The following is a 57,671-nucleotide window of genomic DNA, read 5'->3' on the forward strand; positions in this document are numbered from 1 at the left end:
GGGCGCTGCTGCAGCAACCGTCGTTCGGCGACTCGGTAGTTCGCAACGTCTCCTGAGGCCGCCCGCGATTAGAGTCGGCTCATGGTTGATGCAGATTTTTCGCTGCCTGACGTACGGACGTGGATTCGCGGTATCCCCGCACTGACCGGAACTCCGCCGCCCGCGCCTGAACATTTTCCGGAAAAGCCGGGAGAGCTGTTCCTCGACTGGCTCCGTGCGGCCGTGGCCTTCGGCGTCGTCGAGCCACACGTGTGTGCGCTCGCGACCGTCGACAGTGACGGTATGCCCGATTCCCGCTTCCTCATCCTCAAGGACGTGACCGAGGGCGGGTTCTGGTTTTCTGGTTCAGCTGCTTCGCCGAAAGGCATTGAGCTGAAAGAAAATCCGCGAGCATCGCTCGCCTTCTACTGGCGTGAGACGGGCCAGCAGGTCCGGATTCGCGGGTTGGTTCGCGAGGGCGACGACGCACTTCGAAGGCGAGACTTCGTCGAACGCTCCGTCACTGCGAGGGCGGTGGCGACGGCAAGTAAGCAGAGCGAGGTGCTCGAAGACTTAGGGGCGTACGACACATCGGTGGCCGCTGCGGAAGCAAGAATCAGTGACGACCCGGGGTTCGTGTCGAAGGACTGGCGTGCGTGGTGCCTCGAGCCGGAGTCTGTCGAGTTCTGGCAGGCAGACTCCGGGCGTCGGCATCAGCGATGGTTGTACCGGCGCGGCTCGGACCGAGCATGGACACGAGCAGTGCTGTGGCCCTGAACAGCTGGGTCGAGCTCAGCTGGCGCTGATCTCCGGCGACACGAGGTTGACGACGATCGACTGTCCACCGAGCTTGGCGTGGATTTCGGGATGTTCGAACCCCGAGGACAACAGGTAGCTGCCGAGCATCGTGAGCAACTCGTCCAGATCCATCGTGGGATCGGAGGAATGCGTGCTCGAGGGTGAGGCCTGATTCGCGATGAGTTCGGTGTGGGTGAGTCGACCGGCCACTCGAACGGCGGCTACACCCATCGCGTCGCGCCGTACGACGGTGCGACTCCGAGTCTCGAGTGTCCTCGATGATTCGCGTGTTGAAGCTGGCACTGAAAGGTCCTCTCCGCTGCTGTGTGCGGCCGTGGTTCGGGTAGGAAGCGGAAACGTGAATGCATCCGATTGCTTGGGTGCGGTCGACAGAAAATCCGCTGTGGCGGTGGCACTGCTGGAACCGTTGCTCGTGGAAAGGTTGCTCGCAGAACCGTTACCCGTGGGAAGGTTGCTCGCAGAACCATTACTCGCGGAACTACTGGCTCTCGATCCGTTGCCGGAACCGTTGGGGCCCGTTATTCCGTGAGAATTCTTGTCTTCCATTGTTCGCTCCTGATGCCCGTAAACAGACCGCTGGTTTGCTTAATCGACGCAAACATACCAGGAGTCTGTTTACTGTTACACCCCTTGTGGAGTTCGGCGTTGAATGCGCAGCCACATCGCGAAGCCCCACAGAACGAAGAATGCATAGACCAGATAGAGGATCGCCGACGGGTAGTACCCTGCCCGGAATAGAAGGGGAACGCCGACAGCGTCGACGCCGATCCAGATGAGCCAGAACTCGGTCCAGCCGCGTGCCATCCCGTACGTCGCGAGGATCGAGCCGGTGAAGATCCAGGCCTCCGCCCACGCTCCGTACGAGCCGAGAAGGTCGAAGATCCAGGCGAAAGCGATTGTGCCGCTTGCCATGACGGCGATCATGGCGACTCGCTCGCGAGTTGTCGCCCAGTGGGGCAGGACTGCGCGACCGGAGTCAAGTGCCCCACGTCGCCACTGGGTCCACCCGTAGACGCTGACGGTGATGAACAACAACTGACGGCCGGCCTGGCCGTAGAGATTGAGCTCTTGCGGCGTGTGGAAAAGTGCGCCCATGAAGACCGTGAACAACAAGGCATTTCCGGCTATACCGACAGGCCACGCCCATACCGAGCGTCGCGCGCCCGCGATCGCGGAGCCTATTCCGAACGCGTTTCCGATGATCTCTCGCCAGAGAATCGTGGCGCTGCCGATGTGCAGTTCAGCGTCGAACAGCGCCTCGATCAGGCTCATCAGTCCGCAGCAGCGACGAGGGGTTCGAGCGTCAGATCCGGGAGTTCCTTCTGGATGTACTGCAGGCGCCACTTGTCACTGACAAGGGCGAGCAGGACACCGTCGGATCGGGTGAAGACCTCCACACCGCGCTGACGGTTCAGTTCGACCTCGGACGCGGCGTCGGTACGGCGGGCCAATGCGTAGCCGAGTGGTTCCATCTTGGCCTCGACGTTGAACTCGGCCTTCATGCGCGCTGCGACGACCTCGAACTGCATCGGGCCGACAGCCGCCATGACGGGGGAGGCGTCGCCGCGGATGTCGTTGCGGAGAATCTGGACGACGCCCTCGGAATCGAGTTGATCGACTGCACGGCGGAACTGCTTGTACTTGCCGGCGCTTTCGGCGCGCAGGATCGAGAAGTGTTCCGGCGCGAACGACGGGATCGGCGGGAACTCCACCTTCTTCTCGGTGTACAGCGTGTGGCCGGGTGCGAGTGCGGTGGCGTTGACGAGGCCGACGACGTCGCCGGGGAACGCGGATTCGACGGTGGAACGTTCACGGCCGAATACCGTCTGCGCGTACTTGGTCGTGAAGGGCTTGCCGGTTTGAGCGTGTGTGACAACCATGCCGCGCTCGAACACGCCGGAGACGATGCGCATGAACGCCAGACGGTCACGGTGCGCGGTGTCCATACCGGCCTGCACCTTGAAGACGACCGCACTGAACGGATCGGTGACCTCGCGCGGCTTGCCGCTGAGGTCTTCGCGGCCCCGCGGCGGCGGCGCCAATTCGACGAGAGTGTCGAGGATCTGGCGGACACCGAAGTTGAGCATCGCGGACGCGAAGATCACCGGGGACGTCTGACCGGCGAGGAACATCTCCTGATCGTGGTCCTGGCCGGTAGCGGAGAGCAGTTCACTCTCCTCGGCCGCGGTCTCCCACTCGGAGCCTTCCTTGGCGAGCGCCGCGTCGGCGTCCATGACCTCTTCGGGGGCGATCTTCGCGCCGCCTGCGGTACGGGTGAAGCGGACGTACTCGCGAGCCTCACCGTCTTCGCCGCGCCGCAACAGTCCTCGGAAGTCGCCGGCGATGCCGACGGGCCAGTACAGGGGAGTGGGCGTGAGGCCGATGCGTTCGCTGATCTCGTCGAGCAGTTCGAGAGGAGTCTGGCCGGGACGGTCCCACTTGTTGATGACCGTGATGACCGGAATGCCGCGGTGACGGCACACCTGGAACAACTTGAGCGTCTGCGGTTCGAGGCCCTTGGCAGCGTCGATGAGCATGACGGCTGCGTCGACGGCGGTCAGGACGCGGTACGTGTCCTCGGAGAAGTCGGAGTGACCGGGGGTGTCGACGAGGTTGATGACGTTGATCTGCTCGTCCGGGGTCTCGGACGAGTGGTAGTTGAACTGCAGTGCGGTGGAACTGACGGAAATGCCGCGGGCCTTCTCCATCTCCATCCAGTCCGAGACCGTCGACTTGCGTCCGGCCTTGCCGTGGACGGCACCAGCCTCGGAGATCTTCTTCGCGTGCAGTGCCAGCGCTTCGGTGAGTGTCGACTTACCGGCGTCAGGATGCGAGATGACGGCGAAGGTGCGGCGACGCTCCGCCTCGGCGGACAAGCCCTTGGTCGTCGTCGTGACCGCGACCGACCCGCTCTCGGTTGAATCGGGGCCTTCGGTGTCGGACTGGACAGTCGAGTCGGAAGGGACGGTCGAGTCGGACGGGGTAGTCAACGAAGAACCTCTCGAAGTGGGCGTCGGTGCCGGCGACGTGCCGGTGCGCGGACAGGTGGAGAGTGCGGCAGCACAACAGAGAAAGGATACTCGCAGACCACGAGGCAGTAGCCACTGCGGCGTAACACTCGGCGAACGATCGCTGATTATCAATGTATGTGTGTGTTCGAACACACAGCCATTTGTGTCCTGCGAAGAGTTGCACTGAATCGAAGAGTGACACTGACCGAGGAGTTGCGTTGAGCAAGTTCACCGAAGAGATGTACGCGACCGCCGCAGTCACCGACCGCGGCCTGGTGACGGGAGAGCCCGACAACGCTTTCCGTCAGACCTGGGGCGACATCCACCAGGAAGCTCGGCGCATGGCCGGTGGCCTGGCCGAGGTCGGCATCGATCGCGGCGTCGCGATCGGCATTCTCGCCGGACAGCCCGTCGACATCGCTCCTGCCTGCCAGGCGACGTGGATGCGCGGTGCGTCGGTGACGATGCTGCATCAGCCGACCCCCCGAACGGATCTGGGCGTCTGGGCTCAGGACACCGAGACGGTGATCGACATGATCTCCGCAAAAGCCGTCATTCTGGGTGCACCATTCGACGCGGCCAAGCCGCTCCTCGAAGAGCGTGGCATCACCGTCGTGACGGTGGACGAGCTTCGTAGCGGAACGTCGATCGATCCCGTGGAGACGGCCGAATCGGATATCGCACTCCAACAGTTGACGTCAGGTTCCACCGGTTCGCCCAAGGCCGTGCAGATCACGCACGAGAACTTCTACACAAATGCGTACGCGATGATCAACCGCATCAAGTTCTCCATCGAGGACGACGTGATGGTGAGCTGGCTTCCGCTCTTCCACGACATGGGCATGGTCGGCTTCCTCACGGTTCCGATGCAGGTGGGCGCCGAGGTCATCAGCATCACGCCGATGGATTTCCTGCGCACCCCGGTGCTGTGGGCGGAACTCATGGGCAAGTACGGCGGAACTGTCACCGCCGCACCGAACTTCGCGTACTCGCTCTTGGCTCGTCGACTCGCACAAGCAGAAGACGGGGCAGTCGACCTGTCCAGCGTCCGATACATGTGGAACGGCGCCGAGCCGGTGGATCCCGACACGATGGATGCCCTCGCCGAGGCCGGTGCGCGTTTCGGTTTGAACCCGACCGCGCTCGCTCCCGTGTACGGAATGGCGGAAACCACGCTCGCCGTGTCGATTCCGGATCCCGATCAAGGTCAGGTCCTCGACTACGTCGATCCCGACTTCCTCGAGTCGATGTCTCGGGCGGTGCCGTCCAATCGCCCCAACGCTCGTGCCCTCGCCACACTCGGAAAGATGGTGCCTGACCTCGAGGGACGCATCGTCGACCGCGACGGCCAGGTGCTTCCGGCTCGCGGCGTCGGAATCATCGAGGTTCGCGGCAAGGCAGTGACCCCCGGTTACGTCACGGTGGAAGGTCACAAGCCGGCGCAGGACTCCGACGGTTGGCTCGATACCGGTGACGTCGGGTACTTCACCGAAGAAGGACTGGTCGTGGTGTGCGGGCGAGTCAAGGACGTCATCATCATGGGCGGCCGGAACGTGTACCCCACAGACATCGAACGGGCGGCCGGAAGCGTTGCCGGTGTGCGCCCGGGAAATGCCGTCGCAATCCGTCTCGATGCCGGCCAGAAGCGTGAGAGCTTTGCGGTCGCCGTCGAGACCAACGCTTTCGAAGATCCGGAAGAGGTCAAGCGCATCGAGCGCGAAGTGGTCCACGCCGTGGTTGCCGACGTCGGTGTCCGGCCTCGCGCCGTTGCGGTTCTGGGCCCCGGCAGTATTCCGAAGACGTCGTCGGGAAAGCTCCGCCGCGCCAATTCGGCTGCCCTGCTGGGTAACTGACTGTCAGTGCAAGCGGTTCTGTGCGGCTTCGAGCCCGAGTTCGAGCAGTAGCTCGACTGCATCCGCAGCTTCTTCGCACACGAGATCGAGTTCTTTTCGCTCCGTGGACGAGAACGGCTTGAGAACGTAGTCCGCCGGGTCCATGCGGCCCGGCGGGCGACCGATCCCGACGCGCGTGCGCAGGTAGTCCTTGGTGGTCAACGAACTCGAAATGGACCGCAGACCGTTGTGTCCGCCTTCGCCGCCGCCGAGTTTGAGTCTGATGGTCCCGAAATCGAGATCCAGTTCGTCGTGGACGACGATGATGTTCGCGGCATCGACCGAGAAGAATCGCGCGAGACCGGCGACCGCGCCACCCGAGAGATTCATGTACGAGCGTGGTTTTCCGAGAATCACGCGTCGTCCGGCGAGGCGACCTTCGACGATTTCGGCGCCACTCTTCTTGTGTACGTTGAACTTTCCGCCCATGCGCCCGGCAAGGGTGCCGGCGACCATGAAGCCGACGTTGTGCCGGGTCTTCTCGTACTGCGGGCCGGGATTACCCAGGCCGATGACGAGGGCGGTATCTGTGCTCAACGGACGCTACTTTCTGGCTTGTTTTTTCCTGCTACGCACGAACGGCGCGTCACTCCGAATCGGAATGACGCGCCGCGCGCAGTGAGTTCTGTTGGAACCGAGAGGATCAGGCCTCTTCTGCAGCCTCGTCGGCGGCGGGAGCTTCTGCGCCCTCTTCGAGGTCAGCCTCGGTCGGTGCAGCAACGACGTTGACGATCAGGGTGTCGGCGTCAGCCTGCAGGACGGAGCCGGCGGGCAGTTCGAGCTGGCTTGCCAGGATCTGGGTGCCGATTTCGAGGCCCTCGACCGAGACCTCGATCTGCTCGGGGATGTGGAGGGCGTCTGCCTCGATGGAGATGGTCGATGCATCCTGCGCGACCATGGTGCCTGCAGCAGCGTCACCGACGACTACGACGTGAACGTCGATGGTGACCTTCTCGCCCTTCTTGATGACGAGGAGGTCAGCGTGCTCGATGTAGCTGCGGATGGGGTGCACGACGACCGACTTGGTCAGTGCAACCTGCTCCGTGCCCTCGATGTCGAGGGTGAGGATGGCGTTGGTGCCCTGTGCGCGGAGGATGCGAGCGAAGTCGCGAGCCGGCACGTTGAGGTGGCGGGGATCTTCGCCGTGGCCGTACAGAACCGTGGGGACCTGGCCGTCGCGACGTGCGCGGCGAGCTGCGCCCTTGCCGAATTCGGTGCGGACGACGGCGACGAGGTTGTTTTCTTCAGACATGATGAAACGGCTCCTACAACTCACGGGGTTCGTGCTCGGTTTACTGACGTGTGGTTTTGCCTGCGGCAAGGCGGACAGGCGCGCACACGGCCAGGAGCGAAACGCTCGAGCTGAGCCGTAGCCGCGTCGATCACGGTAAACCTGCAACGTGTGGAACTGCTGCGATTCACCCTCGCCGAGACAACTTTGGATACGTTACCGGAGTTTGCTCCCCGCCGCTAATCGCAGGTGGTGGGGACCTGGCCGTGTGGACGTGGTTCGCGTCACATCGAAAGCGGTAGCCTGACGGAGTGACCACCGTGGGGAGCGCTCCCGAAGGCAGTCGGCTCGGTGCCGTCGTGCCGGGTACCGACCTGTCGCAGCATGCGCGCCTACTGAGCCGGGTGCACGACGCAGTTCTCTCGGGGCAGGAACCACCGGCGCAGCCGCGGACCGTCGTGGCGCGGTCGTGGTCGCGGGTGGCTGCGGGTGGGCTCGCGCCCGATCATTGCGGCGCGTCCGCTGTCGCCGATTTCTCCGAGTTGGAGTCGAGGCGTTCGCGTACCGCGCTGCGCAGCGTTCTGCCCGAACTGCGAACCACGCTCACCGAGGTCGCCGAGGACGCAGGCTTCATCGTGGTCGTTGCCGACGCTGACGGTGTCCTGCTCTGGCGCGAGGGGGCGAAGACCGTCAAACGTGCGGCGGACGCACTCGGGTTCGCCGAAGGCGCGCGCTGGTCGGAGCAGTCGGTGGGTACCAACGCGATCGGTACCGCGCTGATCGAAGATTCTGCGGTGCAACTCTTCTCGGCCGAGCACTATGCGCCGACGCATCACAATTGGTCATGTACCGGCTCGCCTGTGCACGACCCCCGGACAGGCGAGATCCTGGGCGTGGTGGACATCAGCGGGTCCGCAGCCTCGGTGCATCCCACCACTGTCGCGCTGGTTCGCACCGCGGTTCGCCTCGCGGAGGCGACGCTGTGGCGCGAGCATGCAGCTCAGCTCGATCGCCTGCGCTCGCGGGCGGCGCCATTGTTCGCGGCGGGCACGGGTCCGGCATTGGTGGTCGACGAGTTCGGCTGGGTGGCTGGCGCCAGCGGGATTGCCGCGCCTGACCGGGTGGCGGCACCCAGTGCGGGAAAGCCCGTCATCGTGCCAGGTCTTGGGATGTGTCTGCCTGAGCCGCTCGGTGACGGCTGGCTGTTGCGCACCGGCGTCGGCGGGCCGGTGATCGAGCTCGAGCTGTCCCTCGGTGCATCGCCGCAGGTGACGGTGCGTGGTGATGCAAACTGGACGCGCGCGCTTTCGCCGCGTCACGCTCAGATCTTGCGTGCGCTGGCAGCTGTGGGATCGGCTGGCGTGGATGCCGCAGGCCTGAGCGAAGTGCTCTTCGGTGATCGCGAGCATGTGGTGGCAGTGCGCGCCGAGGTGTCCAGATTGAGGAAACACCTCGGCGCGGTTCTGCAGACTCAGCCGTACCGCTTTGCCGACGGCGTGCGGGTTGTGGTGACCTAGCGCGCTGCGCTGATTCCGGCACGACGTCCGAAGAAGCTGCCGTCGCCGAGACTGGTTCCGCTGGCGTAACCACCTGCGCAGACACCGGACGTGCAGCGCCCCGCTGCGAACAGTCCGGGGATCGGCGCACCCGAGACGTGCAGAACCTCGGAATCGACGGTTGTCTTCAATCCTCCCAGCGTGAATCCGCCTGTGCGGCCACGTAGATCGATTGCCGCGAACGGGCCGACGATCGGCTTGACCCACTCGGACTTCTTGCCGAGCACCGGGTCGGACCCTTCAGCCGCGTGACGGTTGTAGAGGTCGACGGTCGATTGCAGCGATCCGGCGGGAAGCCCCATCTCGGCTTCGAGTTCCTCGACGGTTTCCGCCACCCAGGTCGGCTGCGCCCGCAACTGCGCACTGGACGATTCGGCATTCATGCCTTCCTCGTACGCAGCTTCGTCGATCACGAGGAATGCCTGGTTGTCCTGCTGGAACAGTGTTGCCTGTCCGATGCGGCCCGGGTAGGTGTCTTCGGGGATGTATCGCTGACCACGGCCGTTGACAAGAATGCCGCGCACCATCAACTGTGGGTCGCAGAAGAACGCGACCTCGGTGGCGTCCATGTGTGCGGTGTCGGCGCCCAGAGCCTGACCGATCTGGATTGCGCGGCCGTCGTGCGCTTCGATCGAGGCCGCCGGGTGGCCGAAGATACGCGGTGCGTTCGAGCGCACCATCTCGTTGTTGTACGCGAAACTGCCCATCGCAAGCACGACGCCTTTGCGGGCACGAATCGCGACGTCCTTGCCGTAGCGCTTGGCGACAACTCCCACGACCCGATCGCCGTCGACCACCAAAGTCTGGACACGCAGATCGTATTCTGCACGGACACCGAGCTTTTCGGCCGTCTCGACGAGTGGCTTCATCAGCATGTAGCCGCCGCCCTGCTCGCCGGTCTTCTTCTCGCTCATCTGCGGGACGTGTCCGCGGGGCGCGGGATCGACGAGCGCGTTGAACGGTGCGGCGTTTTCGCCGCCTGAGTACATGAGGCCGTCGTCGTACGGCGGTTCCCAGCCGGGCTGACCCCAGAACGATTCCTTGAACGGGACGCCGGCGTCGACGAGCCAGTTGTAGTGATCGACGCTGCCCTCGCAGTACGCGTCGATCTTCGTGTCGTCGGTTCCGGGGCCGAGCGCTGCCTTCATGAACGTCTTCATGTTCTCGACCGAGTCCTCGAACCCGCACGCCTTCTGCAACGGCGTTCCACCGCCCAGGTAGATGAATCCACCAGCCAGTGACGCGGCTCCGCCCCAACCGCCCGTCCGCTCCAGGACGAGCACCTCGGCGCCCGCACGCGCTGCTTCGATCGCAGCGGTGACGCCGGCGATGCCGTATCCCGCGACGACGACGTCGGCCTCGTAGTCCCAGGTGGTGATGTCTGCAGCGGAGATCGGTCTGACGGTCGAGTCGGCCATGCGAAGCGTCCTTTCGGAAGACGAAACTACTGATCGCCACACAGTTGCAGTTTCGACTTCCGCGGATCAGGTGTGGTCCCGGTCAACGGGAGGTTTGTAATCTCCTGACCGCGCTAAGGAATGCGTCCAGGTCCGCTTCGTCGACGAAGTAGTGCGGCGATGCGCGAACCACGGCGTCGAGCCCGCGTGCATCCATGTCGAGGAGCGTGGACCCGCGACCGCTGACGGTGACGGTGATGTTCTGTGCTGCAAGCTGATCCCGCACGAGGTGCTCGGAAATACCTTCGACGGTGAAGGAAACGATGCCGCTCAGCTGGGTCCCTCGATCGTGGACGTCGACTCCGGGAATCGATGCCAGCCCTTGCCGCAGCGCGACTGCTCTGGATTCGATCTGTGCCCACACCGTGTCGGTGCCGATCGAGAGCAGATAATCGGCGGCGACGCCAAGACCCAGGCGCGCAGCGACACTCGTCTCCCAGAGTTCGAATCGTGTTGCGTCCGGTGCAGGGACGAAGCTGTTCTCGCTCGTCCATTCCGCTCCGTGCAGATCCATCGCAGCAGGTTCGAGCGCGTCGACGAGTCCGGGGCGGACGTACAGGAATCCGGTTCCGCGTGGCCCGCGGAGCCACTTGCGGCCGGTGGCGCTGAGGGCGTCGATGCCGAGTTCGGTGACGTCGATGGGCAACTGGCCGAAGGACTGGCACGCGTCGAGCAGAACGAGAGAGCCATGGGCTCTGGCCAATTCGACGACCTCGCAAACGGGGTTGATCAGGCCGCCGTTGGTGGGGACGTGGACGACGGAGACGAGGCGAACCCGATCGTCGAGCATGTTCTCGAGTGCGTCGAGGTCGATGCGTCCGTACTGATCGCTCGGGATGATCTCGACGTGGGCGCCGGTCGAACGCGCCCGCCCCAGGGCGGCGATGGCGTTGCTCGCGTATTCGACTCCGCTGATGAGGATTCGATCACCAGGTCCGAGCGAAACCGAGGCGAAGAAGTCGTTCCACGCGCGGGTCGCGCTGTCCGTCAACGCGATATCGGTTGCCTGAGCGCCGATGACCCGGGCCAGCGAATGCGGAACAGCAGCCAGGGCGCCGCTCTGACGAGCAGCTGCGACGTATCCGCCGACGTCGGCTTCACGTCGCAGGTGCTCGATCATCGTGGTCAGCACCGGCTCGGGCGGGAGCGAGGATCCCGCGCTGTCGAGGAACACCTTGTCGAGGCATCCGGGAGTGTCGCGGCGGATCGTGTCGAGATCGAACATGGCACCTTCCGTTCATGTCGGTGTGGTTCAAACTACCTGTGAACGAAGCTGTCCCGATGGAGCGAAGGCTGGGCACGGTCGATGCCGTGGTGATCGGCCTCGGCGCGATGATCGGCGCCGGAGTCTTCGTGGTGTTCGCGCCCGCTGCCGCAGTAGCCGGTACCGGGTTGCTTGTGGGCCTGGCGATTGCAGCGTTCATCGCATTCTGCAACGCGACGTCGTCGGCGCAGCTTGCGGCCAGATACCCCACGTCAGGTGGGACCTACGTCTACGGACGTGAGCAGCTCGGACCCTGGTGGGGGTTTGCCGCAGGCTGGTCGTTCGTGATCGGGAAGACCGCGAGTTGCGCGGCAATGGCCCTGACTTTCGCGACGTATGTTGCGCCTACCGCCTGGCGTGTTCCCGTCGCGGTATTGGTGGTGGCGGCGCTGGTTGCAGTCAACTACCGCGGAGTGACGCGGACGGCGCACATGGCCAGGGTGATCGTCGCTGTGTCGGCGACAGCACTGTGCGTAGCGCTGCTGGTTGCCGTCGTCGGTCCTGGTGCAGTGCGCGAGCTCCCGGATCTCGCGTTCGGGTCGTGGTACGGAGTCCTGCAATCGGCGGGGCTGCTGTTCTTCGCCTTCGCCGGCTACGCCAGGATCGCGACGCTGGGGGAGGAAGTGCGCGATCCGCGCCGCACGATTCCGCGGGCGATCCTGATTGCTCTCACCGTCGCCGTCATCCTCTATGCACTGGTAGCAGTGGTGCTGTTGGTGACGTTGGGACCTGATCGGCTGGCGAACTCGGCACGGCCCTTGGCCGATGCAGTGGGCGCGACCGGGTGGAACTGGGCAGTTCCCGTAGTGGTGATCGGTGCCGCTGCGGCGTCGGCGGGGGCGCTGCTGGCTCTGATCGCGGGGGTGAGCCGTACGGCGATGGCGATGGCACGCGAGCGTGATCTGCCGGTTGCCCTGTCAGCCGTCCACCCACGGTTCGAGGTACCTCACCATGCGGAACTTGTGGTCGGTGCTGTCGTGATCGTTTTGGTGTCGACAACCGATCTTCGTGGGGTGATCGGCTTTTCGTCGTTCGGAGTGCTGCTCTACTACCTTGTCGCGAACGTGAGTGCGTACAGCCAGCGCGGGGTGGACCGGATGTATCCGAAGTGGCTGCAAGCGGTCGGCGCGGCTGGTTGTGTCGTTCTGGTGGTCACACTTCCGTGGATTGCGGTTGTTTTCGGGGTAGGTGTTGTTCTGGCCGGTTGTGGGTACCGGTGGATACGACTGAAGAAATTCAACGACACGTAACACCACAAAGGGTGCATCTCGGACGTTGGCGTTCTATCGTCGGTAGCGACCGCGAAGACCGCCCGAAGGGGAAGTCGAATGGTGACAACAGCGTTGACAGCAGCACAGACCACGCAGGTGGATTCGCGTCCTGCGGCCGAGGCCTACGTCGGTGGTGTGTGCTTCAAACAGGGGCCACCCCGCTTGGTAGGAGCTGAGCTCGAGTGGCTGACCAGCCACGTTCCCGGTGGAGAGAGGCCGTCAGCCGCGACTCTGGCAAGGGCACTCGGGCGACATGCACCCACCAGTATCGACCCGGATTCACCGGCGGCACCGCTTCCGCGTGGCAGCCTCGTCACCGTAGAACCTGGCGGACAAATAGAACTCTCCTCAGCGCCGCGCACGTCCGCTCGCGAACTGTGTGACTGCCTCGACGACGACCGTCGTACTCTCGAAACACTCCTCGCGCCGTACTCCATCGAAATCAGTTCGGCGGCGGCCGACGTCGCCCGCCCACCTTCCCGGATTCTCCGGCTGCCGCGTTATTGCGCAATGGAATCCCGCTTCGCCGGGATAGGACCGTACGGCACCTTGATGATGTGCAATACCGCGGCAGTACAGATCAGTGTCGATGCCGGCGGCAGCCCGGAGTCCATCGCCCAGCGTTGGCGGCTCCTCGGGGACATGGGCCCGGCTCTCATCGCAGCGTTTGCGTGTTCTCCACGCTTGCAAGGGGTTCCGAAGGGAGATTGGGCGTCCCAACGCATGCGGACGTGGCTCGAACTCGATTCATGGCGAACTGTCGCAGTCCCGGAAGTGCAGGACTATGCCGGCTGGGCGCTCGATGTTCCGCTGATGTGTGTGCGAAACGAGGGTGACGATTGGACGGCTCCGCGGGGTGCCACTTTCGGAGACTGGATAGACGGCGCTGTGGATGCCGAGATCGGACGCCGACCCGTCTGGGCAGACTTGGACTATCACCTGTCCACGCTGTTCCCGCCGGTTCGCGCCGTCGGCCATCTGGAGGTTCGCTACATCGATGCGCAGCCGGGAGATCTGTGGCGAGTACCGGTAGCAGCGATCGATGCGTTGCTGTCCGGGCCTGCCGTGATGCGGGAGGCCAGTGATGCTGCAGCATCGACGGCCGGGCGGTGGCGGGACGCGGCGGAGTACGGATTGGACGATGTCGAACTGCGTTCGGCTGCAACCTCTCTGATGTCGCTTGCCGCGTCGTACGCGCCGGAGCCGCAGTTCGTTCGTCTTCTCGATGCCGCAGCCGAACGGTGTTGTCGCGCAATAGTGCCCGGTGAGAGCGACACATGACGGGGGAGATCACCAAGGAAGCGGTCGAGGCCGTACTTCTGCGAGCGCGTGAGCGGTCGACGCTACTCACCGACTGCGTCGACGATACCGAATTGATCGCTCAGCATTCCCCGTTGATGAGTCCACTCGTGTGGGACCTGGCGCACATCGGTAATCAGGAGGAACTCTGGTTGGTTCGCGATGTCGGTGGCCGCGATCCGGTGCGTAGCGACATAGACGAGCTGTACGACGCTTTCAAGCATTCGAGATCGTCGAGACCCACACTTCCCCTGCTCAACCCGGCCGAGGCGCGCGAATACGTACGTACGGTCCGTGGGAAGGTCTGGGATGTGCTCGAAGCCAGCACGTTCGGTCGTACAGAACTCGACGTGGACGGTTTTGCCTTCGGGATGATCGCGCAGCACGAGCAGCAACACGCCGAAACCATGCTCGCGACACACCAATTGCGTTCGGGACCCACGGCACTCGTTGCGACACCCGCTCCGCAAGCGGCCCGCATGCCGGAACTCGACGAGGTCACGATTCCCGCCGGCCCCTTCGTCATGGGGACCGACGACGAACCGTGGGCACTCGACAACGAGCGCACTGCGCATCAGGTCTATCTCACCGACTTCGCGATCGACAGATTCCCGGTCACCAACGGGCAGTTCGTCGAATTCATCGAGGACGGCGGGTATTCCCGACCGGAACTGTGGTCTCGCGACGGTTGGCGGCATCGCGTCGACGCGAAACTTCGTGCACCCCTGTTCTGGGAACACGACAGTTCGGGTTGGTGGCACGAGACTTTCGGCGTCGAGGCTCCGGTTCCGCCGGACAAGCCGGTCGTGCATGTGAGTTACTACGAGGCCGAGGCCTACGCCGGCTGGGCAGGCAAACGGCTTCCCACCGAGGCGGAATGGGAAAAGGCCGCGCGCTGGGATCCGGAATCCGGAAGATCACGACGGTTCCCCTGGGGGGACGTCTCCGCAGACGAGAATCTCGCCAATCTCGGTCAACGCCATCTCGGCCCCGCCGGCGTCGGCTCGTACCCAGCAGGGGCGTCAGCAGCGGGTGTCGAGCAGTTGATCGGCGACGTATGGGAGTGGACGTCTTCGGGTTTCCATCCGTATCCGGGTTTCCGGGCTTTCCCGTATCGGGAGTACTCGGAGGTATTCTTCGGCGGCGACTACAAGGTGTTGCGAGGGGGATCGTTCGGGACCGACAGTGTTGCCTGTCGTGGGACGTTCCGTAACTGGGACCATCCGATCAGGCGCCAGATCTTCTCGGGTTTTCGTTGCGCCAGAACGATTTCGGGTAGACCCTGACATGTGTCGGCACCTCGGGTATCTCGGGCCGCCACGTTCGGTTCGTGAACTCATCCACGACGGCGAGAACTCACTGATGCGACAGTCGTGGGCACCTCGCGAGATGCGTGGCGGCGGGACCATCAATGCCGACGGATTCGGTGCGGTGTGGTGGAACGGTGGAAGGCAGGGACGGTACCGCAGTATCTCGCCGATCTGGTCGGACCCGACAGTCGACGAGACGTTGTCCCACATAGGTTCCGGAGCCGTCCTCGCCGCCGTGCGTTCCGCGACGGAGGGGATGGCCGTCGAGATCGGTGCCTGCGCACCGTTCGTCGACGGAACCTACGCCTTCAGTCACAACGGAGCCGTATCCGGTTGGCCTGGATCACTTGCCGACTTGGCGGCAGAAGTTCCGGCCGTCGAACTGCTGAAGATGCCCGCCCCGACGGATGCTGCCTTGTTGTGGACAGTGCTTCGGCATCGGTTGAAGTCGAAGCCCGCGGAGGTCGCCGTGACGAGCCTCGTTCACGATGTGGCTGCGGCGGCGCCGGATTCACGATTGAACCTCCTGTTCGGCGACGGGCAGGAACTGTGGGCCACGGCGTGGGGCCACACGTTGTACACGCGGGTCGACGAGTCGCGGGCCCTGATCGTTTCCGAACCGTTCGATCGATCCCCGGACTGGGAGCAGGTGCCGGACCGGCACATCGTCTGCGCGCGTCCCGGCCATGTGATCATCACCCCGATCCCGATGGGAGAAAAATGAAAACCCCTACGCTCGAGGTTTATCTGACACCGGCCGAATCGGTCGACGCACTGCGAGCCGAGGCCAGGGAGGGGCTCAGCGCAACGCCGAAGTGGCTCTCGCCCAAATGGTTCTACGACGCGCGTGGAAGTGAACTGTTCGAGGAGATCACGGCCTTACCCGAGTATTACCCCACCCGTACCGAACGCGGCCTGCTCACGCAGTACGCCGACGAGATCGCGGCGTTGACCGAACCCGAGATCCTGATCGAACTGGGTTCAGGTTCCTCGGAGAAGACGCGGTTACTCCTCGACGCGATGACGGCTCGCGGAACTCTGCGAACGTATGTACCGCAGGATGTTTCGGTGACGGCCCTCGAAGGCGCGGCGCAGCAAGTCGGCGCCGAGTTTCCCGGAATCGACGTGCTCGGAGTGGTCAGCGACTTCACCGGTTCGCTGCATCATCTGCCCGGTGGTGGACGGCGCGCGGTCGCTTTTCTCGGCGGAACTCTCGGTAATCTCGTTCCCGCAGAACGAGCCGAGTTCCTCTCGGGGATCGCAGCGGTGCTCGCTCCGGGGGAGAACCTGATCCTGGGTGTGGGATTGGTGATCGATCCGGCGGTTCTCGTGCCCGCCTACGACGACGCTGCCGGCGTGACTGCCCAGTTCAACCTCAACGTTCTCGCGGTCCTGAACAAGCAACTGGGAGCGAACTTTCCCTTGGAAGACTTCCGTCACGTCGCGCTCTGGGATGCCGAGAACCAGTGGATCGAAATGCGGTTGGAAGCACTTCGTGAACTCTCGGTGCATATCGACGACCTGGATCTGGAGATCACCTTCGCAGCGGGCGAGCAGCTGCGCACCGAGATCTCGGCGAAGTTCACCGAGGACGGGATTGCCGCGGAGCTCGCATCCGCGGGCTTCGGGGTGCGGAAGGTGTGGACGGATCAGGATCAGCGCTTCGCGTTGTTGTGCGCGCAGCGGGCGTGAGCGTTCACTAATCGACTCGAAACGCGGGTTTCCGCGTCTGGGAACGACTTCTGTGCGCTCGGTTCCGGCAGCGCAGACCGATTTGTCTGTTTATAGTGAGGCGCAGAACGGTTTCCGACCCGAGGAGAACGCGTGCGTCATCCGAAGCTCGCCGCATTGACCGTGGCCCTGACTGCAGTACTGGTGATGCCGGTAACGCAGAGCGTGGCTCAACCCTTCCCCTTCGACCCCGGCAGTTTCGGCAACGGCAGTACCGGATCGCTGGGCGGTGACGACCCGGACATCCCCATCGAGAACACCCTCCCGCAGCTGTCGGTCACCACACTCGTCGACGGACTCGATCACCCCTGGGACGTCGTGGCAGCCCCGGACGGCGCGATCCTGACGGGACAACGGTCCGGCGGATTCTTCGTTCGCCGAGGCGACAACACGACAGGTCCAGTCTCTGCTGACCTTTCGGATCTCTACGCTCAGTCCGAAACCGGGCTCATGGGCATCGCGCTTGCCCGTGACTTCGCTCAGTCGCGCACCCTCTACACCTGCCAGGGATTCAGTGCTGGGGGAGTCACGGACGTTCGAGTGATCTCGTGGACCGTCGACGCCGGATGGACCGCCCTCACGCGGACCGGAACCGTATTGCCAGGGATCCCGGTCTCGTCCGGGCGTCACGGGGGTTGCCGAATTCTTGCGGCCCAGGACGGGACGCTGTTCGTCGGGACGGGTGACACCGCGACGCCGAGCGTCCCGCAGGATCCGAATTCGCTGGGCGGCAAGGTCTTGCACATCAACGCCGACGGATCTCCAGCAGCGGGGAATCCGAATGCAGGCAGTCCCGTCTACACGCTCGGTCACCGCAACGTCCAAGGCTTGGCCGTGCAACCTGGAACCGGTCGGGTCTACTCGGTTGAACAGGGCACAAGCGTCGACGACGAAGTCAACCTGCTTACCTCCGGCGGAAATTACGGCTACCGCCCGGATCGGCTTCCCGGAACGTACGACGAATCCGTGCCGATGACCGATCCCGTGCGAGTGCCGGGAGCAATTGCGGCGGTGTGGCGTTCGGGTAGCTCCACGTTGGCTACCGCCAGCGCTGCCTTCACGGGCGGAGCGGCGTGGGGCGCCTGGGACGGTGCACTCGTAATGGGTGGTCTCAAGAGCAAGGAACTGATCTTCCTCCGCCTCAGTGCCGACGGACGCTCGGTCGACGCGCAGACCTTCGGATTGGTGAACCAGTTCGGGCGCTTGCGCTCGGTGACTCCGACGCCGGACGGCTCGCTCCTGGTGACCACCGACAACGGAGCAGGCGACAAGGTGCTGCGGGTGACGCCAACGCCCTGATCTTCAATACCAGGCGATGACCCGGCACGGACCACCCGAACCACCCGCATGCGTCGGCGCTCCCACCATCACCGTGGCGCCGACGGCCGGAAGTGCGGACAGGTTCGCGAGGGCTTCGACTGCGTACTTTCCTGAGCCCAAAGCGCTTCGGTGAGCCCCGTGGGTGGTGCTTCGGCCCGCGTCGATGCTGAGGGTGTCCGAACCCACGGCCACTATGTCGCGCTCGCGGACGAGGAAGTCGATCGCTTCGGGGGCGAATCCCGGAGTGTGTTGCACGCCGTGTACATCTCGATTCGTGAAGGCTCCGCCGGCACCGGCCCGGGTATCCCAACCCGAGTTCATCGCAACCAGGCTGCGAGGAGAGATCGTCCCGTGGACGGCTTCCCAATCGAGGATGTCCTGATGGGTGAGCAACGCGTCAGGGTCGACGGCGGCTCGGGCGCTGATATCGACGACCGCAATCGGTACGACGAGGTCGGCGACCGGAATCTTCTCGACGGTGATTCCGTCCGCACTGGCGTGCGCGGGCGCGTCGATGTGCGTACCGGTGTGTTCCTCGAGGCGGAGTTCGTTGAGGTAGAAGTTTCCGCCGAAACCAGAGGACCCGAGCGAGCCCATGGACCCGCCGGCGTCGGCGATCTTCGCCAGGTTCCTCATCTCGAACGAGCGCGCGCCCGGCCACACCGGGAAATCCGGCGTCAGTACATGGGTCAGATCGACGATGGTCCGACCCGATGGCGCTGCCGACGCAGTGGGCTGCACCGCGCCGGCCACGACGGTCGCACCGAGCGCAGTAGTGCCGAGCGCCGCGAACATCGATCGTCGGCTGACTTTCCTGCCCTCTCGTCCGATCGATTCGTAGACCTCCGACAACACCTTCGGTGAGCACATCAGAAACTCCAGATCACTGGGATCAACACCGTCGCAACTACCAGGAACCACAACAACATCGGGAGTCCGAGCTTCCAGTAGTCGCCGAACTTGTATCCGCCAGGTCCCATCACCATCATGTTCGCGGGAGTGGCGACGGGCGTCAGGAAGGAGGCTGCGGCAGCGACAGTCACCGTCATCAGAAGGGGCAGCACCGAGATATCGAGTTCGCCGGCGACCGAGATGGCGATCGGCGTGATGATCAGCGCGGTCGCGGTGTTGCTGATCAGCTGACCCAGCGTCGCCGTCACGACGAAGAGTCCGGCGACGACGACATACGGGCTTGCACCACCGACGACGTCGACGAAGGCATGAGCGAGTTTCTCGGCTGCGCCGGTCTGCTGGATCGCGGTCGAGAGCGGGATCATTCCGCCGACGAGAATCAACGTGGTCCACGAGATGGACCGATGCGCTTGCTCCACGCTGATCACTCGTAACAAAACCATCGCACACGCCGCGAGGAGTCCGGCTATCGCCGACGGCACCAATCCGAAGGTCAGCAACACGACCATCGCCGCGACGACGACGAGGGCGATGACCGCGCGAGTTCCCAACGGCGCTGCCTGCTTACGGATCTGACCAGGTGCGTCGACCACGAGGACATTCGGATCGACCGCGGTGTGGGTGTCGAGATCGTCCCAGCTGCCTTGCAGGAGGAGCGTGTCACCTGCCGCCAACTTGACGCCCTTCGGGCCGCAGTCCTCACCGGCACGCTGGACCGCGAGGATCACCAGATCGCCACTGTCGGTCACCATGCCGGGAAAGGCCCTGTCGCCGATCATTTCCGAGCGCGGCGGGATTATCACTTCGACCACACCGTCGTGCTTGGTGATCAAGGGCTCTGCGGACGGCGCATCCTTGCCCATCAACTGATACTGCTTCGCGAGGGTCTTGGCGTGCCGGCTCAGGTCAGGCGACATCGACGTCCCCGCACGATGGGGGAGGACGTGAGGACCGAGAAGTACGGCGATCGCGATCGTTCCCAAAACGAGCGGCGCACCGACCAAGGTGAAACTGAAGAACCCGAAAGCACCGGCCCCGGATTCCTCGGCGGCTTCGGAAACGATGATGTTGACCGGTGTTCCGGTCAAGGTGAGCATCGAACCGGCATGGGCGGCAAATGCCAACGGCAGAAGCAGTTGTGACGTCGACTTACCGAGACGCACTGCCAAGACGACCACCATCGGCACCAGCGCGGCTACGGCTCCGTTGACGCTGATCAATGCGGTCAACGCGGCAACCAGCAACATGATCGCACTCAAGAGGCGGACACGGGATTCGCCGACTTTCGCCAGTAGTTTCTCGCCCGCCCACGTGGTGACACCGGTGGCGTCGAGGGCTTCGCTGACGACGAAGAGCGCGGCGATGAACACCACCGTGGGATCGCCGAATCCGGCAAGCGCCTGCTCCATCGTGATGACACCGGTGGCGTAGAGCGCCAGGGCAGTGCCGATCGCGATGATGCCGACCGGGATTCGGCCGATCACGAACAGCGCCACGACCAGTGCAAGCACGACAAAGGTGATGGTGATGTCATTCACGATTCGTAAAGGTACCTGCTCATACAGAACGGCCCCGTCTCGCAAGGGAGACGGGGCCGTGGGACGGACGCGAAGGAATTAGTTGGAGGCGGCGATGCGAGCCTTCTCGAGAGCGGCCAGCGTGCGAAGAACCGTGGCCTTCTGCTTGTTGAGATCGCTCAGTCGCGCGCGCGCCGGCAACCCTTGTGCGAGTTCGGCGACCTTGATCTGCTCGTCGATCGAACCGAGCTGATCGAGAAGCCCTAGGACGCGAGCCTGGAGCGTGTCGATGTCCACGGTGTCCGTCTTGACCGGAGCGGCAACGCGCGTCGCTGTGCCCGTGCTGGCGGGGCGGGAAGCCCGTGCGGGTGACGTGTCGGCGACAACCGTTGCGGCACGGGGCCGAATTGCCTTGCGAACGGCGGCCGCATCGGGAAGGACGTCCATGCGGATCTCGTTCAGAACTCGGCGAGCCTCGCGAGCGTTGACGCGGTACTCGCGTTCTTCGTCGTCGTCGGACTGCAGCGTGCCGCCGAGCGGGCGCAGACCGTACATACCGAGGAAGCGCTTCGCGTCGTCGATGATGCCTTCGTTTTCACGACATTTTCCACAGCGGGGTTCGTTGCGGAACATGTCCACGGAGTTGTCGTCTCCGCACCAGACACAAGATCCTGGGCGCCACCGCCGGATCGTCGGAACTGATGAATTCAGGGAATGAGATTCGGGCCGGGATTCCAGGGTTTGCGCGTCGATCACGACGAGCCACACTAGGCGAAGATTGCGGCGCGGTGAACACCGCCCCAACATCGACCTGGGTTTCTGGTCGTGGGCGTGATCAAGATCATGCTGAATGCCGTATTCGGTGGTATTCGTGTGTCCCACAGGTGGTTTCATGATGACCGGGTGGTCTGTTTCTGTGGTGTTCACGAAGACGACGACGGGCGCGTACCAGTGACCGTGAAGTCACAGGTACGCGCCCGTAGAGCAGCGTGAGACTAGGCGCTGCCGTTGAACAGCGAAGTCACAGAACCGTTCTCGAAAACTTCCTTGATGGTGCGAGCCAGCAGCGGTGCGATGGACAGCACCGTCAGCGTCGGGAACTTCTTCGACTCGTCGATCGGAAGTGTATTGGTGACAACAACTTCCTTTGCGCCACACGTCGACAGGCGCTCGGCAGCAGGGTCGGAGAGGACGCCGTGGGTTGCAGCGATGACGACGTCACCCGCTCCGGCCTCCTTGAGTACCTTGACCGCGCCGGCGATGGTTCCGCCGGTGTCGATCATGTCGTCGATCAGGATGCAGGTGCGACCTTCGACATCACCGACGACGCGGTTGGACTTGACCTGGTTGGGTACCAAGGGATCGCGCGTCTTGTGAATGAACGCCAGCGGCGCTCCGCCGAGCGAGTCGGCCCATTTCTCGGCGACGCGAACGCGGCCCGAGTCGGGGGAGACCACCGTGATGTTCTCGAGGTTGTAGCCCGCGCGAATATGGTTGGCCAACTGGCTGTGTGCGTGCATGTGATCGACGGGGCCGTCGAAAAAGCCCTGGATCTGATCGGTATGAAGGTCGACCGTGATGATGCGATCGGCGCCGGCAGTCTTGAGCAGGTCAGCGATCAGGCGAGCGGAGATCGGCTCGCGTCCGCGGTGCTTCTTGTCCTGGCGGGCGTACGGGTAGAACGGAAGAACGGCGGTGATGCGCTTTGCCGATCCACGCTTGAGAGCGTCGATCATGATGAGCTGCTCCATCACCCACGTGTTCAGCGGTGCCGGATGACTCTGCAGGACGAACGCGTCGGAGCCGCGAACCGACTCTTCGAATCGAACGAAGATCTCACCGTTCGCGAAGTCGCGCGCGGTCTGCGGGGTGACGCGGATGTCGAGTTCCTTCGCCACCTGCTCCGCCAACTCGGGATGTGCGCGACCCGAGAACAACATCAGGTTCTTCTGGTTGTCGATCCAATTCGCAGTCACTGGTTCATGCCATCCTTTTGTACTTGCCGGTCGATCTGGTGGTGATCTGTGCTGTCAGGTAGTGCAGGGCTGTCAGGTTGTTGCAGGGCCGTCAGGTTGTGCAGCTGCTGCTGCAGCATCGGCCGCGGGCGTGCCGGGACGATTCTTCTGAACCCAGCCCTCGATGTTGCGCTGCAAACCACCCGAGACGGCAAGCGCCCCTGGCGGTACGTCGTTTCGCAGAACGGTTCCGGCCCCGGTGTATGCGCCGTCACCAACGGTGAGCGGGGCGACGAACATCGTGTCGGAACCGGTTCGCACATGCGACCCCACCACAGTACGGCTCTTGTTCACGCCGTCGTAATTGACGAAGACGCTCGAAGCCCCGATGTTGCTGTGATGGCCGATGGTGGCGTCGCCGACGTAGGTAAGATGCGGAATCTTCGAATGCTCGCCGATGTCCGCGTTCTTCGTTTCCACGTATGCGCCGATCTTCCCGTGGTCACCGAGGCGTGTAGCCGGCCGCAGGTAGGCGAAAGGACCGACGGTCGCGTCGGCTCCGATCACGGAGTCGGTCCCGTGCGAGCGGACGACTTGCGCGCGCTCCCCGACGCTCACGTTGTCCAAGGTGGTGTCGGGGCCGATCACGGCGTCCTCGCCCACCGACGTTGTGCCGGTCAACTGAACTCCGGGTAGGAGCGTCACGTCCTGTGCGATGTGCACGCCGCAATCGATCCACGTGCTCGCCGGATCGACGACGGTGACGCCGGCACGCATCCACGTCTCGAGGATCCGACGGTTCATCTCGCGGGCGAGCGTCGAGAGCTGCACGCGGTCGTTGGCGCCCGCGACGAGAACCGAATCCGCGATGTGCTGCGCGCGAACACGCTTACCCGCGCGACGGGCGATCATGATCACATCAGTGAGATAGAACTCGTGCTGTGCGTTGTTGGAGTCGAGAGACGCCAGCGCATCGCGCAGAGTCTCGAAGTCGAAGGCGTAGACACCTGAATTGACCTCGGTGATCGAGCGCTGCGAATCGGTGGCTTCCTTCTCTTCGACGATGGCGTTGACTTCGCCGTCCGTCGTACGAAGGATCCGTCCGTAGCCGGTGGGGTCGAGGGCCGTCGACGTCAACACCGTGACCGCAGCCGCAGGGGCGGCAGTGTGCTGAGCGAGGAGGTCTGCGATGGTCTTGCCGTCGAGCAGCGGCACGTCGGCGGCCGTCACGAGTACGGTTCCGGCGAAGTCGGCCGGCAGACCTTCGAGTCCGCAACTGACGGCGTGCCCGGTGCCCTTCTGCTCGTCCTGAACGGCGACGGTGACGGGCCGGCCCAGTTCACCCGCGACTGCGTTGACTGCTTCGGTGACACGCTCACGATCGTGACCGACGACGGTAACCAGGTGCGTGGGGTTCAGTGAGGTTGCCGCGTGAAGCGAATGTGCCAGCATGCTGCGTCCGGCAAGAGTGTGGAGGACCTTGGGAGTCTTCGACTTCATTCGTGTACCGGCACCCGCTGCGAGAACGATCACGGCGGTCTGCACTGGTTTGAGCTCCCTCTGTCGATCAAACTGTCGATCAAGCTGTCGATCAAGACACGCATTTCCGCTCGGAAAATGCATGTTGTTCACCAGCTCCGCCGCCAGGACTCGAACCTGAACTATCTGAACCAAAATCAGAGGTGCTGCCATTACACCACGGCGGATTGCCACGCATTGCCGAGCCTTGCGGCCGAACGCGCGCAAGAATAATCGCATGCCGACCCGCCGTAGGTCGAACCGCTCCTCTGATTGGGTCCCCGAAGTCCCGATAGGCTGAGCGTCCACAGCAGTAATTTGTGTGTCGGCGAGAGGAAGACAATGGCGGCGGTGTCCGGTTCGGGTGGCGGGGATCCAGTTCCCGAACGAGTGACACGGATCCGGATGACCGGTACCCAACGTCGGCAACAACTGATCGAGATCGGGCGGGCATTGTTCGCCGAACGGGGATACGAAGCGACCTCGATCGAGGAGATCGCCCAGCGAGCAAACGTGTCCAAGCCGGTCGTGTACGAGCACTTCGGCGGCAAGGAGGGGCTGTACGCCGTAGTAGTGGACCGGGAGATGTCGCGACTCCTCGAGATGATCACGTCGTCGCTCTCGCAAAATCGCTCGAGAGTTCGAGTCGAGCGGGTTGCGTTGGCTTTGCTCACCTACGTGGAAGAGCACACTGACGGATTTCGGATACTCGTGCGCGATTCGTCCGTCGTCGCGCCCAGTGGGACGTATTCGAGCTTGCTCAACGATGCGATCAGTCAGGTGGGCTACCTGCTTGCGGGGGACTTCTCCAGACGCGGTTTCGACCCCGGACTAGCAACGATGTACGCACAGGCGCTTGTCGGCATGGTGTCCACTACGGCTACTTGGTGGCTCGACGAACGGACTCCGTCGAAGGAAGTTGTCGCCGCTCACCTTGTGAATTTGTGTTGGAATGGGCTGACGAATCTGGAAGCCGACCCACAATTGGAGGGTTAACCAGGCGCGCCTGCCGCGCAGAGATGGATCGCGGTCTAAGCTGTGTTCGCTGTATCACGATCGTTTGATGGGCAAATGTCTCATTTGTTTGCAGGGTGGGTTGAATGCCGAACCGTGCCTTCCATTTTGACGCTGTGAACGGGTAAGACCAAGGATTCGTTCGATGTGTGGTGATTGGAGGCCGGATCGATGGTGAGGCAAGAACGGGCAGAAGCCACCCGTGATTCGGTGCTGCGCGGAGCAGCGGGTGTGTTCTTGCGCCTGGGTTATGCCAATGCCAGCTTGAGCGAGATCATCGCTGAGTCGCAGGTGACCAAAGGCGCGCTGTACTTCCATTTCGGGTCCAAGGAAGAACTCGCGCGGGCGGTGATCGACGAGGGTTCGGCGCGTTTCGACGCAAAATGTGAGCTCTGGTTGGACCGTCGCACTCCCGCACTCGAGTCGCTGATCGGTATTTCGTCGGTCATCGTCGACATCGGTGCGCATGACGCCATGGTTAGAGCAACGTTCCGCTTGTTGGTCGAGATCGGGGACTATCGGGGCTCCGGGCCGGCGACTCTGGACGTGTGGCTCGATATTTACCGTGAACTTGCCAGCCGTGCGGCAGACGAAGGTGATCTGCGTTCGGACGCGGATTCTGCTGACATTGCTCGTTTCCTGTTGGAAGTGGCGTCCGGAGTTCGGCTGATGGCAGCCGCGACCGGGACCGTTCGTGAGCTTTCGGACTCCATGAAGGCATCGTGGAACCTGATACTTCCGATCGTGGTCCCGGAATCGAAAGTGGAGTACTTCAGGCAATTCGCGGCCCGCCGCCTTGCCAGCGATCACTGAAATCACTGACTCTCCGCACTGCTCCTTTGGCCAGTTTGCTGCAAATGTCCTGGTAGCGACATTGTTCTCTTTGTTCTGCATTCGAAACAAACTAAGAGTATGTTTATAGTGTTGATGGGAATCTGGAAGTCTGATCTTGCCCATCATCTTCGGATTGCGGTATGTTCTACCGGTAGCTGAAGAATTGCTGAGAATGAAGGTTTGTCAGGGCAGGGTGACGGCGTCGGCGCACCGGGCAGCATAGGGGGCTGCCCGGCGTGTACGACCCCAGATGGGGAGTCAACAGATGGGTGACACTGCGCCGACGCCGATGCTCGATATCGGCCCGCGGATCGGCTGTGACGTAGTGAACGTCGTGGATGTCACTCGAAGTATCGAACTCTTCGGGCGGAGGTATCTCGATCGGACCTTCACCCCGCACGAATTGCAGACGTGCGCCGGGCCGGCACGGGATCAACGATTGGCTGCACGCTTCGCCGCCAAAGAGGCTGTTGTGAAGGTACTGCGGCCCGGTGATGTCCCCGTTCCGTGGAATTCCATCGAAATCACTCGGGCCGAGTGGGGTGGCTGTGGGGTGACGCTGTCCGGTAATGCCGCGGAACTCGCGCGGGCCCAGGATCTGCACGATTTTCAAGTATCTATCTCGCACGAAGCGGACGTGGCCATCGCAATGGTGATCGCAACACGCTCGGGCGCTCGCATCGAAAAGAAGGACGACATCGCTGATGATTGATCAGGCAATTCGGAAAGTGCTCGTCGAGCACGGTCGACTGGCAGTCGACGTGAGCACGATCGATGGAGAGGCCGATCTTTACGAGTTGGGTTTGACGTCGCACGCGAGCGTGAATGTCATGTTGGCGCTGGAGGATTCGTTCGACATCGAGTTTCCTGACGAGTTGTTGCGGAAGAGTACCTTCGCAAGCGTCAAGGCGATCGAGGGTGCGTTGACGGAGTTGGGTGCTGCATGAACGCTCCGCAATCGCAGTGCGCCACCGGGACAGCCCTCGAGCGGGCCACACGGTTGGCCGACGAAGTTGCAGCGGTGTGGGCCGACGAAGTCGATGCCGAGGCAAGGTTTCCGCGTGAAACTGTCGACGCCATGCGAAGCGAACGGCTGCTGTCGGTAGCTGTGCCGAGGGAACTAGGCGGCGAAGGACTCTCGCTGCAGGAAGTGTCGCAGATCGCCCGTGTGATCGGAACACGCTGTGCAGCAAGCGGAATGATCTTCGCGATGCATCAGACGCAGATCTACTCGTTGGTCAAGCACGGCAACACCGAAGCGCTACGCGGGTTTGTCGAAGAAACGGTCGACAAGCAACTGCTGTTGGCATCGGCAACCACTGAGCTGGGAATCGGTGGTGACGTCAGCCGGAGTTACTGCGCGGTCGAAGACTTGGGCGGTCATCTGCTGTTGATCAAGAACGCGCCTGTCATTTCGTACGGCGAACACTCCGACGCGATAGTCGTGACGGCTCGGCGAACCCCGGAGAGTCAGCCGAACGATCAGGTTCTCGTTGTGTGTCGTACCCCAGACCTGACGCTCGAACGCACCACCGAGTGGAACACGCTGGGACTCAGGGGAACTTGCAGTCTTGGTTACATCCTTCGGGCCACCTCGACGCCCGAGATGGTCGCCGACGTACCGTATTCCGATATCTCCACCCATACGATGCTTCCGGTCTCGCACGTCGTCTGGAGTTCGGTGTGGTTGGGAATTGCCGACGCTGCAGTCGAGAAGGCACGCAAGTACGTGCGTGCCGCCGCCCGCAAGCAGCCCGGAGTCACTTCCCCCGGAGCGCTGCGGCTCGCCGAAGTTGCTGCTTCGGCACAACAATTCGCCGATCTTGTCGACGCCTCTGCACGCAGGTACGACCGCGCAGTTCACGCTGCGGAAGGCGCCGCCGATTTCGAGGCGACGGGAGCGGTGGGCTTTTCGCTCGCGATGAACAACCTGAAAGTCACAGCCTCCACCGCGGTGGTGGAAATCGTGGGGCAGACAATGCTGATCTGTGGCATCTCGGGATATCGCGAGGACACCGAATTTTCACTCGGTCGGCACCTTCGTGACGCGCACGGCGCAGCGGTGATGGTGAACAACGATCGAATCATGGCAGGTTCAGCGCACATGGCTATCGGATACCGGGGAACGCTATGACGACGGAGAATGTGACAACCGAGACTGTGACAGGCGAGACCGATCTGGATCGGGCTCGGGCTGCATTTCAACGCGAACTGCTCGTCGAAGGACTACTCGTCGAGACAGAGGTACCGGGACTCTACGGGCGTTCCGGCGTGTTCGAGGACATCGTCGACGGTATCGACCGAGTGGTGGTTGCAGCGGGGCCAGGCGACGCCGCGACTCGGCTGCGGTTCCCGCCGGTGTTCCCTCGTAGCAGTTTCGAGCGCACCGACTACATCGCTTCGTTTCCCAACCTCACCGGCGCCATCAACACCTTCGCTGGTTCCAATCGCGATCACGCGCGACTGCTGGCCGATCGCGCCGACGGACAATCGTGGGATCGCCACCTCGAGCCGACCGAGACCATGCTCGTCTCCGCAGCGTGCCATCCTGCCTATGCGCGATACACCGGAGTTCTCCCCGAAGGCGGGGTGCTGCTGGACATCTACGGTTTTTGCTTCCGGCACGAACCGGCGATCGATCCGGCTCGCATGCAAGCGTTTCGGATGCACGAGTTCGTGACGATCGGTGACGCCGCGGCAGCGCGAGCGCATCGCGAGCACTGGATCGAGCGGGGGCTCGAGGTGCTCGGCCTGCTCGAACTCGACGCCACCCCGGTGATTGCCAATGATCCTTTCTTCGGACGCGCCGGAAAGATGCTTGCAGCCAACCAGCGTGAAGAGAATCTCAAGACGGAACTGACGGTTCGGCTCTACGGAGATCTCGACGAGGGCACGGCGATCGTGTCCTCGAACAACCATCTCGACCATTTCGGTGTCAACTTCGACATCCGAACGGCGGAGGGGGAGGTGGCGCACAGCTCGTGCGTCGGCTTCGGGATGGAGCGAATCGCGTTGTCCTTGTTGCGGACTCATGGTCTTGATGTGGCTGCGTGGCCAACCTCCGTACGCGAACGAATGGGCATCTGATGTCCCGGCTCATCGACATTTCACCTGATCGCTACCAACCCCATTCGTTGCACCAGGACGACCGGGTGTGGGCGCAGACCAACTGCTATACGGATCTGTGGATCGAAGTGTTGCATTCGCTGGGATTGGACCCCGTCCCGGCGCTGGCATGTGCCTTCTCATCGCGGTTCGACGGGACTCAGTGGACGTTCCTCAAGCTCAAGGCCGAGGACATCTACGCGCTGTACGGAATCGAAGTCGCCGAGATGAACGTCTGGCGGGCCCCGCTGATCCATGTCGAGGACAACCTCGCGGTTGGGATGCTGTCGACGGTTGAAGTCGACGGATACTGGCTTCCCGACACTCTCGGAACGAGTTATCACGAGGGGCACACCAAGACCACGATCGTGCCCAATCGGATCGATCGCGTTGCCGGCGAGCTCGAATACTTCCACAACAGCGGGTACTACTTGCTGCGAGGCGACGATTTCTCCGGTGTCTTCGATCTCGATCGTTCCTCACTTCCTTCGTTCGTGCCGTACGTCGAACAGATCAGGTTGAATCCGGTTCACGCGACCAACGCCGGAAACATCGCCGAAGTGGCTCGGCGGAACGTAGCGGTTCGAGCCGCGGGTAATCCCGTGCGAGAGCTGGGACGCCGGGTGATCGACGACCTCGAATGGGTGCAGGGGGCGGGTATGGATGCCTTTCACCTCTGGTCCTTCGGGCTACTTCGTCAGTGTGGTGCCAGCGCGGAGCTGGCAGCCGACGCCAGCGAGTTTTTGGACACTGCAGGTTTCTCCGGGACAGGCGAAGCTGCGCCAGATTTCCGCAAAGTGGCGTCCGGGGCCAAGAGCGTGCAGTTTCAGATGGCGCGTGCCTCCAGGGGCCGCGCGGTGGACCCGCGTGAGCAACTCGACGAGATGGCCGTGTCGTGGAAGAGAGCGATGGAAGTCGTTGCCGACACAGTCGGCGTCGACTCGCATCGACACTTGAGGTTGGTCTAACAGTGCCTCGTTCGTCAGCAGACCTGCTGGCCGGCGCGATATGGCGATGCGCTGCAACCGAACCCGGATCCATATCTGATCCGGATGCCCTCGAAACCGTGACCGAGTGGGTCGCAGCGTCTGTACCTGGGACAGTCGTTGGTGCGATACAGGCGGCGCAAACGGGCGCCGGACGCACGAAGTCCGTTGCATCGTCGTCGGTTTCATCATCGTCTGTTGCATCATCGGACTGGTGGTTCGTGACTACCGTGGCCACGACCGGTGAGGGGTCGTGGCTGCTCCAGTTCGACGGTGTGACGGCGTTTGCCGATGTCTGGATCGGCGGCGTCCATGTCGCGTCCACTGAATCCATGTTCACGCCTGGGGAAGTGAGCATTCCGGCCGTAGTCGGCGCTGGTAAACGCGTCCAGGTCGCTATTCATTTTCATTCTCTGTCCGCGATTCTGAGATCGAGGCGTCCTCGAGGACGTTGGCGCTCGTCGATGGTCCGTGAACAGGGTCTTCGGTGGATCCGAACCACGATGCTCGGTATGGCTCCCGTATTCAGTGGCGTTCCGGTACCGGTGGGACCGTGGCGGGGTATCCGGTTGTTGGACAAGGGAGTTGCCGCCGTAGTCTCGGCTGTCAAGCACGCGAGTGTCGACGGCACAACCGGTCACGTTGCCGTCAGCGCTCGGCTCACCGGATTGCCGGCCTCGCTGGAGTACGTGACCGTGCGCGTCGGCGAACACTCGCGACAATTGGCTGTAATTGCCGGACCGGACGGATTCCTCGAGGTGTCCGGCGTCGTCGAAGTGCCGGACGCGCAGTTGTGGTGGCCGCACACTCATGGCGCTCCTCGCACGTATCCGGTGACGATAGAAACGATCGGAGTCTCCGAGCATCTCGGTTCAGTGGGCTTCCGGACGGTGGAGGCCGACAGATCCGATGGTGGATTCCGTTTGAATGTCAACGGCATCCGGGTGTACTGCCGTGGTTCGGTGTGGGTGCCGACCGACCCGATCTCGCTTCAAGACGACGCCGGCACCACTCGTGTCTTGGAACGCCTGGCTGAGGCGGGCCTGAACATGATTCGAATCCCGGGGACGATGGTCTACGAGAGCGACCACTTCTGGGAGGAATGCGCGCGACTGGGCATTCTCGTGTGGCAGGACATGATGTTGGCGACGCTTGATCCGCCCGACACCGACGAATTCTTCGAACTCGTTGCAGCAGAGGTCACCGCGTTCTTGCACAGAGTGCGTGGAAATCCCGCTTTGGCAGTCTTCTGCGGCGGCAGCGAGACCGAACAGCAGCCGACCATGCTGGGCTTGGTCGATCAACACATCCCGCTCATTCATTCGAGACTGCCGGAGCTGATCTCAGCGGTGGCACCTGAACTCGAATACGTGACGTCGTCGCCCTCGGCGCCTCGCGGGGGAGAGCAATTGGCAACGCATGTCGGAAGCGGGGTCGCTCACTACTTCGGGGTGGGTGCCTATCGTCGTCCACTGGCCGACGTGCTCAGCGCGCGAGTACGTTTTGCGACCGAATCATTGGCATTTTCGATTCCACCGTCGAATGCCGTGATCGAGAACGAATTCGGTTCGCTCGCCGTCGCAGGGCACCACCCGGCATGGAAAGCCGCGGTGCCGCGGGACAACGGATCGTCGTGGGATTTCGAGGATGTTCGGGATCACTACGTCCACGCGCTTTTCGGCGAAGACGCTCGTGAAGTCCGGTGGTCCGACCCGGAACGCTATCTCGACCTGGGGCGAGCAGCCGTATGTGAGGCGTTCGCCTCGACGCTCGGCTACTGGCGTCGCCCGGATTCTCGGTGCGACGGCGCCTTGACACTCGCACTGCGAGACCTGGAGCCCGGACCGGGATGGGGGGTCCTCGATTGGAGCGGCAGCCCCAAGGCTCCGTGGTTCGTGCTCCGTAGGAGCGCCAAACCGATCGCGCTCCTGGTCACGGACGACGGTATGGACGGATTGAGGCTCGACGCGATCAACGAGACTGCCGAACCTGTCGTCGGCGAGATCAGGTTTCGAGCGCACAGTCGGTCAGGTGTCGTCCCAGTCGACGTCGCGCTACCGGTCAAGGTGGAATCGCACTCGAGTCTGACCTGGTCCGTGGACAGCCTTGTCGGCCGTTTCACCGACCTCACTCACGTCTTTCAGTTCGGGGCGCGGACATACGACGCCGTCACCGTCACACTCGAAGACGAAGACGGAGAGATGGTGGACGAAGTGGTGCACCTCCTGGGGAGTCCGGCACGGCCCCTCGAGCGGTCGGTCGGACTTGTCGCCACGGCGCGCAACGTCGGCGACGAAGAGTGGGTAGTCGACGTCTCGACGGATGCTTCCGCCCAATACGTTGCCCTCGAACTGCAGGGCTTCGAGCCCGAAGACTCCTGGTTCCACCTCGCGCCGAACGGTCGCAGGACTGTACGTCTACGGAGAACCAGCCAGGCGACGAAGGTAATCGGCCGGGTTCGGGCGCTCAACTCTCACACCAGCGTGGCCGTGGCACCGCCGAGCGCCCCGGCCACCCGATCTTCACCGGCCAAGCGGACGACGAAGAAGCCGAGCGTTACGGGAAACTGAACGGATCGGACTGCGCTGCGAGATCGCACACCGATAGAATCGAACCGGCGCACAACTCTGCCTCGGTGGAGATCTTGCGCTCGGGCTGTGCGTCCGCAACCCGTCATCACTGTTCAGGAGCGCGTTCGTTGACTTCCTTGTCCTCTGCCCAGACTGCGCTCGCTGGACTCGCCGAGGTCGCCCTCGCAGACGCCGCGTTCACTCCAGTGATCGACTCAATCGGTGCGCCTGCCCTGGACATCGTGGCGCCGAAGCCGGCTCGACCATTCATCGCCGCTGCACTTGCCGCGCGCACTCCGGTGCTGCTGGTGACGGCCACCGGTCGCGAAGCCGACGATCTGACATCAGAACTCACCGAGATGCTCGGTGGAGGCGTCGCGCAGTTCCCGTCGTGGGAAACATTGCCGCACGAGCGACTGTCGCCGAGCGCGGACACCGTTGGGCGACGGGTGGAGGTACTGCGCCGACTCGCCAGACCAGACGACGCCTCGTACGGCTCGCCTCTTCGGGTGATCGTGACCACGGTGCGCTCTCTCGTTCAGCCGATGGCGCCGGGTCTTGGCGAGATCGAGCCGATCACGTTGCGCGTCGGCACCGAGATCGATTTCGATTCTGTTCTGGTTCGTCTGGTGGAGATGGCGTACAGCCGTGTCGACATGGTGGGAAAGCGTGGTGAGTTCGCGGTCCGCGGCGGCATTCTCGACCTGTTCTCGCCGACGGCGGATCATCCGGTACGTATCGAATTCTGGGGTGACGAGGTATCGGAGCTTCGGTACTTCTCTGTCGCCGATCAGCGTTCGCTACCGGACGTCGACGTCGATTCCGTGATCGCGCCGCCGTGTCGTGAGCTGATTCTGACAGCTGATGTTCGCGATCGAGCTGCGGCACTCGCTGCTGAGAATCAGGCTGACGCTTCGTTGGTCGAGATGCTGGACAAGATCTCGGCAGGCATCCCCGTCGAGGGGATGGAAGCTCTGCTCCCGGTTCTCAAACCCGGTGAACTGCAACTACTTTCCGATGTCCTTCCGGTAGGGGCGCACATCCTTCTGTGCGATCCGGAGAAGGTGCGCACCCGCGCCACCGATCTGGTGCGCACCGGCCAGGAATTCTTGGAAGCGTCGTGGACGGCGGCGTCGATCGGCGGCGCTGCACCGCTCGACACGTCGATCCTCAACGGCGGGGGAGTCGATCTCGGTGCCTCCGCATACCGGTCGCTTCGTCATGTTCGCGAATCTGCCGAAGCTGCCGGCCGTCCGTGGTGGACGGTCAGCCCGCTGGCGTCGGGAAATGGTGAAGAACTTGAAATCCCGGTTCAGGCGGCACCGCAGGTACGTGGTTCCGACGACCTGTTGGCCGAGCTGTTCGTCAGCCTCCGGGCACACGTGAGCACGGGCGGTCGCGCGGCGATCGTGGTGGCAGGCGCCGGCACAGCAAGCCGAGTCGTCGAGCGACTCGGTGAAGCCGAAGTGCCCGCAAAGATGCTCGAAGGCGGAGCGACCCCTGCCCGCGGACAGGTCGCGGTGCTCCGCGGGTCTCTGCACGACGGACTGGTACTCGCCGGGGACGACTCGACGCCGGGGATGGTGATCGTCACCGAGTCCGATCTGACGGGCAACCGCGTTGCAGCGGTCGGCGACGGAAAGCGCTTGCCGGCCAAGCGCCGCAATCAGGTCGATCCGCTCGCGCTGTCTGCCGGGGACATGGTCGTGCACGATCAGCACGGTATCGGCCGGTTCGTCGAGATGGTCGAACGCACCATCGGCGGGGCGCGTCGTGAATACTTGGTCATCGAGTATGCGCCGAGCAAGCGTGGTCACCCGGGTGATCGTCTGTTCGTCCCGATGGAATCGCTCGATCAACTCTCCCGGTACGTCGGTGGAGAGTTGCCTGCGCTGAGCAAGCTCGGTGGATCCGACTGGGCGAACACCAAGCGTAAGGCCCGCAAGGCGGTTCGTGAGATCGCGGGTGAGTTGGTTCAGCTCTACGCTGCGCGTCAGGCGGCCCCGGGGCATGCGTTCGGCCCGGACACGCCGTGGCAGAAGGAACTCGAAGACGCGTTCGCCTTCACCGAGACCATCGACCAGTTGACCGTCATCAGTGAGGTCAAGGCCGACATGGAGAAGCCGGTTCCGATGGACCGGGTGGTGATCGGTGACGTCGGGTACGGCAAGACGGAGATCGCCGTTCGTGCCGCGTTCAAGGCAGTCCAGGACGGCAAGCAGGTGGCGGTACTGGTCCCGACGACTCTGCTTGCACAGCAACATCTTCAGACATTCACCGAACGAATGGCGTCGTTCCCGGTGAAGGTGCGAGGGCTGTCCCGTTTCACCGACGCCAAAGACTCGAAGGAAATCATCGCCGGCATGGCCGAAGGCGAGATCGACATCGTCGTCGGTACTCACCGGTTGCTGCAGACCGGTATTCGCTGGAAGGACCTCGGGCTTGTGATCGTCGACGAGGAACAGCGATTCGGAGTCGAGCACAAGGAACATATCAAGGCACTACGCACCCACGTCGACGTCCTGACGATGTCGGCTACCCCGATTCCTCGTACTCTCGAGATGAGCATGGCCGGGATCCGTGAGATGTCCACGATCCTCACACCGCCGGAAGAACGTCATCCGATCCTCACTTACGTCGGCGCGTATGCGGACAAGCAGGTTGCCGCGGCCATCCGGCGTGAACTTCTGCGCGACGGTCAGGTCTTCTACGTACACAACCGTGTCAGCTCGATCGACAAGGCAGCCAAGAAGATCCGTGAACTCGTCCCGGAGGCTCGCGTCGTCGTCGCGCACGGTCAGATGAACGAGGACACTCTCGAAAAGACCGTGCAGGGCTTCTGGGAACGCGACTTCGACGTGTTGGTCTGTACCACGATCATCGAAACCGGTCTGGACATCTCGAACGCGAACACACTGATCGTCGAACGTGCGGACTCGCTTGGCCTCTCGCAGTTGCATCAGCTCCGCGGACGCGTCGGGCGTAGTCGTGAACGTGGATACGCATACTTCCTGTACCCGGCCGAAAAGCCGTTGACGGAAACGGCATACGACCGACTGGCAACGATTTCGCAGAATTCGGACCTCGGCGCCGGTATGGCAGTCGCGATGAAGGACCTCGAAATCCGTGGAGCCGGAAACGTTCTGGGCGCAGAGCAGTCCGGCCACGTCGCGGGCGTCGGGTTCGATCTGTATGTCAGGCTGGTCGGTGAGGCGGTCGAAGCCTTCCGGGCTGCAGCCGACGGCAAACCGATCACCATGGACGAGGGCACGAAGGAAGTCCGGATCGACCTACCGGTGGACGCGCACATCCCGCCCGACTATGTCACCAGTGACAGGCTCAGGTTGGAGGGGTACCGCAAGCTCGCTGCGGCAACTGATTCCGACGGCATCGCTGCCGTAGTCGAAGAACTGGTCGATCGCTACGGCCCACTGCCCGAAGAGGTTCGACGGCTGATCTCGGTGGCCAAGCTTCGACTGCTCTGCCGCGAGTACCAACTGGAGGAAGTCGCCGTCACCGGAACTCAGCTCAAGATCTCGCCGATGTCACTGCCCGATTCCAAACAGATCAGGCTCAAGAGGATCTATCCGAGCGCGCAGTACCGGGCAACGACCGGGCTCGTGCAACTCCCGCTGCCTCGCACCGGCGGAGTCGGCTCGGATCGCCTGCGGGACGTCGAACTACTTCAATACATCGCGGACTTCATCTTGGCGATAGACGGGCGCGCCGCCGGTGCCGTCCTGGTCGAGGCGTGAGCACTCGGTGAACGAATCGCCCGTCGTCGTACTGCTCGATCCTCTGCGGCCGCATGTCTTTCCGCTGGAGGCGCTCCCGTTCCTGTCCGGCGCGATCGATATCGACCCGGACGTTCCCGACTCGGTACGCGGCGCATTGCCGGCCACGACACCCGGCGCCGCGGTGACTGTGATGATGGACACCGCCGAGCCGAAGATCGAGGCGTTGTCTGCCGCTGGGGTAAAGATGATTCGCGCCGAACCCATTCACGGCGATCGATTGGTGGAAGCGGCGTCGATCATGGACCGGTTGTGGAATCGCGGCGGTTGGGAGTCGACCCAGACGCACGAGAGCCTCTCGGTTTACCTCGTCGAGGAGACCTATGAGGTACTCGACGCGATTCGAAGCGACGACGAGAGCGATCTCCGTGAGGAACTCGGCGATCTGTTGCTCCAGGTGTTGTTCCACTCGCGGATCGCTCAATCTCACGGCGTTTTCGAATTGGACGACGTGGCCGGCGCACTGATCGCGAAACTCGTGCATCGCAGCCCGCACCTGGTCAGTTCCGGGGTGGTCGACATCGCTGAGCAGGAGCGGGCGTGGGACGCTTTGAAGGCTGCCGAGAAGGCGCGCGCGTCGTCCATGGACGGCATCGCTCGGTCGCAGCCGCCGTTGCTCCTCGCCGAAAAAGTACTGAGCAGGGCCGCCAAAGCCGGTGTGATCGAAAGCGCCGACGAAGCTGATCTGGAAGCTTTGATCGAACAGTGCCGACGCGCCGACACTGCACTCCTGGGCGCCCTGGACATGCTGATCGCCGACATTCGGATTCGTGAGGGAAGACGTCTCGAAAATGTGGAGGATTAGCCCACTTTGACGTAATTGCCCGGTAATCATCTGGCAACCGGAAAATAGCTTGGACTCGGTGAGTGCACTTGAAACAAACCTAAGGTATGTTTACGTACGAAATGAGCAACACTGGGTCGTTTTATCGCACGAAGTGGCCCTTGATCGGCAGTTATGTAGGGGGTCCGATGACGGTTCGTTTCTGCACTGCGAGCAGCGAGGTACGGCAACCGGCGGGGTGTTGCCGTACCTGGAGGCTCGCGGTGGCTACCGATCAGCGATCCGCTGAATCCGTTCGACCCGCTGAAGTCATTCGAATGACTAGAAGGACTGATGGCAAATGAGCGTTCATGCTGAGGTGGAGAGCCGGTCGGCAGCATTGCAGGATTCCGCTCATGTCGGCACCGACTGGCGTCGGGCATACCGGAAGCGGATTGCCGTGAGCGATTCGATCACGGTTCTGTTCGTGATCGCGCTCGCACAGATCGGCAGCATGTGGCCGCATCCGATCGAGTGGCTGACGCCACTCAAGGTGATTGCGTCTGCAGCGCTGGGAGGGCTGTGGATGATCGCGCTCGCACGCGGACGCAGCCGTCATCAGTCGATGCTGGGCGAGGGTAGCGACGAGTACGAGAAGGTGCTGCTCGCTACCGGCCAAGTCTTCGGAGTGGGCGCATTGGCCGGGATCATTCTCGGCGTAGGAATCGCGCGTAGCTATCTCATGATCGCACTGCCCGTCGGGCTCGCTGCGCTGCTTCTCGGGCGCTACCTCTGGCGACGCGACATTCGAAAGAAGCGTGCGAGCGGGGATTGCCGCAACTCGGTGCTGTTGGTCGGTGGACACGCGTCCGTCGTTGCTACTACGCGAGCCTTCGTGCGGGACTCCTCGGCAGGCTACGACGTTGTGGGAGCGTGCATTCCGCGTCGGGCGACCGCGCTGGACGATCACATCGTCGTCGACGGCGCAGCGGTCCCGGTATTGGGCAACGAGTTCGAGGTGGTCGAGGCAATGCGCGCAAGCGGCGCAGACACCGTCATCGTCACCGGAACCGAAGACCTCGGGCAGGTGGGCATACGCAAGCTGATGTGGGACCTCGAAGCCGAGGGCGTCGACATGGTGGTTTCACCGGTCGTAGCCGACGTGTCGAAGGCTCGCTTGATGTTTCGCCCGGCGGCGGGACTCCCGTTGATTCACGTTGCGCGACCGCGCTACCAGGGCGCCAACCGGCTTGCGCCCGCTGTTTTCGACGCGGTGTTCTCGATGCTGATGATCCTCCTCGTGGCGCCGGTCATGGTCGCCGCCGCCGCTGCGGTCAAGTTCACGTCGAAAGGTCCGGTGTTCTACAAGGCAGAACGCATCGGCCTCAACGGGAAACCGTTCCCTATGTTGAAGTTTCGTACCATGGTGGAGGGCGCCGATCAGCAGGTTGTCGATCTGATGGGGGACAACGAAGGCGCGGGAGGCGTGTTGTTCAAGATGCGGGAGGATCCACGAATCACGTCCGTCGGCAAGATCCTTCGTCGATTGAGCATCGACGAGCTACCACAGTTCTTCAACGTCATTCGCGGCGAGATGAGCGTTGTCGGTCCGCGGCCGCCGTTGCGGCGCGAGGTCGAGATGTACGACGACGAGGTTGCCCGGCGCCTGCTGGTCAAGCCTGGCATCACCGGTCTCTGGCAGGTAAGTGGTCGCAGTGATCTCTCGTGGGAAGAATCTGTTCGACTGGACTCTTCCTACGTGGAGAATTGGTCTATCCTGCAAAATCTTTCGATCATTACTCGTACCGTCTCAGCGGTCGCGAAAAGCGACGGAGCGTACTGACTACGCGGTTGGTGCCGGCGCGGATATCCGCGCCGGGCACCCTCCTGTCAGCTGTCGAGCTCAACAATGCGAGAACAGATTCTTGACGTAGCCGGCAGTTTGGTAAACGTAGTTGAATGCCCACGTCCCGATCGAGAGTTCCGGACGGCTTGCGACCATGACCAGTTCTCCTTGATAACACTGCGAAATGATGTGCCGCGCCCGCGAGATATGAGGAACGAACGTCACGACGATGACAGTCTTCCATCCGTTGGCATTGGCCATTCTCTCGATTTCGAACCCCTCGCCCTCGGTGGTGGACGGTGAGGGGACGAAACAGTCGACAGGGAAGTCGAACGTACCCTCGCAGATCGACCGCATCTTCTTGTCGTTGTCGCCGTAAGGATTCGAGAAGATCAGGCGTGGTGCGTAACCGTCTTTCATCAGTTGGATTCCGACCTCCTCGCGTCCGTCGTGTGCTCCGCCGAGGACAACGATAGCGTCAGCACTTCGTGGTGCATCGATCTTGGGTGAGACGAAGACGGGCCAACCCGCTGCCGCACCAAGGGCGAGGAGTGATAGAGGTATGCCCGCAATCTTCAAGGCCGATTTGATCTGTTTGATGGCCCCACAATACCTGGACCCAGGAGACGACGATGATCGGATGGCAACTACTTCGGACGGTGGCGGGGTTGACCGCCTTACGGGATGCCTATGGGCAGAACATGTCTGGACTCGTACCTGAGACCGGTGTGTATCTCGCCGACGACGGTTGGTGGATCGCTCTCACGGGTGCACCCGATCCCAGCTACAACCTTGCATTGGTCCATGGGGGTGATGTGCGGAAAAACACGGTCGCCGTTGTGGAACGAGTGCTCGCAGAGCGACTGCGCACCGTTGTCATGCTCGCCGGGGCGGGTCTGGATGCCGCGACCGTCCTCGCGGATGCAGGGTGGGTGTGCGTAGGTTCGAGTTCGCTGCGCGCGCTACCGAATTCTCCGTCAGCGCCGGATGCCGCGGTGCGGATCCTGGAAGGTGGCGACCTGCGTTCAGCACGGCAACTTGCGGAGGATGTTTTCGGTATCGATCGCGAATCTGCGACTCTGGTGTATCAGGAGGCGGCCCCCGACCGACCACGTGAGCGTTCAGTCGTCGGCCTGTTCGAACTCGACACGCTGCAGACCGCAGCGATGCTGTCGTTCGGTAAGCCCATCAGCACTGTGTGGGCGGCCGGAACCAGGGCGCAAGGACAGCGGCGCGGACATGGGTTGCGGGTCCTTCGGCAAGTGTCGGCAGCCGCATTCGAGGCTGTCGGCGACGGCGCCGTGTGTGGTCTCGCCAGCGCTGCCGGCAATGCTCTGTACGACGCGAGCGGAGCCGAAATCGTCGAGTACTGGCAGATGTGATCGCGACCGCGATGGCTACTTGGTAGCTGACATCAGCCGTCAGGTATGTTTGTGTGCGTTCGGCAAACTTTTGGTTTCTTTCAGCTACGCTTCAACGCGCGATCCAATCGGGGGTACTCAAGATGGCAGATTCGAGTACCAGGGATGCGGCGATACGTCGCGAACTCGGCGTTCCGCCCACTTTCGACCTGGTGAGGCATGCACGAAACCTTGCAAGAGTGTTCTTCCCCGCTCTTGTCATCGCATTGCTCGTCGGTGGGATTGTCTACGCTGTGCGGGGAAGCGCGACACCGGTGTATCAATCCGACATCGTCGCGGAGGTTCAGTCTGCCTCGCAGATCGTCGTGACGGACGCGAACCTCGGCCAGTTGGTTGCCCCCTATGTCGCACTGGCCACCGATAGCGATGTGGTTGCCGCCATCCACGACCAGTTGAATAACGGGTGGACGACAGCGGATGTCTCGAGCCACATCTCGGTGACGCCGGGTACTTCTCCGGCATTGGTATTCGTCAAGGCGACTGCCTTCAGTCAGGCTGACGCGGACGCGCTGGCACGAATAGTCGTCGCCACCTTGAGCGACGCGCAGGCGCGACGCAATGCAGACACGCTGGATCGTCGTACCCGAGTTCTCACCGACGACATCGCTCGATTGAACGGGGACTTGGACGCAGCGCGGCGAGAAAGCTTGGACGAATACGAGACGCCCGCCGACGATCCGACTATCAAGGCGGATCTCGACGCGAGGCTGGAGCAGTTGCGCCAGTTGAGATCGACCGTATCCGGTTCCGACCGACTGCAGTTGCTTTCCGCCCCCGCGGGCACGGGTCTGCCGGTTGCACCGAAGCCGCTCGTCGAGTCGGCGGTTGCGTTCTTGGTGGTCCTCATTCTCGCTGCCGAAATCCTCTCTGCCTGCCGGGGTCGATTCAGTTCGCGAGTGACCGACGCGTGGGCACGTCGAACGGCCCGGAAATACGGAGCCTCACTACTCCTGCAGCACTCCGAAGCCGCTGAGTTTCCACCGAACCTCGCGCTGACGATATGCCAGCGTGCAAGTCTCGGTGATCATGTCCTGGTGCTTTCGGGTGACGGCGTCCCCTCGACATCATGGGATGTTCCTGCGCACGTGCGATCCGGGGTCTCCCGATATTCGCTGAAGTCGGACTGGTGGAGCCGATTTGACTCCAATGGAACCGGGTTTGCCCTGATTGTTGTCTCCGCACAGCAATCCAACCAACGGGAGATCGTCGAATGCCTCAGAGCCTTAGCCGAAGTCGATGTTGCGCGAACACTGGTACTCGTGGGTCCGTCTGCTCCCGAGCCTCTCCTCGACGTACTTACCCTCGCGGTGCTGCGTCGCAGACGCAGGCCCGCAAGTTCAGTGAAACTGGCGGCCGAGCCGACCAACTCGGCCACGAACTCACAGACCCCGTCCGACAGCGCCTGGGTGAAGTCCGGTGCGCCGCGGCTGAACGAGCCTTCCGTTGCCGTGCCCTACGGAATGGATACTTCCGACCTGGTTTCGAGGAGGGATCGCGCCAGCCTGGTGGATGCGAAAACGGTCAGTATTGCGAAGAAGAACCTGCCGAAGGGCACGGCTACGCCCAAGTCGAGCGCAGGGGTCGAGCTCGAAGAGCCGCAGGTCGTGCAGACTGTTGATGTCGAGGGGGCCGGAGTCGAGGCGTCCGTAGTGGAAACTTCCGGAGCGGAGACGACCAGCACTGATGCAACTGGTGTCAAGGCGTCCGGGGAAGCCGACGGCATCGACTCCGAAGCCTCGACCGAACGAATTATGTTGACCTCCAAGGATATAGCGGAAATTCGAAAGAGGAGGCAAAGAACTCGCGTGAGCCTTATACGTTCGGATTCAGCAGACGGACAGTCGGAATCCTGAAGGACCGGGCTTTCACTAGATCTTGGGTGTGCCGCACCCTCCAACTGCCTGTTTCACCGCCGCGAGTGCGGGTTTCGGAGTGTAGTTGATCGTGACCAGACCGAAGTTCTGTTCGATATCCGAAGTGTTGGTTCCGCGATCACGCATGCTGTAGATGAAAATGCGCTCGATGTAACCGAGCACCTTTGCTTGCGCGAATCCATCCGAGACGATGTTGGCCTGTAATTGCGGGCTGACGGCGGTCGGGCCTGTACCTGTCGGAGCTCCGAATTCGGTTGCCCAGACTTTCTTTCCGCTGTCCCCGTTCTGCACCATCGATTCTCGCATCAGTCGGATCCTGTAGAAAGTGTTCCAATTCTGGGTGGACGAATCCGAAGGTAGCGCAGGCCAACTGTACGGATGGATCGAAAAGACATCGAATGAAGACTTTGCTCCTGCCGCGTACATACCCTTGAGATATGTGACCGGTGAGATGTCGGATCCGTTGTCGACGGCCGGTGCCAAACCGCCGTTGAGAATCTTTGCACCCGGTTGTACCGCACGGATACTTGCAGATGCGGCTTTCAGGAGTGCAGTGTAGGTGTTCACATTCGGCTTGGGGCGGAAGAATTGTGTCAGGTTCGGTTCGTTCCAAATCTCCCAAGTGCTGATTCTGTTCGAGTACCGTTGTGCTGCTTGTTGTGCAAACTTGGCAAACGCGGCCGGATCGGATGGATACCCGTGGGTATCGCTGACCCCGGCGACGCGAGCCCAAGCCGGCGTGTACGTAACGATTCCCAAGACGCTCAATCCTTGGAGACGTGCTCGATCGACGACGCGGTCGGTTGCGCTCCAATTCTGTTGGCCCTTGGTTGATTCGACGGCGGACCAATCGACGTCGAACCTGAGCCAGGTCGCGCCGGCATTCTTCATTGCGGTCAGTTCTGCATCGAGATCATTCTGAGAGAGACCGTTGAGTGGGGCGCCCGCGGCGATCCCTAAACCAACGGAACTGCACGTCGAGTTCGGGGTTGGGGTTGTTGTTGGAACTGGACTCGGTGCACACGCGCTCAATGACCCGACAGTCAACAGGGCGCAGGCGAGGGACAATCGAAGTCGACTCACGTCGACCACCTTCTTTCCACAGTGACTCGAAACCGGTGCGGGACAGACAAGTTGGAAGCCGAACTAGATGACCAATCCGACAAATCAAAGAATTGCATGAATTGGGTCACTTGGCACCAGTCTCGAAGTCGGTTCTGCAGTACTTCCGTCCGGTTGGGTGCTACTGCGAAATGCGCCGGTTGGTATTGTCCGATTTTCTCGGTGACTGTGGTCGAAAATGATCAATAGTTCAGAGGCATCCTCCAGTTTCGTTTGCATCTTGCAACACGGCCATAGCGGGCTTCGGTTCGAAGTCGAGATTCAGAAGGCCAAAGTTTTGTTCGCGATCACCGGGATCGGAGCCGCGGTCCTGGAGACTGTAAACGAAGACCTTCTGAACGAACCCGAGGCTACGTGCTTCGTTGAATCCGTCACGCAGTATCTCGGCTTGCATCGACTCGGTCACAGCGTCGAGACCAGTTCCTGTTGGTGCCCCGAATTCGGTCGCCCAAATAGATTTGGTCGAGTCGCCGTTTGCAACCATTGTGTCGTGCATCAGCCGCATTCGATAGAAAGAGTTCCAGTTTCGAGTCAACGGGTCCGAGGGCAGTGCCGGGTAGGTGTACGGATGCATTCCGACAACGTCGAAGTGTTGTCCAGCTCCATATTCGTAGATGTTCGCGAGGAACGTCGTGGGGCTTATGTCAGCGCCGTTGTCAGTTGCGGGGGACAAGCCACCGGAGACAATTGTTGCGCCCGGTTGCACTGCCTCGATTGCTACGCTCGATGCGGCGAGCAGCTTCGAGTAATACTCAGGATCCGGCGTCGGATTGAAGAATGTTTGGAGATTGGGCTCGTTCCAGATCTCCCATGACGAAATGGAATTCGAGTAGCGGGCAGCGGCAAGCGCCGCGAACCTACCGAACTCGTCCGGGTCGGCCGGACGGGTATGCGTGTCAGGACTCGTCGCTGCCGGATCTCTTGCCCAGGCAGGCGTGTAGGTGATGAGACCCAGAATCTCGAGTCCGGAAGATTTTGCGATGTCCACGAGGCGATCGGTTCCGGACCAGTCGAAGGCGCCCTCGGTACTTTCGATGGCGGACCAGTCGATGTCGAATCTGACCCAGTGCGAACCCGATGATCGAATAGCTTCCACCGTTCGATCCATTTCGGCGTCACTCCTTGCGGTATAGCCGGAACCAAGTGCGATGCCAGTATTGTCTGACGAAGGTTGAACTGCGCAAGGTTCGCCGGTTGCGGTAATCGAAGAATGGACTACCAATCCGACAATCAACAAGACCACTGCGACTGCGGCGACTCGACGTGCCTTAGCCATCGATGAGCTCCTTCAGCAGAGCCGGAAGATTCTTCTGGATGTCATATCGGTCCTCTACCTTCCGCCGGCCGATGCGTGACAATTCGGATCGTGCACTCCCGTCCTCCAACAGTCTCGTTATCTCGGCTGCGAGTTCTACTGAATCAGATGGCTCAACGAGCGATCCGGCGCCGTCCCCCAGTAGCTCACTGGTGCCGCCGAGATCTGTTCCGACGACTGGCACTCCGATGCTCATTGCTTCGAGTGCCACGAGTGGGCCGGCTTCGGGAGAGGTGCTCGCAGAAATCGCGATGTCCCATCCTTTGATAGTTGCCAGTGAATCGACATATCCGAGAAATGTGACGCGACCCGCCAGATCCGACTGCTGTGCGCGTTCACGTAGTACTTGTGCGTACATTTCGTCGCCAGGGAACGGAAGTCCGGCGATTTCGAGTTGGACGTCTACTGTGCGGGCGATGGCATCCATCAACACCAAGTGGCCTTTCCACGGCGTCAGTGACCCGATGATTCCGACAACTCGGCGTGCCGGTGATCGAACTTCCGTTACCTCAGGGGGAACTACAACACCAAGTCGTGATACCGAGGTGGGAATTCCCAGCGAAAGAACAGGAAGCGAGGTCGGTCCGGAGACGGCGACTGCTCGTCGGATCCCGGGTTTTGCAATCCGTACGACGATTCGTTGTTTTGTGCTCGAGAGAGTGTCGTGGACAAGCCACGTTGCACGTTGCGGTACGCGGCCGAGCCTGATCACCGGCAATGCGAACAGTGAGTTGACTATCACGGTCGAGCTGGCCGACTGAGCCCGAGACGCAATGATGCGCCCGGCAATTCGCCAATTCTTTGCAACTTCGAGAATCGCCAGGACGCGTGCCAGACCCCCTTCGCCTCTGAGCGACAGGGTTGGTAGCGTGACCGTTTCGAAGTCGACTGACGCGCGTGCGCGATCCCTCAGCGGCCCTTCCGGACAAGCCAACGTTACCGTGAAACCCTGCTCGTGTGCCAAACGCATCAGTTGGAGCATGACCAGTTCGGCGCCGGAGATCTCTCCAGTGTGGCTGACGAAAATGATCGTTCGTGTCATTTTGCTTCCCTGTCGGGTTTTACCATTGCGAGTGGCGACTTCCCGCCCGCGAGCGATACAAGTGCATAGATTCCGACTGTCCCAAGTGGAGCGAGAACCGAAACGACTGGCCATGGCACGCCCAACCTTTCGACGCAGATCGTTCCTGCCACTGTGACCACCGCGCAGAGGGCGACGGCCGCTCCGAGCGGGAGCATCGGAAACATTCTGTGAACCGGCAGACTTTGCCGCACCACAATCCAAATTGCAACGAAAAGAAGCAGTTCGGTCGATACGGTCGCAACTGCCGCTCCGTTGAATGACATTCGAGGAATCAACACGATGTTGACCACGATATTGAAGAGTAAGCCGCCCAATGCAATCCACGGATATATTCGATGCCGGCCGCTCGCAACCAGGATCATCAACCCCAACTGGGTGAGCATCGAGAAGCATGCGCCAAGCACCAACAGTCGCGTCGAGGTCCCTGCAATTGCGAACCGCTCTCCGTACAGAAAGGTGAGCACTCCGGTGGCAGCAGGCCAGAACGCGGCGATCGATGCGCTCCCGAGAACTGTCAGGACGATGAATGTTTCGCGGCTTCGTTCGCGGAACACTCCCACGCTGTCGGGCCAATATGACACGAGAAGTGTTGTTACCGGGGTGACTACGGTGATTGCGACGATTTGCAGAAGGTCCGCGAATTTGTACCCGATGGTGTACAAGCCGACCGAATCGAAAGTATCGAGCTTGCCCAAGAGCAGCACATCCACTTTGGACAGAAGCGTGACCAAAGCGAAGCCGATGCTCAAAGGGATTGCTTCGATCAGCATTTCCCGCCACCTACGAAACTGCGCTCGTGACGACGGCCTTGGCCCGGCGACGCCCTTTCGGACACCGCGCACTTTCACGACGGCCGCGACCACTTCGTTGATGACCGCAGGGATGACGAGAACGAGGAGGATCGGCTGCCACAAAACCGCGACGATGGTCGCGACAAGCTGGGCGAGTTGCCCGACGCCCTCGGCGATTGCGACATACGTCATGCGCAGGCGGCTCTGGTACATGACGGAAAGTGCATGGCTGGGAGTGGCAACGACAACGACCAAACCAGCGACCGCCGTTGCTTCGACCACTTCTGCGGGGTAGCGGAGAATCCAGACATAACCCACCGCGACGATGTATCCGAAAAGACCAAGGGCGACCCGTAGGGATATGAACGCGGTGGTGACCAGCGAAACTTCCCACGGATTGCACTCGACCAACTTCGCGAGCACCACTCGGCCGACGCCGAGATCGGTGACGACGGACAACAATCCGAGCAATCCGAAGATGAGGGAGAACTGACCGAATTCGTCAGGGCTGATCGAACGCGCGATCAGAACCGAGCCGGTCCACCCCATCGCTGCCACTGCGATCCGGCTTCCGAGCATGATCGCAGTGCTTCGGCGTGCATCGTTCGCAGTCAAATCCGGAGCGGCCGGCCCGTGGATTTTCGTCTCTCGCTCGCGACGTTCCTTCTCGAACTTGTCGATAGCGGCCTGGCGCAATTCGGCGAACTCTCGCGGCGATACGGGCTCGGTGCCCGTCGAATTGCGATTCGTCATGAGCAACTCACACGCTCAGCCCTGCAATGCGGTACGCGTCAACCGTGTATTCGGCTGTTCGGGTCCACGTCGATCGGGCCGCGACACGTGGCGCAGATATACGGAGTGCGGTGTTGACATCGTCGTCCAGGACGACTGAGCGAAGAGCGGCCAACCAGGAAGCCTTGTCGTGCTTGCGGACAAGCACGGCGGCGTTGTCGGCGAATTCGGTCAGTGCTCCGACCGCACTCGCAACCACTGCCGCGCCGCACGCCATGGCTTCGAGTGGCGGCAGACCGAACCCCTCGTAGTGGGAGGAGTAAGCGACAGTAGTTGCGGCGGAATAGAGTGCCGGAAGGTCTTCTGTCGCGACGTAACCCAATCCTCGGGCGGAACGGGGCGCGTCGGGGCCCGTCGAGCCGGAGCCCGCCAGCAGAAAAGGAATCGACAGCTCCGTGCACGCTTCGGCGACCAGAGCGACATCTTTTCGAGGTTCGATCGTTCCGACCTGCAGCACGAATCGCTCCGGCAGTTTCAATCGCCGCCGAACTTCGGTCACTGCAGCTTCGGTGGGGATCGTGGCCCAGGATGCGGGTGCCAGCGGCGTGACAACGGCATGCCGACCGCTCAGTGCGAATATTCTTTCGGCGGTGAAGTCCGATACTGCAATGACGACGTCGGCCTTGCGTAGCGCCGCGGACAGGAGTCGGCGTTCGCCAGCTGCTCGATATCGACTGAAGGCCCACGGAACGTCGAATACCGACATGTCGTGAAACGTCGAGATCTTCAGGCCGCCTTGCCCGATCGGGAGGTCGACGTCGAGGCTGTGGAACAAGTCGCTGCCCGCGACCGGCACCATCGCCCACGCGGCTCTGCGTGCTCCGGAGGCAACAGGGCGCGTCACGGCGCGCACTCCGGTTGGAATCTCATCGACAGCGTCGATTTGCACTGTTGCGCTGAGGTTCGTCGATTCGCTGATCAGTGGGGAGAGTTCTCGGAGTAGTTCGCGTGCATAGGTTTGGACGCCGCCCCCACCAGGTCGGAGTGCCATGGCTCCGAGGGTGATTCGTGATCGGATATCGCTTCTTTCTCCGAGTGGTGTTGAGTCAGTGCGCATCCCACGGTTCCAATCAGTAGCCAAAAGTAGAGGTCGAGGGGAAATATCTCGAAATATGTCGAGACGACAGAAGCGACCGCGGCCGCGACGATCGAGGCGCTGACACCGAGAGCCAAAGCGCCGTCCGAGCCGGGAAGCACACGCGATGCCCTCAGCGCGGACGCTCCGGAAGATATGAGGACCAGGACAAAAATCCACAAGCCGATCGGTCCGAGCTCGACTGCGACTTTCATGTAGTAGTTGTCGGGCTGATAGGGGATCAGCCCAAGTGTTGTCGCGGCCTTGATCGTCATCGTGTTGAGCATCGGTTGCGCTGCTTCCGCCGCCTTTGCCGCCGCGGATCCTGTTGCGCCCAAACCTTGCCCGAGTGGATGCACGAACAGCGAGCTGATTGTCGACGACCATCCGCTACCGCGTTCTTCGAGACTGTACGACGAGAACAGTGGTTTGACGATTGATGGTGGTGCCAACAGAAGTACGAAGGGAACGGCAGCGGCAGCCGCGCCGAACAACATCAAGATAGACCGATACTTGTATACGGCAATCCAGAGAAGCCCGACAGCCAACCCGATGTAGCTGGCCCGCACAATCGAGACTCCCATGCCTACGACCATGATCGGAGTTGCGGCCAGAAAGATAATGTTGCGCAGCCGTTTCGGATCCGCGAGAGCGACCGAAATGCCGACGATCAAACTCAGCATCACGAAGAGACCGAACGCAAACGGACCGGTGAAAGTGCTGAAGCTTCGCAAGATCGAGCCGGTGATTCGAATCTGCTCGGTGTAGCTGTAGCCGAGATCCACCAGGTATGCAGGCCCTACTGCTTGCTGAAGGAGTCCGATGACTGCTGTCAGTATCCCCATACCCATCAGGACGGACACGAGATGATCTCGGTCGTCCCGCGAGAACGGTGCGCGCCAGAGAATGACGGGTATCAAGATGTAGAAGTAGGTGATCTTTATCGATGTCACCCCGGCGATACCGGACAGAAGCAGTGCTGACGCGGAACCGAAAGCTACCCAGGCCGCGGCAGCCGGCCACCAAGGCATCGAGGGGCGCACTACCCGAAGGCGATTGGGGCTGACGAAGGTGCATCCCAACGTGAGCAGGAGCAACCCCTCCTTCCAACCGGCCATCGATGTCCCGCCGGGAATGATCGCCAACAGACCGTGGAGCGGAGCGAACAGTGCAACAAGCAGCAAGCCGCGTTGTGGTCGCTGGTAGATCGCAACGACGATGGGTACTGCGAAGATTGCAGCAACAATCATGAATGATGTGTTCACGCGATGAACCGGTTCGCATTCGCCGTGTCGGCCCGAGGGACCGTCGTAATTCCGAATGCTTTCGCTATCGAAGAAATCGCCTTTGTTTGCACGATATTTCGGAGGTCACGATGGTAGGACGGGTGATCGCCGACCGGTGGCATGATCGCGTCGAACGTTTGTCCTCGGTGAGTCATCCGGGCAACGCCTTCGGGTCCGCGTTGCTGATTGAACCATGCGGCGTCCGCGGGGGAGAGGATGACGGTGGTATCCACCCCACGCTTGCAGAGTGCCTCCAGCATTACCTCAGGAACCTGCGTGATTCCCCTGATTCCCAGAAGCTTCCACGCTGGATAGGGGAGACGGGACTGCAGTACGCCTTTCACCCGTCCGCGGAGGGGAAGTTTCGTGGTTTCGGCACCTGGATCGATTCGAGGAGCCTCCGGCAAGACAGCATCCATCAGGGACTTCTTGCGCCTCACCGACCACAAGATCATGTTCACGAGTATTGTCGATCTCGCACCCATCTGGAGCGCCATGGACGCTGAGGTCCATGCCCCCGAACACAATCCGGTCATCACGAGGTTTCTCGGATCTGCGCCGAGTGCGGCAACGGCAGTGCGTGCGTCCTCGTCTGCCGCGTGTGAATAGACCGACGTCGGATTGTCGGCGTCGATCGGACCCGAGTCGCCGACCCCTCGTCGGTCGAATCGGAGACTCGTGACCGAGAGAGCCGCGGCCTCACGAGCGATGGTCACCCACGAGCGGCCAGGCCCGACTCGATGCTCGATTGCCGTAGTGAAGAACAGTAGTCCGCGCTCGGGAGGCGCATCGGTGGTCGATATGTTGCCTGCCTCGGATTCGGGAGAAGTTGCGGGATGCGTGCGGATCGCGAAGAGCTCCTGAGCACCGAATCGTTCCAACGTCTCGAACACCTCCTCGCCGACTTCGGTGACCGCGACGCGAGCTGTGGTGGTGATCGCGGGAGTGAACGCGGAGGAACTCGTGGGCGCGTGGCGATCCAACCACTGTGCGATTTCGCTGATGTGTGTGTAGGGGATGTCGACGTAGAAACTGGGAGGCGACGTGAACGCGTCGTGGTTCTCCAAGATCATCATCTCGGGATCAAGAGTTGCTGCGAGCCCGGCGACAGCCCTGCTGTCCAGTACCGAAGACTTCACGGCCAGAAGGGTGCGTGGACGTCCGAGAAATGGTCCGGTGATGCGGAGACGTGACAGTTGGTCGGCGCATTCGGGTGCCAGCACGCCACCCATGATCGACACACGTGAGTCGGCGGGATCGTCCTCTCCGACGCTGATCGCATAGAACGCACGTTGTTCCCTGAGGTAGTTGCGGCCGGTCAGAATTGGGTCCCACAGGACTATCGAGTTGACGGCTCCGCACTCCTGCAATGCCGACGCTGCCAGGAGGGCCCCAACTCTCAGTCCGACGATACTGACGGATTCCGCGCCCGCTCGTCGGACATAGTCCACAGCGCTGACGATGCTCTTCAGCCAGAGGGTGAGAGCGTCTGGATCGTCTTCGGCGCCGGCCGAGTCGCCGACTCCCGCGTACTCGAAACGAAAAGCTGCCATACCCTGTGCCGCGAGTTTTTCGCCGAGAAGTCGCATGCCGCGATAGGTGTCGATGTGCTCCTTGCCCAGCGGGGGACACATGACCACGGCTTCTCGGACAGTTCCTGAAGAGGGCACGTGAACGAATCCGAGCAACGGCCTGTCTGCCGACCCGAACCACGTGGCCAGTTGAGTCTCGATGGTGATCACTCCGGTCAAGATCGGTTGCCTGTATGTTGCTAGTAAACATACCAGTAGTCTGTTTGGTGCCGATCCGGCAATCTCTAGGTTTGTGGAGCGCCAAAAAAGCGCATAGGAGTCCGAAAATGTCAGGTGTACTCGTCCATGAATGGATAGAGCGTTCGGGCGGCGCAGAGAAGGTGCTGGACGAGTTCGTCAACTGCTATCCGGACGCTGACCTGTATTGTCTGTGGAACGATGCTCCCGGGCGTTACTCGACAACCGATGTCAACGAAAGTGCGCTCGCTGCAACGCCATTGCGTCGTAGCAAAGCGCTCTCATTGCCTGTCATGCCGTTCACCTGGCGAGGGTTGGAGAACCGCGGCTACGACTTCGCGCTGATCAGCTCCCACGTGTTTGCCCATCACGCAACATTCAGGGAGCAGTCTGCGCGATTCCGGAAATTCGTCTATGTGCACACCCCCGCCAGGTACGTGTGGAACCCCGAACTGGACGAGCGTGGAAACTCGCCACTCGCGAGGCTGGGATCACCCATTCTGCGCAAAATCGACCGCAAGAGAGCGTCGGAGGGGGCCTCGTTCGCAGCGAACAGTGAGTTCGTCAGTCGACGGGTTGAGCGCGCCTGGGGCGTGCAGTCACGGGTCATCCACCCCCCGGTGGACGTCGACCGGATCTCCGCCGTCGAGGATTGGCGGTCCCGATTGAGCGAAAACGAACTTCAGCTACTATCCAGTTTGCCCTCACCATTCGTTCTCGGTGCCTCGAGGTTCATTCCGTACAAGCGTTTGGACTGGGTGATCCGGGCAGCCGAGCGGGCCGGGACGGCTGCTGTCATCGCAGGGTCGGGCCCGGAAGAGGATCGGCTCCGCGCGATGGCTGACTCTGCGTCGGTTCCCGTTCGAATTGTTCGTCGCCCCTCGGATGCGTTGCTTTTTGCGCTGTATCAGCAGGCGCTCGCATACGTCTTTCCGGCGATCGAAGACTTCGGAATCATGCCGGTGGAGGCGATGGCTGCGGGTGCGCGCGTGATTACGAACAGCACTGGTGGAGCTTCGGAAACCGTGACACCTGGTGTCGACGGACTCCATTTCCACGACGACAGTTGGGAATCGGTGGCCGAGTGCATCCGAGATGTCGCCGCGGTGGACGTGAATGGTGCCCGCTCGTACGAGAAGTACTCCGTGCGCAGATTTCGCTCCGAGATCGCAACCTGGACCGGTGTTCCGGTGTTCGGCTACGCGAACAGTGTTTCGCCCCAGTAGTGTCCGTCGGCGAGACCGCCGGGGCACGCGAAGACGGCAGAACCGACGTGTTGGATGTATTCGTTCAGCGCATCGTGTCGTGAAAGGTTTTGCTGCATCGGAACAAATTGCTCGACCGGATTCCGGCAGTACGCAACGAAGAACAGTCCCGCGTCCAGGTGGCCGAAGCCGTCGGAGCCGTCGGTGAAGTTGTATCCGCGGCGCAAGATCTGAATCCCACCGAGTTCCTCGGCAGAGGCCAGGCGCACGTGTGAATCCTCCGGGATGACGAAGTCGTGGCCCATTTTGGAATCGAGATCAAGTTCGTCGAACTCGTCTTTGGCGCCGAGTGGCGCTCCGCTGCGTTTGGAGCGGCCGATGACAGCTTCCTGTTCCTTGAGTACTGCGCGATCCCACTGCTCGATCAGCATGCGGATTCGTCTGGCGACGAGGAATGATCCGCCTGCCATCCAGGCCTGATCGTCAGTGGGATCAACCCAGACGTGCTGGGCGAGTGCGTTTGGATCTTCCGCCTTGATGTTGGCTGTTCCGTCCTTGAACCCGAACAGATTTCGTGGTGTCGCCTGCGTCGTCGAGGTCGAGGACGTTCGCCCGAACCCGAGTTGTGACCACTTGACCGACGCGGTCCCGAAAGCGACTCGCGCGAGGTTGCGGATCGCATGGACGGCAACCTGGGGATCGTTGGCGCACGCTTGGATGGCGATGTCGCCCCCGCTGCGATTCGGATCGAGGTTGTCCGCGCGGAAGTGGGGGAGATCGAGCAGGGCAGCAGGTTTCTTGTCTGCGAGCCCGAAACGGTCGTCGAAAAGTGACGGTCCGAATCCGATGGTCAGGGTGAGTTGCGACGGCGCGAGATCGAGTGCCTCACCGGTATCGCTCGGTGGCGCGTACGGACCGTCGCCGGTCGCTCCGTCCTCGGTTGCTTCCTGACCCGCTGTCATTCGTTCGGCCATCGCCGTCCACGTCTGCAGCAGCGTGATCAGTTCGTCGCGCGACTTCGTCGTCACATCGAAAGCGACGAAGTGCATGCGATCCTGGGCCGGCGTCGTGATGCCTGCCTGATGCTCGCCGCGGAATGCCACCACGTCTGCGTGATCGGTGCCGGAATTCTCGTCGGCGGTCACCCGCCCGATGACGGCACCGGCCAGGACGGCGCCGGCCCCCACGGCGCCGAACAGTCGGCGCCGTGAGACCGCATGCGGTGCTGCGTTTTCCGCAGCGGGTGTGCCTTCTGGTGAATCAGTCATCTACTGTCCCGCGACTACTTCCTGGACCTGGCTGACCTCGGCGGACAGAGCATCGATTTTACGCGAGAGTTCTTGACGCTGCGCTTCGGTGACGGTGTCGTAGTACACGAATCCGTCGCCGACGCGGAACTGCGCCAGAGCGGCGTCGAGGTCGGCGAATCGGTCCGCGATGCGCTGGGCGAGCTCGGGATTACGTTCCTGCAGAATCGGGTTCAGTGCCGCGATCGCCGCCTGTGAGCCGTCGACGTTGGCCTGGAAGTCCCACAGGTCGGTGTGCGAGAAGATGTCTTCCTCTCCGGTGATCTTGGAAGTCGAGATCTCGTCGAGCAGTCCTTGGGCGTCGCCGGCGATCTTGGTTGGGTCGATCGTGTAGTCCTCGGCGTTCACCTGATCGGCAAGATACTGAATGTCTTCGAGCAGTTGATCGGCGACTGCGTTGGTATCCGGCTGAAATCCGGTGACCCACAAATCCTTCTCGAGGCGGTGGAATCCCGTCCAGACCTGACCGGGCTCCAGGTCCGCTTCGCGCAGGTCAAGCTTGGGATCGAGTTCGCCGAAGCTCTCGGCTTCGGGCTCGATGCGCTCGTAGTAGGTACGTGCGATCGGGAACAGTGCCTTCGCCTGGTCGACGTTGCCGGACTGGACGGCGGCGACGAACTGAGCTGCGGTGTCCTGCAATGCGACGATCTGGCTGCGAATGTACCGCCGGTAGCCGTCGGCAGCTTCGGCGAGTTGTCCGCTCTCGTCGGTGGCCGCCTGCGAATCGCCCGTGACGACGAAGTCCTGGCGGATGCCGGTTCCGACCATGCCCGGCTTGCACGCGAGTTGATAGGTCGCAGCCTCGGGGAGGGAGACGATCAGCTGCCGGGTAAGGCCGGGGCCGATGTTCTCGACTTCGCCCATCGCTCGATCACCCTCGGCGAAGACGTAGAACTCGGTGACCTTCGAGCCGTTGTTCGTCACCTGGAACGTCGAACTGCCAGTGGTCCCGGTGGTGGCACTGACGTCACACGAATCGTCGGTGGCCGTGACGACGATGTCGCCGTCGCTCGCCGTCGTCTTCTCGGTGCACGCGGCGAGGGAGAAGGGAAGTACCGCAGCCGTGGCCAGTACGAGGGTGGATTTACGCATGTCGGCAATGCCTCTCAGGATTTTTCGGGAACGTGTGTGTCGTGCGCAGGCGGGGCCGTCGGCTCGGTTGGCTTCGACGGAAGGGGACGCAGGAAGAGTGCTAGGACGACTACGAGGTAGACGACCCACGCGACGGCTTGCAGGACCGTCGGATCCGGGCGGAAGTTGAAGATTCCGGCGAGGACGGTGCCGTACCAGGTCGACGGGTCGTAGCCGGGCGTCAGGTTGAACGCGAGATTCGAACCGCCCGGAAGCACATTTCCGGTCTGTAGAGCGCGAACACCGTACGAGAGGATTCCGGCGGCTACGACGATGAGGAAGATCGCCGTGTACCGGAAGAAGGTCGTCAGGTTGAGACGGAGGGCGCCGAAGTACATGGCGACGGTCAAGACGGCGGCCAGGAGAATTCCGAGGAGCAGTCCGACCAACGGCCAGGAGCTGCCTGCGGTGTTCTCGGCGTATCCGACCATGAGCAACGCTGTCTCGACGCCTTCACGACCGACCGCGAAGAACGACAGCGACAAGATGGCGACGGGGCCGGCGATCAACGCCTTCTCCATCCCCGCTTTCAGATCGCCGGAAATGTTCTTCGCAGCCGTGCGCATCCACAGGACCATGATCGTGACGATGACGACGGCGACCAGGGAGGCAACGCCCGCGATGATCTCTGCGGTCAGGCCGTCGACCGTCGACGTTCCGTAGTGGATCGCGAAAAAGATGATCGCCACCATGGCGACGGCGATCGCGACGCCGAGCCACACCCATTTGAGTGCATCCCTGCGCTGAGCTTTCACGAGGTAGGCAGCGAGAATCATCACCACGATGCCCGCTTCGAGGCCTTCGCGCAGACCGATCAGGCCACTACCGAATAACTGGGTGGCAACTGATGGTGTGCTCGCGGCAGCGAGTACCGACACGGGCACGGGCGACTCCTGACTGAGTGAGTGCGACAGCTTCTGCCGAACGTATGAGGCTAGGCCAGCCTTAACTCAGAAGAAGATACTCCACAAGCGGTGGTGAACCACGCCCTGACCTGTACTTTTGCTGTTCTTTACCAATGGATTCGGGAGTACTTCGCTCGCATGTGGATGATGGAAGGGTGTACCGAACTCCCGCAGCCCGCAGAAGTCCCCGGCGTCTCTCGAGAGTCGTAGCCGCAGTAGCTGCCGGAACAGCCTTGCTGGGCGCAGGCATCGTGGCGTGTGGATCGAACGAACCGAAAGTAGCCATTCCGGAGGGCATACCCCCAGGTACCGGCTCTCCGACGCCACCGATCGACATCAATGCCCCCGGCCGCAGTGCTGATCAACTCGCCGACTGGGCCGCGGGATTGTCGGACGACATCGGGATCGGGACCACGGCACTCGAGGCGTACGGGTACGCCGCTGCGGTCATGGCCGAGACGCTTCCCAGCTGCGGAATCGGGTGGACGACATTGGCCGGTATCGGCAGCGTCGAGAGCCGACACGGGACCTACGACGGTTCGTCGGTCGATGCGTTCGGCCAGGTCGCCCCGACGATTCGGGGAATCCCTCTGGACGGTGGCCCGGGAGTTGCCGAGATCCCCGACACCGACGGCGGGGCGATGGACGGCGATCCAGTGCACGACCGTGCGATGGGGCCCATGCAGTTCATCCCTGAGACGTGGCTCAAATGGGGAGTCGACGCCAACGGCGACGGCCGGGTGGACCCGGACAACATCGACGACGCTGCCCTCACCGCCGCTCGTTACCTGTGTGCACGCGGGGGAGACCTCACTGCCGCTGCCGGGTGGCAGCAGGCGCTCATGGCGTACAACCTCTCGGGCGACTATCTCGCGCTCGTTCGTGATCGTGCGTCGGCGTATTCAGTCGGGGTACGGCCGGACTGACGGCGATCGATCCGCAGGTCGGGCCCGTGACCGCGCGTCGATAAAGAAGCCTTCGGCCCGTGCGGTTAGGCTGTGTGCTGGCACTACAGAGGTGCTGGCACTGCAGAGGTCCAGCCGCGATCGTGGTCCTCTTTCGACCGGAGGGGTCGGAGCCCAAGTGTCAAGCACGCAGAGCGTGCCCCAATGCGAAGCCCATTCGAAGGAGAACCACACAGTGGCCAGTATTGAGCAGGTCGGAGCTCGCGAGATCCTTGATTCACGTGGCAACCCCACGGTTGAGGTCGAGGTTCTGCTCGAAGACGGAAGTTTCGCCCGGGCTGCGGTGCCGTCCGGTGCTTCCACCGGTGAGCACGAAGCCGTCGAACTGCGCGACGGTGGCGCACGCTACGGCGGAAAGGGCGTCGAGAAGGCCGTGGAGGCTGTGCTCGGCGAGATCGCTCCGGCCATCATCGGCATCGACGCAACCGAGCAGCGCACGGTCGACCAGGCGCTGCTCGACGCAGACGGCACCCCGGACAAGTCGCGTCTGGGCGCAAACGCTCTGCTCGGTGCCTCGCTTGCCGTGGCTCGCGCCGCTGCCGAGTCCTCGGGCCTCGAGCTGTTCCGCTACGTCGGTGGCCCCAACGCTCACGTTCTCCCTGTCCCGATGATGAACATCCTCAACGGTGGCGCGCACGCAGACACCGGTGTCGACGTCCAGGAGTTCATGGTTGC

General features: G+C 62.2%; 50 protein-coding genes and 1 tRNA gene (2 of these 51 only partly in view). 27 read left to right on the forward strand and 24 right to left on the reverse strand.

Translation table 11 applies throughout. The features are described 5' to 3' along the window. Window positions 1-56: the 3' portion of a nuclear transport factor 2 family protein gene (locus AC1DVN_RS11575; protein WP_020970307.1), read on the forward strand. 445 nt of this gene lie to the left of the window's left edge; the window shows 56 of its 501 coding nt (coding positions 446-501); the start codon falls outside the window, past its left edge; it ends in the stop codon at window positions 54-56. Between the two features lie 25 nt (window positions 57-81). Continuing rightward, complete coding sequence (locus AC1DVN_RS11580; RefSeq protein ID WP_477846227.1) at window positions 82-756, forward strand: pyridoxine/pyridoxamine 5'-phosphate oxidase; 675 nt, start codon at window positions 82-84, stop codon at window positions 754-756. Window positions 757-771: 15 nt separating this feature from the next. Here the strand turns inward: AC1DVN_RS11580 and AC1DVN_RS11585 are convergent, their stop codons facing one another. Then, complete coding sequence (locus AC1DVN_RS11585) at window positions 772-1,080, reverse strand: hypothetical protein (RefSeq protein WP_283301934.1); 309 nt, start codon at window positions 1,078-1,080, stop codon at window positions 772-774. A gap of 55 nt (window positions 1,081-1,135) precedes the next feature. Here AC1DVN_RS11585 and AC1DVN_RS11590 point away from each other — a divergent pair, with 55 nt between their 5' ends. Beyond that, the gene (locus tag AC1DVN_RS11590) at window positions 1,136-1,327 is read left to right on the forward strand and encodes a hypothetical protein (protein ID WP_306294056.1); all 192 of its coding nucleotides are present in this window, start codon (window positions 1,136-1,138) and stop codon (window positions 1,325-1,327) included. A gap of 92 nt (window positions 1,328-1,419) precedes the next feature. Here the strand turns inward: AC1DVN_RS11590 and pnuC are convergent, their stop codons facing one another. Together pnuC and AC1DVN_RS11600 are read right to left on the reverse strand one after the other, a co-directional pair. Continuing rightward, entirely contained in the window at window positions 1,420-2,070 is a 651-nt protein-coding gene (gene pnuC / locus AC1DVN_RS11595) for a nicotinamide riboside transporter PnuC (RefSeq protein WP_477846226.1), read from the reverse strand. Then, window positions 2,070-3,674 carry a peptide chain release factor 3 gene (locus AC1DVN_RS11600; protein WP_135000451.1) on the reverse strand — a complete coding sequence of 535 codons (1,605 nt, stop codon included), beginning with the start codon at window positions 3,672-3,674 and terminating at the stop codon, window positions 2,070-2,072. The genes pnuC and AC1DVN_RS11600 overlap by 1 nt, the downstream gene beginning before the upstream one ends. Before the next feature lie 353 nt (window positions 3,675-4,027). Between AC1DVN_RS11600 and AC1DVN_RS11605 the strand changes: the two genes are divergently transcribed. Further along, window positions 4,028-5,662, forward strand: a complete 1,635-nt coding sequence (locus AC1DVN_RS11605; protein WP_031331014.1) for a fatty acyl-AMP ligase — start codon at window positions 4,028-4,030, stop codon at window positions 5,660-5,662. Between the two features lie 3 nt (window positions 5,663-5,665). On the opposite strand, the gene pth is transcribed toward AC1DVN_RS11605, so the two are convergent. Together pth and AC1DVN_RS11615 are read right to left on the reverse strand one after the other, a co-directional pair. Next, window positions 5,666-6,238, reverse strand: a complete 573-nt coding sequence (pth, locus tag AC1DVN_RS11610; RefSeq protein ID WP_003946229.1) for an aminoacyl-tRNA hydrolase — start codon at window positions 6,236-6,238, stop codon at window positions 5,666-5,668. A gap of 106 nt (window positions 6,239-6,344) precedes the next feature. After that, entirely contained in the window at window positions 6,345-6,953 is a 609-nt protein-coding gene (locus AC1DVN_RS11615) for a 50S ribosomal protein L25/general stress protein Ctc (RefSeq protein ID WP_020908579.1), read from the reverse strand. 290 nt (window positions 6,954-7,243) lie between these two features. On the opposite strand from AC1DVN_RS11615, the gene AC1DVN_RS11620 reads away from it, so the two are divergent. After that, the gene (locus AC1DVN_RS11620; RefSeq protein ID WP_019744666.1) at window positions 7,244-8,449 is read left to right on the forward strand and encodes a GAF domain-containing protein; all 1,206 of its coding nucleotides are present in this window, start codon (window positions 7,244-7,246) and stop codon (window positions 8,447-8,449) included. Here the strand turns inward: AC1DVN_RS11620 and AC1DVN_RS11625 are convergent. Both AC1DVN_RS11625 and AC1DVN_RS11630 read right to left on the reverse strand, forming a co-directional pair. Further along, entirely contained in the window at window positions 8,446-9,906 is a 1,461-nt protein-coding gene (locus AC1DVN_RS11625) for an FAD-dependent oxidoreductase (RefSeq protein WP_283308624.1), read from the reverse strand. The genes AC1DVN_RS11620 and AC1DVN_RS11625 overlap by 4 nt on opposite strands. Before the next feature lie 82 nt (window positions 9,907-9,988). Next, the gene (locus AC1DVN_RS11630) at window positions 9,989-11,170 is read right to left on the reverse strand and encodes an aminotransferase class V-fold PLP-dependent enzyme (protein ID WP_047888913.1); all 1,182 of its coding nucleotides are present in this window, start codon (window positions 11,168-11,170) and stop codon (window positions 9,989-9,991) included. Between the two features lie 14 nt (window positions 11,171-11,184). On the opposite strand from AC1DVN_RS11630, the gene AC1DVN_RS11635 reads away from it, so the two are divergent. From AC1DVN_RS11635 to AC1DVN_RS11660, 6 genes are all read left to right on the forward strand, one after another. Continuing rightward, window positions 11,185-12,459, forward strand: a complete 1,275-nt coding sequence (locus AC1DVN_RS11635; RefSeq protein ID WP_046378959.1) for an APC family permease — start codon at window positions 11,185-11,187, stop codon at window positions 12,457-12,459. 78 nt (window positions 12,460-12,537) lie between these two features. Then, a complete protein-coding gene (egtA, locus tag AC1DVN_RS11640; protein WP_047888912.1) occupies window positions 12,538-13,761 on the forward strand; it encodes an ergothioneine biosynthesis glutamate--cysteine ligase EgtA in 1,224 nt (407 codons plus the stop codon). Then, entirely contained in the window at window positions 13,758-15,065 is a 1,308-nt protein-coding gene (egtB, locus tag AC1DVN_RS11645) for an ergothioneine biosynthesis protein EgtB (RefSeq protein WP_477846225.1), read from the forward strand. Before egtA ends, egtB begins: the two co-directional genes overlap by 4 nt. A gap of 1 nt (window position 15,066) precedes the next feature. Beyond that, window positions 15,067-15,813 carry an ergothioneine biosynthesis protein EgtC gene (gene egtC / locus AC1DVN_RS11650; RefSeq protein ID WP_020908572.1) on the forward strand — a complete coding sequence of 249 codons (747 nt, stop codon included), beginning with the start codon at window positions 15,067-15,069 and terminating at the stop codon, window positions 15,811-15,813. Next, the gene (gene egtD, locus AC1DVN_RS11655; protein ID WP_029255892.1) at window positions 15,810-16,781 is read left to right on the forward strand and encodes an L-histidine N(alpha)-methyltransferase; all 972 of its coding nucleotides are present in this window, start codon (window positions 15,810-15,812) and stop codon (window positions 16,779-16,781) included. Before egtC ends, egtD begins: the two co-directional genes overlap by 4 nt. A 132-nt stretch (window positions 16,782-16,913) precedes the next feature. Beyond that, the gene (locus AC1DVN_RS11660) at window positions 16,914-18,119 is read left to right on the forward strand and encodes a PQQ-dependent sugar dehydrogenase (protein WP_046378956.1); all 1,206 of its coding nucleotides are present in this window, start codon (window positions 16,914-16,916) and stop codon (window positions 18,117-18,119) included. A 3-nt stretch (window positions 18,120-18,122) separates the two neighbouring features. On the opposite strand, the gene AC1DVN_RS11665 is transcribed toward AC1DVN_RS11660, so the two are convergent. The 6 genes from AC1DVN_RS11665 to AC1DVN_RS11690 form a co-directional block, all read right to left on the reverse strand. Continuing rightward, a complete protein-coding gene (locus AC1DVN_RS11665; protein WP_046378955.1) occupies window positions 18,123-19,010 on the reverse strand; it encodes a cyclase family protein in 888 nt (295 codons plus the stop codon). Then, window positions 19,010-20,590 carry an SLC13 family permease gene (locus tag AC1DVN_RS11670; RefSeq protein ID WP_019744656.1) on the reverse strand — a complete coding sequence of 527 codons (1,581 nt, stop codon included), beginning with the start codon at window positions 20,588-20,590 and terminating at the stop codon, window positions 19,010-19,012. Before AC1DVN_RS11670 ends, AC1DVN_RS11665 begins: the two co-directional genes overlap by 1 nt. Before the next feature lie 78 nt (window positions 20,591-20,668). Next, window positions 20,669-21,325: a hypothetical protein gene (locus tag AC1DVN_RS11675; protein WP_024487329.1), complete on the reverse strand. Its 657-nt coding sequence runs from the start codon at window positions 21,323-21,325 to the stop codon at window positions 20,669-20,671. 239 nt (window positions 21,326-21,564) lie between these two features. Beyond that, window positions 21,565-22,545, reverse strand: coding sequence for a ribose-phosphate diphosphokinase (locus AC1DVN_RS11680; protein ID WP_019744654.1), 981 nt, complete (start codon window positions 22,543-22,545; stop codon window positions 21,565-21,567). A 72-nt stretch (window positions 22,546-22,617) separates the two neighbouring features. Next, window positions 22,618-24,069, reverse strand: a complete 1,452-nt coding sequence (gene glmU / locus AC1DVN_RS11685; RefSeq protein ID WP_019744653.1) for a bifunctional UDP-N-acetylglucosamine diphosphorylase/glucosamine-1-phosphate N-acetyltransferase GlmU — start codon at window positions 24,067-24,069, stop codon at window positions 22,618-22,620. A 90-nt stretch (window positions 24,070-24,159) separates the two neighbouring features. Next, window positions 24,160-24,230 (reverse strand) — tRNA-Gln (locus tag AC1DVN_RS11690). A 154-nt stretch (window positions 24,231-24,384) separates the two neighbouring features. Between AC1DVN_RS11690 and AC1DVN_RS11695 the strand changes: the two genes are divergently transcribed. The 11 genes from AC1DVN_RS11695 (at window position 24,385) to AC1DVN_RS11745 (ending at window position 38,951) form a co-directional block, all read left to right on the forward strand. Next, window positions 24,385-25,038 carry a TetR/AcrR family transcriptional regulator gene (locus AC1DVN_RS11695; RefSeq protein ID WP_019744652.1) on the forward strand — a complete coding sequence of 218 codons (654 nt, stop codon included), beginning with the start codon at window positions 24,385-24,387 and terminating at the stop codon, window positions 25,036-25,038. 189 nt (window positions 25,039-25,227) lie between these two features. Continuing rightward, entirely contained in the window at window positions 25,228-25,869 is a 642-nt protein-coding gene (locus AC1DVN_RS11700) for a ScbR family autoregulator-binding transcription factor (RefSeq protein ID WP_003946317.1), read from the forward strand. Between the two features lie 286 nt (window positions 25,870-26,155). Next, the gene (locus tag AC1DVN_RS11705) at window positions 26,156-26,602 is read left to right on the forward strand and encodes a holo-ACP synthase (RefSeq protein ID WP_020970291.1); all 447 of its coding nucleotides are present in this window, start codon (window positions 26,156-26,158) and stop codon (window positions 26,600-26,602) included. Continuing rightward, a complete protein-coding gene (locus AC1DVN_RS11710) occupies window positions 26,595-26,837 on the forward strand; it encodes an acyl carrier protein (protein ID WP_003946296.1) in 243 nt (80 codons plus the stop codon). Before AC1DVN_RS11705 ends, AC1DVN_RS11710 begins: the two co-directional genes overlap by 8 nt. Continuing rightward, on the forward strand, window positions 26,834-28,024 hold the full coding sequence (locus tag AC1DVN_RS11715) for an acyl-CoA dehydrogenase family protein (protein ID WP_042952515.1): 1,191 nt from the start codon (window positions 26,834-26,836) through the stop codon (window positions 28,022-28,024). The genes AC1DVN_RS11710 and AC1DVN_RS11715 overlap by 4 nt, the downstream gene beginning before the upstream one ends. Continuing rightward, window positions 28,021-28,977, forward strand: a complete 957-nt coding sequence (locus tag AC1DVN_RS11720) for an amino acid--[acyl-carrier-protein] ligase (RefSeq protein WP_046378953.1) — start codon at window positions 28,021-28,023, stop codon at window positions 28,975-28,977. The genes AC1DVN_RS11715 and AC1DVN_RS11720 overlap by 4 nt, the downstream gene beginning before the upstream one ends. Then, window positions 28,977-29,963, forward strand: coding sequence for a DUF1839 family protein (locus AC1DVN_RS11725; protein ID WP_019744648.1), 987 nt, complete (start codon window positions 28,977-28,979; stop codon window positions 29,961-29,963). The genes AC1DVN_RS11720 and AC1DVN_RS11725 overlap by 1 nt, the downstream gene beginning before the upstream one ends. A gap of 2 nt (window positions 29,964-29,965) precedes the next feature. Next, entirely contained in the window at window positions 29,966-32,551 is a 2,586-nt protein-coding gene (locus tag AC1DVN_RS11730) for a glycosyl hydrolase 2 galactose-binding domain-containing protein (RefSeq protein WP_477993808.1), read from the forward strand. Between the two features lie 128 nt (window positions 32,552-32,679). Beyond that, on the forward strand, window positions 32,680-36,306 hold the full coding sequence (gene mfd, locus AC1DVN_RS11735) for a transcription-repair coupling factor (RefSeq protein ID WP_029255886.1): 3,627 nt from the start codon (window positions 32,680-32,682) through the stop codon (window positions 36,304-36,306). Between the two features lie 7 nt (window positions 36,307-36,313). Then, entirely contained in the window at window positions 36,314-37,150 is an 837-nt protein-coding gene (locus AC1DVN_RS11740; RefSeq protein ID WP_046378951.1) for a nucleoside triphosphate pyrophosphohydrolase, read from the forward strand. A 319-nt stretch (window positions 37,151-37,469) separates the two neighbouring features. Then, entirely contained in the window at window positions 37,470-38,951 is a 1,482-nt protein-coding gene (locus AC1DVN_RS11745) for a sugar transferase (protein ID WP_019744644.1), read from the forward strand. A 60-nt stretch (window positions 38,952-39,011) separates the two neighbouring features. Here AC1DVN_RS11745 and AC1DVN_RS11750 read toward each other — a convergent pair whose 3' ends face one another. Continuing rightward, entirely contained in the window at window positions 39,012-39,533 is a 522-nt protein-coding gene (locus AC1DVN_RS11750) for a YdcF family protein (RefSeq protein ID WP_020970286.1), read from the reverse strand. A gap of 53 nt (window positions 39,534-39,586) precedes the next feature. Here AC1DVN_RS11750 and AC1DVN_RS11755 point away from each other — a divergent pair, with 53 nt between their 5' ends. Together AC1DVN_RS11755 and AC1DVN_RS11760 are read left to right on the forward strand one after the other, a co-directional pair. Then, window positions 39,587-40,336 carry an N-acetyltransferase gene (locus AC1DVN_RS11755; RefSeq protein ID WP_477993809.1) on the forward strand — a complete coding sequence of 250 codons (750 nt, stop codon included), beginning with the start codon at window positions 39,587-39,589 and terminating at the stop codon, window positions 40,334-40,336. A 122-nt stretch (window positions 40,337-40,458) separates the two neighbouring features. Then, window positions 40,459-42,228, forward strand: a complete 1,770-nt coding sequence (locus AC1DVN_RS11760) for a YveK family protein (RefSeq protein WP_155404271.1) — start codon at window positions 40,459-40,461, stop codon at window positions 42,226-42,228. A 15-nt stretch (window positions 42,229-42,243) separates the two neighbouring features. On the opposite strand, the gene AC1DVN_RS11765 is transcribed toward AC1DVN_RS11760, so the two are convergent. The 7 genes from AC1DVN_RS11765 to AC1DVN_RS11795 all read right to left on the reverse strand — a co-directional run bounded on the left by AC1DVN_RS11765 (window position 42,244) and on the right by AC1DVN_RS11795 (window position 51,456). Further along, entirely contained in the window at window positions 42,244-43,341 is a 1,098-nt protein-coding gene (locus tag AC1DVN_RS11765; RefSeq protein ID WP_155404270.1) for a cellulase family glycosylhydrolase, read from the reverse strand. 220 nt (window positions 43,342-43,561) lie between these two features. After that, a complete protein-coding gene (locus AC1DVN_RS11770) occupies window positions 43,562-44,479 on the reverse strand; it encodes a glycoside hydrolase 5 family protein (protein WP_477993810.1) in 918 nt (305 codons plus the stop codon). 160 nt (window positions 44,480-44,639) lie between these two features. Beyond that, entirely contained in the window at window positions 44,640-45,728 is a 1,089-nt protein-coding gene (locus tag AC1DVN_RS11775) for a glycosyltransferase family 4 protein (RefSeq protein WP_019744638.1), read from the reverse strand. Further along, window positions 45,725-47,314: a flippase gene (locus AC1DVN_RS11780; protein WP_052740952.1), complete on the reverse strand. Its 1,590-nt coding sequence runs from the start codon at window positions 47,312-47,314 to the stop codon at window positions 45,725-45,727. Before AC1DVN_RS11780 ends, AC1DVN_RS11775 begins: the two co-directional genes overlap by 4 nt. A 7-nt stretch (window positions 47,315-47,321) precedes the next feature. Further along, window positions 47,322-48,344: a glycosyltransferase family 4 protein gene (locus AC1DVN_RS11785; RefSeq protein ID WP_257209761.1), complete on the reverse strand. Its 1,023-nt coding sequence runs from the start codon at window positions 48,342-48,344 to the stop codon at window positions 47,322-47,324. Beyond that, complete coding sequence (locus tag AC1DVN_RS11790; protein WP_020970281.1) at window positions 48,272-49,678, reverse strand: O-antigen ligase family protein; 1,407 nt, start codon at window positions 49,676-49,678, stop codon at window positions 48,272-48,274. The genes AC1DVN_RS11785 and AC1DVN_RS11790 overlap by 73 nt, the downstream gene beginning before the upstream one ends. Before the next feature lie 11 nt (window positions 49,679-49,689). Further along, window positions 49,690-51,456, reverse strand: coding sequence for an alpha/beta fold hydrolase (locus tag AC1DVN_RS11795; RefSeq protein ID WP_052740951.1), 1,767 nt, complete (start codon window positions 51,454-51,456; stop codon window positions 49,690-49,692). 116 nt (window positions 51,457-51,572) lie between these two features. Here AC1DVN_RS11795 and AC1DVN_RS11800 point away from each other — a divergent pair, with 116 nt between their 5' ends. After that, a complete protein-coding gene (locus AC1DVN_RS11800) occupies window positions 51,573-52,709 on the forward strand; it encodes a glycosyltransferase (protein ID WP_046378948.1) in 1,137 nt (378 codons plus the stop codon). On the opposite strand, the gene efeB is transcribed toward AC1DVN_RS11800, so the two are convergent. Genes efeB through efeU form a run of 3 tightly spaced genes read right to left on the reverse strand, consistent with a single transcriptional unit; the run spans window position 52,682 to window position 56,004 of the window. After that, window positions 52,682-53,956, reverse strand: coding sequence for an iron uptake transporter deferrochelatase/peroxidase subunit (gene efeB / locus AC1DVN_RS11805; RefSeq protein ID WP_477993811.1), 1,275 nt, complete (start codon window positions 53,954-53,956; stop codon window positions 52,682-52,684). The two genes, AC1DVN_RS11800 and efeB, sit on opposite strands and share 28 nt — an antisense overlap. Further along, on the reverse strand, window positions 53,957-55,087 hold the full coding sequence (gene efeO, locus AC1DVN_RS11810; RefSeq protein ID WP_046378946.1) for an iron uptake system protein EfeO: 1,131 nt from the start codon (window positions 55,085-55,087) through the stop codon (window positions 53,957-53,959). Between the two features lie 14 nt (window positions 55,088-55,101). Next, window positions 55,102-56,004, reverse strand: coding sequence for an iron uptake transporter permease EfeU (gene efeU / locus AC1DVN_RS11815; protein ID WP_021345071.1), 903 nt, complete (start codon window positions 56,002-56,004; stop codon window positions 55,102-55,104). A gap of 140 nt (window positions 56,005-56,144) precedes the next feature. On the opposite strand from efeU, the gene AC1DVN_RS11820 reads away from it, so the two are divergent. Further along, entirely contained in the window at window positions 56,145-56,957 is an 813-nt protein-coding gene (locus AC1DVN_RS11820; protein WP_019744629.1) for a lytic transglycosylase domain-containing protein, read from the forward strand. A 214-nt stretch (window positions 56,958-57,171) separates the two neighbouring features. Further along, window positions 57,172-57,671: the 5' portion of a phosphopyruvate hydratase gene (gene eno / locus AC1DVN_RS11825; protein WP_019744628.1), read on the forward strand. The gene runs 787 nt beyond the window's last position; the window shows 500 of its 1,287 coding nt (coding positions 1-500); it begins with the start codon at window positions 57,172-57,174; its stop codon lies beyond the right edge, outside the window.

This window comes from Rhodococcus sp. P4_E4 (genome assembly GCF_056401575.1).

Excerpts from the sequence above, each read along its gene's own strand:
- AC1DVN_RS11580 (WP_477846227.1), top strand. The coding sequence starts at position 82 with ATGGTTGATGCAGATTTTTCGCTGCCTGACGTACGGACGTGGATTCGC.
- pnuC (WP_477846226.1), bottom strand. The coding sequence starts at position 2,070 with ATGAGCCTGATCGAGGCGCTGTTCGACGCTGAACTGCACATCGGCAGC.
- AC1DVN_RS11615 (WP_020908579.1), bottom strand. The coding sequence starts at position 6,953 with ATGTCTGAAGAAAACAACCTCGTCGCCGTCGTCCGCACCGAATTCGGC.
- AC1DVN_RS11625 (WP_283308624.1), bottom strand. The coding sequence starts at position 9,906 with ATGGCCGACTCGACCGTCAGACCGATCTCCGCTGCAGACATCACCACC.
- AC1DVN_RS11630 (WP_047888913.1), bottom strand. The coding sequence starts at position 11,170 with ATGTTCGATCTCGACACGATCCGCCGCGACACTCCCGGATGCCTCGAC.
- AC1DVN_RS11635 (WP_046378959.1), top strand. The coding sequence starts at position 11,185 with ATGTCGGTGTGGTTCAAACTACCTGTGAACGAAGCTGTCCCGATGGAG.
- egtA (WP_047888912.1), top strand. The coding sequence starts at position 12,538 with ATGGTGACAACAGCGTTGACAGCAGCACAGACCACGCAGGTGGATTCG.
- egtB (WP_477846225.1), top strand. The coding sequence starts at position 13,758 with ATGACGGGGGAGATCACCAAGGAAGCGGTCGAGGCCGTACTTCTGCGA.
- egtC (WP_020908572.1), top strand. The coding sequence starts at position 15,067 with ATGTGTCGGCACCTCGGGTATCTCGGGCCGCCACGTTCGGTTCGTGAA.
- egtD (WP_029255892.1), top strand. The coding sequence starts at position 15,810 with ATGAAAACCCCTACGCTCGAGGTTTATCTGACACCGGCCGAATCGGTC.
- AC1DVN_RS11665 (WP_046378955.1), bottom strand. The coding sequence starts at position 19,010 with ATGTGCTCACCGAAGGTGTTGTCGGAGGTCTACGAATCGATCGGACGA.
- AC1DVN_RS11695 (WP_019744652.1), top strand. The coding sequence starts at position 24,385 with ATGGCGGCGGTGTCCGGTTCGGGTGGCGGGGATCCAGTTCCCGAACGA.
- AC1DVN_RS11700 (WP_003946317.1), top strand. The coding sequence starts at position 25,228 with ATGGTGAGGCAAGAACGGGCAGAAGCCACCCGTGATTCGGTGCTGCGC.
- AC1DVN_RS11705 (WP_020970291.1), top strand. The coding sequence starts at position 26,156 with ATGGGTGACACTGCGCCGACGCCGATGCTCGATATCGGCCCGCGGATC.
- AC1DVN_RS11710 (WP_003946296.1), top strand. The coding sequence starts at position 26,595 with ATGATTGATCAGGCAATTCGGAAAGTGCTCGTCGAGCACGGTCGACTG.
- AC1DVN_RS11715 (WP_042952515.1), top strand. The coding sequence starts at position 26,834 with ATGAACGCTCCGCAATCGCAGTGCGCCACCGGGACAGCCCTCGAGCGG.
- AC1DVN_RS11720 (WP_046378953.1), top strand. The coding sequence starts at position 28,021 with ATGACGACGGAGAATGTGACAACCGAGACTGTGACAGGCGAGACCGAT.
- AC1DVN_RS11725 (WP_019744648.1), top strand. The coding sequence starts at position 28,977 with ATGTCCCGGCTCATCGACATTTCACCTGATCGCTACCAACCCCATTCG.
- AC1DVN_RS11745 (WP_019744644.1), top strand. The coding sequence starts at position 37,470 with ATGAGCGTTCATGCTGAGGTGGAGAGCCGGTCGGCAGCATTGCAGGAT.
- AC1DVN_RS11755 (WP_477993809.1), top strand. The coding sequence starts at position 39,587 with ATGATCGGATGGCAACTACTTCGGACGGTGGCGGGGTTGACCGCCTTA.
- AC1DVN_RS11760 (WP_155404271.1), top strand. The coding sequence starts at position 40,459 with ATGGCAGATTCGAGTACCAGGGATGCGGCGATACGTCGCGAACTCGGC.
- AC1DVN_RS11770 (WP_477993810.1), bottom strand. The coding sequence starts at position 44,479 with ATGGATCGAACGGTGGAAGCTATTCGATCATCGGGTTCGCACTGGGTC.
- AC1DVN_RS11775 (WP_019744638.1), bottom strand. The coding sequence starts at position 45,728 with ATGACACGAACGATCATTTTCGTCAGCCACACTGGAGAGATCTCCGGC.
- AC1DVN_RS11780 (WP_052740952.1), bottom strand. The coding sequence starts at position 47,314 with ATGACGAATCGCAATTCGACGGGCACCGAGCCCGTATCGCCGCGAGAG.
- AC1DVN_RS11785 (WP_257209761.1), bottom strand. The coding sequence starts at position 48,344 with ATGGCACTCCGACCTGGTGGGGGCGGCGTCCAAACCTATGCACGCGAA.
- AC1DVN_RS11790 (WP_020970281.1), bottom strand. The coding sequence starts at position 49,678 with ATGATTGTTGCTGCAATCTTCGCAGTACCCATCGTCGTTGCGATCTAC.
- AC1DVN_RS11800 (WP_046378948.1), top strand. The coding sequence starts at position 51,573 with ATGTCAGGTGTACTCGTCCATGAATGGATAGAGCGTTCGGGCGGCGCA.
- efeB (WP_477993811.1), bottom strand. The coding sequence starts at position 53,956 with ATGACTGATTCACCAGAAGGCACACCCGCTGCGGAAAACGCAGCACCG.
- efeO (WP_046378946.1), bottom strand. The coding sequence starts at position 55,087 with ATGCGTAAATCCACCCTCGTACTGGCCACGGCTGCGGTACTTCCCTTC.
- AC1DVN_RS11820 (WP_019744629.1), top strand. The coding sequence starts at position 56,145 with ATGGATTCGGGAGTACTTCGCTCGCATGTGGATGATGGAAGGGTGTAC.